The 57,671-nt window shown below is 57.9% G+C and carries 49 protein-coding genes (2 of these 49 cut by a window edge); 17 read left to right on the plus strand and 32 right to left on the minus strand.

From position 1 onward, the window contains the following. From HY868_19110 to HY868_19120, 3 genes are all read right to left on the minus strand, one after another. Window positions 1-899: the 5' portion of an efflux RND transporter periplasmic adaptor subunit gene (locus HY868_19110; protein ID MBI5304250.1), read on the minus strand. 190 nt of this gene lie to the left of the window's left edge; the window shows 899 of its 1,089 coding nt (coding positions 1-899); it begins with the start codon at window positions 897-899; its stop codon lies beyond the left edge, outside the window. A gap of 97 nt (window positions 900-996) precedes the next feature. After that, window positions 997-4,086, minus strand: a complete 3,090-nt coding sequence (locus HY868_19115) for an efflux RND transporter permease subunit (GenBank protein MBI5304251.1) — start codon at window positions 4,084-4,086, stop codon at window positions 997-999. Between the two features lie 41 nt (window positions 4,087-4,127). Next, window positions 4,128-5,162: an HlyD family secretion protein gene (locus tag HY868_19120; GenBank protein ID MBI5304252.1), complete on the minus strand. Its 1,035-nt coding sequence runs from the start codon at window positions 5,160-5,162 to the stop codon at window positions 4,128-4,130. A 581-nt stretch (window positions 5,163-5,743) separates the two neighbouring features. Between HY868_19120 and HY868_19125 the strand changes: the two genes are divergently transcribed. From HY868_19125 to aroB, 12 genes are all read left to right on the plus strand, one after another. Continuing rightward, window positions 5,744-6,907 (plus strand): ABC transporter substrate-binding protein, encoded by a 1,164-nt coding sequence (locus HY868_19125; GenBank protein ID MBI5304253.1) that lies wholly within the window; start codon window positions 5,744-5,746, stop codon window positions 6,905-6,907. Window positions 6,908-6,976: 69 nt separating this feature from the next. Next, window positions 6,977-7,756: an ABC transporter ATP-binding protein gene (locus HY868_19130; GenBank protein MBI5304254.1), complete on the plus strand. Its 780-nt coding sequence runs from the start codon at window positions 6,977-6,979 to the stop codon at window positions 7,754-7,756. Further along, window positions 7,753-8,634 (plus strand): ABC transporter permease, encoded by an 882-nt coding sequence (locus tag HY868_19135; protein ID MBI5304255.1) that lies wholly within the window; start codon window positions 7,753-7,755, stop codon window positions 8,632-8,634. The genes HY868_19130 and HY868_19135 overlap by 4 nt, the downstream gene beginning before the upstream one ends. Before the next feature lie 209 nt (window positions 8,635-8,843). After that, window positions 8,844-9,242 carry a chorismate mutase gene (gene aroH, locus HY868_19140; GenBank protein MBI5304256.1) on the plus strand — a complete coding sequence of 133 codons (399 nt, stop codon included), beginning with the start codon at window positions 8,844-8,846 and terminating at the stop codon, window positions 9,240-9,242. Continuing rightward, entirely contained in the window at window positions 9,239-10,060 is an 822-nt protein-coding gene (gene pheA / locus HY868_19145; GenBank protein MBI5304257.1) for a prephenate dehydratase, read from the plus strand. Before aroH ends, pheA begins: the two co-directional genes overlap by 4 nt. Before the next feature lie 387 nt (window positions 10,061-10,447). Next, complete coding sequence (gene aroF / locus HY868_19150; GenBank protein MBI5304258.1) at window positions 10,448-11,461, plus strand: 3-deoxy-7-phosphoheptulonate synthase; 1,014 nt, start codon at window positions 10,448-10,450, stop codon at window positions 11,459-11,461. A 66-nt stretch (window positions 11,462-11,527) separates the two neighbouring features. Further along, window positions 11,528-12,541, plus strand: coding sequence for a 3-deoxy-7-phosphoheptulonate synthase (aroF, locus tag HY868_19155; GenBank protein ID MBI5304259.1), 1,014 nt, complete (start codon window positions 11,528-11,530; stop codon window positions 12,539-12,541). A gap of 44 nt (window positions 12,542-12,585) precedes the next feature. Beyond that, a complete protein-coding gene (locus tag HY868_19160; GenBank protein MBI5304260.1) occupies window positions 12,586-13,476 on the plus strand; it encodes a prephenate dehydrogenase in 891 nt (296 codons plus the stop codon). Between the two features lie 73 nt (window positions 13,477-13,549). Continuing rightward, window positions 13,550-14,851, plus strand: a complete 1,302-nt coding sequence (gene aroA / locus HY868_19165) for a 3-phosphoshikimate 1-carboxyvinyltransferase (protein ID MBI5304261.1) — start codon at window positions 13,550-13,552, stop codon at window positions 14,849-14,851. Beyond that, window positions 14,848-15,729, plus strand: a complete 882-nt coding sequence (locus HY868_19170) for a shikimate dehydrogenase (protein ID MBI5304262.1) — start codon at window positions 14,848-14,850, stop codon at window positions 15,727-15,729. The genes aroA and HY868_19170 overlap by 4 nt, the downstream gene beginning before the upstream one ends. After that, window positions 15,707-16,834 carry a chorismate synthase gene (gene aroC / locus HY868_19175; GenBank protein ID MBI5304263.1) on the plus strand — a complete coding sequence of 376 codons (1,128 nt, stop codon included), beginning with the start codon at window positions 15,707-15,709 and terminating at the stop codon, window positions 16,832-16,834. Before HY868_19170 ends, aroC begins: the two co-directional genes overlap by 23 nt. Then, complete coding sequence (aroB, locus tag HY868_19180; protein MBI5304264.1) at window positions 16,831-18,432, plus strand: 3-dehydroquinate synthase; 1,602 nt, start codon at window positions 16,831-16,833, stop codon at window positions 18,430-18,432. Before aroC ends, aroB begins: the two co-directional genes overlap by 4 nt. A 38-nt stretch (window positions 18,433-18,470) precedes the next feature. On the opposite strand, the gene aroQ is transcribed toward aroB, so the two are convergent. The 14 genes from aroQ to HY868_19250 form a co-directional block, all read right to left on the minus strand. Further along, the gene (gene aroQ / locus HY868_19185; protein MBI5304265.1) at window positions 18,471-18,941 is read right to left on the minus strand and encodes a type II 3-dehydroquinate dehydratase; all 471 of its coding nucleotides are present in this window, start codon (window positions 18,939-18,941) and stop codon (window positions 18,471-18,473) included. A 21-nt stretch (window positions 18,942-18,962) separates the two neighbouring features. Next, window positions 18,963-20,372 (minus strand): aldehyde dehydrogenase family protein, encoded by a 1,410-nt coding sequence (locus HY868_19190; protein ID MBI5304266.1) that lies wholly within the window; start codon window positions 20,370-20,372, stop codon window positions 18,963-18,965. A gap of 14 nt (window positions 20,373-20,386) precedes the next feature. Further along, on the minus strand, window positions 20,387-21,181 hold the full coding sequence (locus HY868_19195; GenBank protein MBI5304267.1) for a citryl-CoA lyase: 795 nt from the start codon (window positions 21,179-21,181) through the stop codon (window positions 20,387-20,389). 39 nt (window positions 21,182-21,220) lie between these two features. Then, on the minus strand, window positions 21,221-22,213 hold the full coding sequence (locus tag HY868_19200; protein MBI5304268.1) for an alcohol dehydrogenase catalytic domain-containing protein: 993 nt from the start codon (window positions 22,211-22,213) through the stop codon (window positions 21,221-21,223). 81 nt (window positions 22,214-22,294) lie between these two features. Further along, on the minus strand, window positions 22,295-22,675 hold the full coding sequence (locus HY868_19205) for a cupin domain-containing protein (GenBank protein MBI5304269.1): 381 nt from the start codon (window positions 22,673-22,675) through the stop codon (window positions 22,295-22,297). Window positions 22,676-22,726: 51 nt separating this feature from the next. Then, window positions 22,727-23,434, minus strand: a complete 708-nt coding sequence (locus HY868_19210) for an ABC transporter ATP-binding protein (protein MBI5304270.1) — start codon at window positions 23,432-23,434, stop codon at window positions 22,727-22,729. Then, window positions 23,431-24,195: an ABC transporter ATP-binding protein gene (locus HY868_19215; GenBank protein MBI5304271.1), complete on the minus strand. Its 765-nt coding sequence runs from the start codon at window positions 24,193-24,195 to the stop codon at window positions 23,431-23,433. The genes HY868_19210 and HY868_19215 overlap by 4 nt, the downstream gene beginning before the upstream one ends. Beyond that, window positions 24,185-25,198 carry a branched-chain amino acid ABC transporter permease gene (locus HY868_19220; protein ID MBI5304272.1) on the minus strand — a complete coding sequence of 338 codons (1,014 nt, stop codon included), beginning with the start codon at window positions 25,196-25,198 and terminating at the stop codon, window positions 24,185-24,187. The genes HY868_19215 and HY868_19220 overlap by 11 nt, the downstream gene beginning before the upstream one ends. A 9-nt stretch (window positions 25,199-25,207) precedes the next feature. Then, complete coding sequence (locus tag HY868_19225; protein ID MBI5304273.1) at window positions 25,208-26,101, minus strand: branched-chain amino acid ABC transporter permease; 894 nt, start codon at window positions 26,099-26,101, stop codon at window positions 25,208-25,210. Window positions 26,102-26,262: 161 nt separating this feature from the next. Next, entirely contained in the window at window positions 26,263-27,453 is a 1,191-nt protein-coding gene (locus tag HY868_19230) for an ABC transporter substrate-binding protein (protein ID MBI5304274.1), read from the minus strand. Between the two features lie 101 nt (window positions 27,454-27,554). Next, window positions 27,555-29,294 carry a thiamine pyrophosphate-binding protein gene (locus HY868_19235; GenBank protein MBI5304275.1) on the minus strand — a complete coding sequence of 580 codons (1,740 nt, stop codon included), beginning with the start codon at window positions 29,292-29,294 and terminating at the stop codon, window positions 27,555-27,557. Then, complete coding sequence (locus tag HY868_19240) at window positions 29,294-30,082, minus strand: IclR family transcriptional regulator (GenBank protein ID MBI5304276.1); 789 nt, start codon at window positions 30,080-30,082, stop codon at window positions 29,294-29,296. Before HY868_19240 ends, HY868_19235 begins: the two co-directional genes overlap by 1 nt. Window positions 30,083-30,265: 183 nt before the next feature. Continuing rightward, window positions 30,266-31,447: an MFS transporter gene (locus HY868_19245; GenBank protein ID MBI5304277.1), complete on the minus strand. Its 1,182-nt coding sequence runs from the start codon at window positions 31,445-31,447 to the stop codon at window positions 30,266-30,268. Between the two features lie 3 nt (window positions 31,448-31,450). Beyond that, a complete protein-coding gene (locus tag HY868_19250) occupies window positions 31,451-32,083 on the minus strand; it encodes an HD domain-containing protein (protein MBI5304278.1) in 633 nt (210 codons plus the stop codon). Window positions 32,084-32,174: 91 nt separating this feature from the next. Between HY868_19250 and HY868_19255 the strand changes: the two genes are divergently transcribed. Then, complete coding sequence (locus HY868_19255; protein ID MBI5304279.1) at window positions 32,175-32,465, plus strand: acylphosphatase; 291 nt, start codon at window positions 32,175-32,177, stop codon at window positions 32,463-32,465. Between the two features lie 7 nt (window positions 32,466-32,472). Further along, window positions 32,473-33,684: a FecR domain-containing protein gene (locus HY868_19260; protein ID MBI5304280.1), complete on the plus strand. Its 1,212-nt coding sequence runs from the start codon at window positions 32,473-32,475 to the stop codon at window positions 33,682-33,684. Window positions 33,685-33,800: 116 nt separating this feature from the next. Here the strand turns inward: HY868_19260 and radC are convergent, their stop codons facing one another. The 4 genes from radC to HY868_19280 form a co-directional block, all read right to left on the minus strand. After that, the gene (gene radC, locus HY868_19265) at window positions 33,801-34,466 is read right to left on the minus strand and encodes a DNA repair protein RadC (GenBank protein MBI5304281.1); all 666 of its coding nucleotides are present in this window, start codon (window positions 34,464-34,466) and stop codon (window positions 33,801-33,803) included. 161 nt (window positions 34,467-34,627) lie between these two features. Continuing rightward, window positions 34,628-35,989 (minus strand): CpaF family protein, encoded by a 1,362-nt coding sequence (locus HY868_19270; protein ID MBI5304282.1) that lies wholly within the window; start codon window positions 35,987-35,989, stop codon window positions 34,628-34,630. A 2-nt stretch (window positions 35,990-35,991) separates the two neighbouring features. Beyond that, on the minus strand, window positions 35,992-36,291 hold the full coding sequence (locus HY868_19275; GenBank protein ID MBI5304283.1) for a hypothetical protein: 300 nt from the start codon (window positions 36,289-36,291) through the stop codon (window positions 35,992-35,994). Window positions 36,292-36,388: 97 nt separating this feature from the next. Next, window positions 36,389-36,808: a cupredoxin domain-containing protein gene (locus HY868_19280; protein MBI5304284.1), complete on the minus strand. Its 420-nt coding sequence runs from the start codon at window positions 36,806-36,808 to the stop codon at window positions 36,389-36,391. Window positions 36,809-36,965: 157 nt separating this feature from the next. On the opposite strand from HY868_19280, the gene HY868_19285 reads away from it, so the two are divergent. Then, the gene (locus HY868_19285; GenBank protein ID MBI5304285.1) at window positions 36,966-40,013 is read left to right on the plus strand and encodes a GAF domain-containing protein; all 3,048 of its coding nucleotides are present in this window, start codon (window positions 36,966-36,968) and stop codon (window positions 40,011-40,013) included. A gap of 71 nt (window positions 40,014-40,084) precedes the next feature. Here the strand turns inward: HY868_19285 and HY868_19290 are convergent, their stop codons facing one another. The 3 genes from HY868_19290 to HY868_19300 all read right to left on the minus strand — a co-directional run bounded on the left by HY868_19290 (window position 40,085) and on the right by HY868_19300 (window position 43,736). Then, window positions 40,085-40,561, minus strand: coding sequence for a CoA-binding protein (locus HY868_19290; GenBank protein MBI5304286.1), 477 nt, complete (start codon window positions 40,559-40,561; stop codon window positions 40,085-40,087). 47 nt (window positions 40,562-40,608) lie between these two features. Further along, window positions 40,609-41,997, minus strand: coding sequence for a cyclic nucleotide-binding domain-containing protein (locus tag HY868_19295; protein ID MBI5304287.1), 1,389 nt, complete (start codon window positions 41,995-41,997; stop codon window positions 40,609-40,611). A gap of 80 nt (window positions 41,998-42,077) precedes the next feature. Beyond that, window positions 42,078-43,736: an FAD-dependent oxidoreductase gene (locus tag HY868_19300; protein ID MBI5304288.1), complete on the minus strand. Its 1,659-nt coding sequence runs from the start codon at window positions 43,734-43,736 to the stop codon at window positions 42,078-42,080. A 198-nt stretch (window positions 43,737-43,934) separates the two neighbouring features. On the opposite strand from HY868_19300, the gene HY868_19305 reads away from it, so the two are divergent. Both HY868_19305 and HY868_19310 read left to right on the plus strand, forming a co-directional pair. Beyond that, window positions 43,935-44,858, plus strand: coding sequence for a hypothetical protein (locus tag HY868_19305; GenBank protein ID MBI5304289.1), 924 nt, complete (start codon window positions 43,935-43,937; stop codon window positions 44,856-44,858). Window positions 44,859-44,860: 2 nt separating this feature from the next. Beyond that, entirely contained in the window at window positions 44,861-46,420 is a 1,560-nt protein-coding gene (locus HY868_19310; protein MBI5304290.1) for a hypothetical protein, read from the plus strand. Between the two features lie 123 nt (window positions 46,421-46,543). Here HY868_19310 and nirK read toward each other — a convergent pair whose 3' ends face one another. The 8 genes from nirK to HY868_19350 all read right to left on the minus strand — a co-directional run. Beyond that, window positions 46,544-47,647, minus strand: coding sequence for a nitrite reductase, copper-containing (nirK, locus tag HY868_19315; protein MBI5304291.1), 1,104 nt, complete (start codon window positions 47,645-47,647; stop codon window positions 46,544-46,546). A 95-nt stretch (window positions 47,648-47,742) separates the two neighbouring features. Next, window positions 47,743-49,272 carry a hypothetical protein gene (locus tag HY868_19320; GenBank protein ID MBI5304292.1) on the minus strand — a complete coding sequence of 510 codons (1,530 nt, stop codon included), beginning with the start codon at window positions 49,270-49,272 and terminating at the stop codon, window positions 47,743-47,745. After that, window positions 49,269-50,891 carry a hypothetical protein gene (locus tag HY868_19325; protein ID MBI5304293.1) on the minus strand — a complete coding sequence of 541 codons (1,623 nt, stop codon included), beginning with the start codon at window positions 50,889-50,891 and terminating at the stop codon, window positions 49,269-49,271. Before HY868_19325 ends, HY868_19320 begins: the two co-directional genes overlap by 4 nt. Before the next feature lie 65 nt (window positions 50,892-50,956). Next, complete coding sequence (locus HY868_19330) at window positions 50,957-51,391, minus strand: SRPBCC family protein (GenBank protein MBI5304294.1); 435 nt, start codon at window positions 51,389-51,391, stop codon at window positions 50,957-50,959. Then, entirely contained in the window at window positions 51,378-53,144 is a 1,767-nt protein-coding gene (locus tag HY868_19335; GenBank protein ID MBI5304295.1) for a tetratricopeptide repeat protein, read from the minus strand. Before HY868_19335 ends, HY868_19330 begins: the two co-directional genes overlap by 14 nt. A gap of 2 nt (window positions 53,145-53,146) precedes the next feature. Next, entirely contained in the window at window positions 53,147-54,910 is a 1,764-nt protein-coding gene (locus tag HY868_19340; GenBank protein MBI5304296.1) for a hypothetical protein, read from the minus strand. A 4-nt stretch (window positions 54,911-54,914) separates the two neighbouring features. Then, window positions 54,915-56,519, minus strand: a complete 1,605-nt coding sequence (locus HY868_19345) for a hypothetical protein (protein MBI5304297.1) — start codon at window positions 56,517-56,519, stop codon at window positions 54,915-54,917. Beyond that, window positions 56,516-57,671, minus strand: partial view of a hypothetical protein gene (locus tag HY868_19350; GenBank protein MBI5304298.1) — the 3' portion only. 632 nt of this gene lie beyond the right edge of the window; 1,156 of the gene's 1,788 nt are visible here — the last part of the coding sequence; its start codon lies off the right edge, out of view; its stop codon occupies window positions 56,516-56,518. Before HY868_19350 ends, HY868_19345 begins: the two co-directional genes overlap by 4 nt.

Below are 57,671 nucleotides of genomic sequence, written 5' to 3' on the forward strand. Positions count from 1 at the left end.
CCAACCTTGAGCGCCGTGAGCGTGGTCTCGTCCGCATTCACGAGAACTTGCATCCTGGTCAAGTCCGCAATGGTGATGATGGCAGAGTTCGCGCCAGTGGATTCGCCGACCTTGAGCGTCATCGAAACGACCATCCCATCGAACGGCGCGTACACGCGCGCGTTGTTGAGATTGCGCCGGCTCACCTCGAGCGCGGCTTGCGCCGCCGCGATCTGCGCCAGATTCGTGTCGCGCTCACTGGAGGTTGGACGATTGATCGTGATGTTGTACTGCGCGACCGCGCCTTGATAACTGGCGATGGCTTGTTGCAAGTTCAATCCTTGCGTCGTCGTCGCGATCAGCGGATTGCTCGCGCCGCCGATGCGGTCGTACGCGGATTGCGCGGCGATCAGCGCGGCATAGGTGCGTTCGACATTCGCTTTGGCAATCGCGGCATCATCCTCATTCGGACCGTTCTTGATGCGATTCCAGTTTGCGTTCGCGAGATCGAGCGCGGCTTGCGCCTGCGCGACCTGAATCTCCAGCGTCGTCGTGTCGAGCGACGCGATCAAATCGCCGGCTTTAACCCGCGTGCCGTCGGGCGCTTTGATTTCCGCAAGGCGACCGGCGACCGGAAAACCGATCGTGGCTTGGCTGACCGAAACCAGGTTGCCGACGAACCGCGTTTTGGCGGTGGCGCGCGGAGTCGCCGTCGCGGTGGCTTGCGCGCCGAGTGGCGCGCCGGCGGGACGCGTACCCTGGGGCGCACCTTCGGGACGCGACGCGACGGGGGCGCTGGTCGTCGCGCCGCTTGCTGGCGCGGCAGGCGTACTCGTTCCGCCGCACGCGGCGATGAATGCGGTGGTCAATAACAGCAGAGTAACGAGCATCGAATACGTATGTTTGCTTGGCGAGGACATCAATGACTCCTGGTTTGGAGGTTGGAAGTTAGAGATTGGAAGTTAGATGTTGGACGGTAGAAGTTGGATATGGCTGAGAGATTCCAACTTCCAATTCTCACTCCGCCGCCGGTGTAGCGGCAGGCTGCGCGACCTTGGCTGGGCGACGCAACAGTTTTTCTTGCGCGGCGATCAGTACGTCATAGAAAACTGGGACGATCAACAGTGTCAGCAGAGTCGAGGTAATCAAGCCGCCGATCACTGCAATCGCCATTGGCGCGCGGAAACTACCACCTGCGCCGCGCGCGAGCGCGACCGGCGTCATACCCAGGATCAACGCCGAGGTCGTCATCAGGATCGGGCGCAAGCGTGTGGGACCCGCGATCAACAGCGCCTCGGTACGCGTCATCCCTTGCGCGCGCAGACGATTCGCAAAGTCTACGAGCAAAATCGAGTTCTTGACTGCCAAGCCCATCAGCAAGATCAGACCGATCACTGCGGTCATATCGGCGGGCGTGCCGGTGATGATCAGCGCGCCGAACGCGCCGATAATCGCGAGCGGCAACGCCAACATCAACACGATAGGTTGCGTGAACGAGCCGAACTGGGACGCGAGCACCATGTACATGAACAACACGGACAACGCGAGCGAACCCATCAGCGTGTTCAACGCATCCTGGGTCTGCTGCACCTGACCGCCGAATCGCACCGTGACGTTCGAGGGTAAGCGTAGTTGGTTCAGGCGTTCGCGCATATCGGCGGCGACCTGGGCTGGCAAACGCCCCACCGCGTTCGCGCCGATGCCGATTTGCGTTTGGCGATTCAAGCGCGAAATCACCGAGGGACCGGAACTGCTGATAATCGTCGCGACATTTCGCAGCGGCACCGTTTGACCGCTCGGCGTTTGGATGCCCAGCGACATGATGTCGTCAAGACGCGAGCGATCTTCGGGACGCAAGCGCACGATAATGTCCGCTTCCTTGCCCGGTTCGCGATAACGCGACGCCGTGTCGCCGGAGACGAGCGAGCGAATCGTCGTGCCCAGCCCCGAAGTCGTTAGATTGTACTGTGACGCGCGGTTACGATCTACCATGATTCTCAATTCCGGTTTGCCTGGCTCATTGCTGCGATCAATATCCGCCAAACCCGGAATGCCTGCCATGCCTTTGATCACATCTTGCGCGACGAGATCCAACTCATCCGGCGAGCCGCCGGAAAGCAGATTGATTTGAATCGGGCGACTGCCCACATTCGTGCCGCCGCCGCCAAAGCCACCTTGAAAATTGAAACTCACGCCCTTCATCCCGGCGAGTTTTTGACGCACCTCGGCTTCGACGGTTTTCAGCGCGCCCAGGTCTTTCATCTGCACGTTGAAATTGGCGCGCTCCGGCGAACTGCCGCCGCCGATGTTGGCAAACACATTGTCAATGCCTTCGACGGTCAAGAGTGCGGCTTCGATTTGTTTGGCTTGTTCATTCGTCACGGCGAGCGTCGTACCCGGGGACAACGCCAAACCGACTTGAAAGTTGGCGTTGTCAATGCGCGGAATGAACGACACGCGCGCCATGACGCTCGGCACGATGACGTACAGTCCACCCAGGATCGCCAACGTGACAATGAAAATCACGACGCGATGATCGAGCGTCCATGCCAGGAGGCGGCGATAACTGCGATCGAGCCAACCCAGTTTGGTGGAATGCTCTTCGAGTTCCTCGCTGGACTTGGGTTTGCGTTGCCGGAACAAGTACGCCGAGAGCATCGGCGCGAGCGTAAACGCTTCAAAGAGTGAGATGAGCACCGCGGCGGTCACGGCGAGACCGAACTCGCGATAAAAGCGACCGATTTGCCCAGTCGTGAATGCAATCGGAAAGAACACGGACACGATGGTCAACGTCATCGCGACGACGGAAAGCGATACCTCGTTCGTGCCGCGCGACGCGGCTTCCTTGGGCGTCTCGCCGCGTTCCATGTGCCGGAAAATATTTTCGCGTACGACGATCGCGTCGTCGAGCACCAAGCCGACCGCGAGCGAGAGCGCGAGGAGCGTCATCATGTTCAGCGATAGATTCAGCGCGCTCATCGCGGCGAACGTGCCGATCATGATGACCGGCAAGCCGGCGATGGTGACGAACGTGTTCAAAAAGTTACGGAAAAACAAGAGGACGATGAGCGAAGCAAACCCAGCTCCGTAAATCAAATCCATCGTCGAGTCCTCAATGGATTTCTTGATGAAGCTGGATTGATCGTTTGATATCGCAATGTCGAGATCGCGAAATTCGCGTTGCATCCGCTGGACTTCGGCGCGCACCCGTTCGGCGACCTGCACGGTGTTCGTGCCGGACTGTTTCCGCACCTGGACGGCGACGCTGTCTTTGCCATTGAGCCGACTGTACGATGTGACTTCGGCGGTCGTGTCTTGCACCGTCGCAATGTCCTTGATGCGGAGCGGCGTGCCGCGCGAGGTGACGATGGTCAAATTGCGAATGTCGTCGAGCGAAGTGAATTCGCCGGGGACGCGTAGGAGCAAGTCCGTGCCGTCTTGCGTGATCTTGCCGCCCGGCACGCTAAGATTTTCGCCGCGAATCGCGCTGCTTACTTGCGAAAGCGAGAGCCGATGCGAGCGCAGATCGTCGAGGTTCAAATTCACTTGAATCTCGCGGCGACCGCCGCCGCTGACCGACACATCCGCGACGCCGTCAATCCGTTCGACGCGTGGTTGCAGTTGATCTTCGACGAGGGTACGCAACTCGTACGATTTCATCTTGCCCGATTTGTCCGAGATGTTGAACGTCAACACGGACTGGGATGAAAAATCAAAACGTTGCACCGTCGGTTGGTTCGCGCCGCTCGGCAAACTGTTCTGTGTCCGCGCGACGCGTTCGCGCACGATGTCGAACGCGGCTTTGGGATCCGTTTCGAGCGTAAAGTCCACGCTGATCTGCGAATTGTTTTCGCGCGAGGTCGAGCGAATGTTGGTGACGCCGGGCAGGGTGCTCAACGCATCTTCGATGGGTTGTGTGACCTGGCGTTGAATCTCGGAAGGTCCCGCGCCTGAGTACGTCGTCGAAACGGAAACGCTCGGATTCGATGTTTCGGGGAACAGGTCCACCGACAACTTGTTATATCCAAAGTAGCCGATGACGACGAGCACTGCCATCATCATCGTCACGAAAACCGGTTGCTTGATTGAGATGTTCGCTATGTTCATCGAGCCGCCTCTTTCTGCGAGTGGCAAATTGAAAATTTGCCTTACGAGCCAGTTGCAATTTCAACCGTCGCGCTCAACCCAGGATAGAGCCGCGCGTCTGTTGGATCAATGTCAATCCACACTGGAACAGTCACCACGGTAGTTGTCGTCGTCGCGATCAAACCGATTTTTTGGACGACACCGGTCAACACTCTATCGCCGATGGCGTCCGCGGTGATCCTGGCTTTTTGTCCGACCTTGATGTTCGCGAGCGTCGTTTCGTCGGCGTTCACCAACACCTGCATCTTGGTCAGGTCGGCGAGTACCATCACGGCGGTATTCGCACCGACCGACTCGCCAATTTTCGGTGTGATTGAAAGCAGTGTCCCGTCGAATGGCGCGGAGAGTTTGGTGTTGGTCAGGTTTTGTTTCGCCAGGTCGAGCGCGAGTTGCGCTTGCTTGAATTGAATCTGCCCGATTTCGCGTTCGGACGCGGTGGGATGATTGACGGCGAGGTTGTACTGCGCGAGCGCGGTTTGCAGGTTGAGCGTCGCGGTTTGCAGGTTGACTGCCGCTGCGCCTGTTTTGCTCGAGCGATCATACGCCGCTTGGGCTTGGTCTACCGCGGCTTTGGCGCGATCGAGATTGGCTTGTGCCACCGCCATGTCGTCGGCGCTGGGACCTTGCTGAATGCGCGCCCAGGTCGCGTTTGCCACATCGAACGTGGCTTGCGCTTGCGCGAATTGCGCTTCGAGCACGGCGGTATCGAGTGAGCCGAGGAGCGTGCCGGCTTTGACCGCAGCGCCTTCCGCGACCGGCAATTCTTTGACGCGTCCGGCGGCGGTGAAAGCGAGCGATACCTGGTTCGCGGCGACTAGGTTGCCGACGAGTTTCACATTCGTAACCGCGCGCAACGCGGCGAAGGGCGTCGCGGTTGCGGCGGGTTGGGTTGGGGCAACGGCGGGGCGTTGCTGCGTCGCTTCCGCTGTTGGCGTGGATGCTTGCGCCGAAACCGGCGGCGCGCTGCACGCGGTGGCGACGACCGCGTTCAGAACGAGGATAATGAAAAGCGCATACAGAACCACAGTGTTACGCATGAATTCGTGCTCTCCTTCGAGACGGTAAGCCAGTCATGTCAAACTGAGCGGAGCGAAAATTATGTGCGATCAGCGCGCGAACGCGGCAGAAGAAGAAAAGCTGATCGAGGAGATCTTTCGCGTATGCCGCCGCTGAGATCTCGGACAGCTATTTTCCCTTTGATATATTTTCAGAATGGAAGGATTATACGCGAGTCGAGAGCGGTGTCAAACGGCAGGATGATTATTTGACGGGTGTGCGTCAAGTTTTTGGGTGGTGAAATAACCTTGCGAAGGTTGAACGGCAATCATATTTGATTTGTCGTCAAAACCTTCGCAAGGTTGAGTGTTCCAAAATTTTGAAAGACAGCCTTATTTGACAAAGACCAGGACCTGTGGTAAATCCTTCATCAAGATGACGAACCGATTTTCGACTCAGCGAGGCTTGTACAAGTTTGAGGGCATCTGGTACTTTTATGCTGACAGTGCCACGCGGGGTCGAATCGTCACGCGCTAGTCTAGCCGTACTCGAAATCAGGGAGCGTGGGATTCAACCCCACGCTCCTTTCATTTCATCTAAAAAATATTCAGGAGGAGAGAAAATGTCTCAACGTTTCACAATTCTCGCGTTGTTCGTCGTTGCGATCCTGCTCGCCGCGTGCGCGACACCCACGCCGACGGCTGTTCCGCCGACGGCTGTGCCCGCGACGAAAGCGCCGGAGCCGACGAAAGCCGCGGCAACTGTCGCGCCAACCGTTGCGCCCACCGCCGTGCCCGCGACCAAAGCGCCCGAACCGACGAAACCGCCGGAGCCAACCAAAGCCGCCGCGCCGGACAAGGTCACGGTCGCGTACGTCGCGATCACGAACTTTGCGCCGCTCTACATCGCGATCGAGCGCGGGTACATGAAAGAGCAAAACATCGAAGTGTCCGCGCAAAAAGTGACGACCGCCGCGGACGCACTGCCGTTCCTCGCGACCGGGCAGTACGACGCGGGTGGGATCGGTATGGCGGCGGCGACGTTCAACGGGTTCAACAAAGCGTTGGACTTTCGCATCGTCGCCTCGGCGGCGATTCAGCCGTTGAAAAATGGTCCGACTGTGATCCTGGTTCGCAAGGATTTGAAAGATTCCGGCAAAGTGAAATCCGTCGCCGATTTGAAAGGCATGAAAGTCGGAGTTGCCGGCGCGGCGGGTTCGACCGGCGCGTACTTTGTTGCCAAAGCATTGCGCGATGTCAACTTGACGTTCAAAGACATCACCGCTGTCAATCTCGCCAATCCCGACCTGGTGCTCGCGATGAAACAATCATCGGTGGATGCCGCGCTCGTCGGTCCGCCGTACTCGGATCAGATCCTCAAGGATGGCACGGGTGTTTTGCTCGCGCAGGATACCGCACCAGGCGCGATGACGACGGTGTGGATGTACTCGGGCAAGTTCATCAAGGAACGCCCGGACGTTGCCAGACGCTTTATGCTCGCGCTCGTCAAGGGTTCGCGCGCGATGCAGGGCGCCAAGTACCTCGATCCGGAAAACATCAAGGCGTACATCAAGTACACGCCTTCGACCGAAGACGCGATCAAGACTGGCATCCCGCCGTTCATTGATCCTGACTTGAAAGTGTACCTCGACAGCGTCAAAAGTTTGGAAGAAGTTTTCCGTGCTGAAGGGTGGACGGATTACACAAACGTGATTGCGGCGGACAAGATGGCAGATACCTCCTTTGTGGACAATGCCGTCAAAGTTCTGGGTGCGTTCAAGCCGTAGTGTAAAGGATGAAGGCAGAAGGATGAAGGATGAATTCGCATTTTTCATTCTTCTGCCTTTTTGATAATTATGCCGATCAAGATCAAAGCGACGAACGTTTGTAAATCGTATCCCGCGCGGGGCGGCACGGTGACCGCGCTAACGAATTTCAATCTAAAAGTGCAAGAAGGTGAATTCGTTTGTATCGTCGGTCCTTCCGGTTGCGGCAAGTCTACGTTTCTGCGGATGCTGGCTGGTTTGTCGCCGGTCACGTCGGGGCAAGTGACACTTGTGCCCGGCAAATCCGGAACGCCGTTGCAAAGCATCGTCTTTCAAGAGTACGCGATCTTTCCCTGGAAGACGGTGCTCGACAACGTCGCGTTCGGATTGCAGATGCGCGGGATGCCGCGCGCGCAACGCCACGCCGTTGCGACCGACTGGCTGAAAAAAGTTGGCTTGGCGAAATTTGCGAATGCGTATCCCCATCAACTTTCCGGCGGAATGAAACAGCGCGTCAGCATCGCGCGCGCATTCGCGAACGATCCCGAAATTTTGTTGATGGACGAGCCGCTCGGCGCGCTCGACGCGCAGACGCGCACGGTTCTGCAAGAAGAATTGATCCGGTTGTGGGAAGCGTCGCGCAAGACGGTCGTGTACATCACGCACAGCATCGAAGAAGCGGTGTTGCTTGGCGACCGCGTGATTTTGATGACCGCGCATCCTGGGATGTTCAAATGCGAATTCGCGGTGCCGTTCCCGCGCCCTCGCGCGTTTGAATTGACCGGCACGCCCGAGTTTAGCCGGTTGACCTACGCGATCTGGAAAGAACTGCAAGGCGAGGTGCAGCGCGCGATGGAGCAACAAGCATGAAACTCGATACCGACACACGCGACCGCTTGCTCGCCATCGGCTTTCCGTTATTCCTGCTCGCGTTGTGGGAATTCGTCGTGCGCGCGCAATGGCTCGACGGACGGTTCTTTCCCGCGCCGTCGGCGGTCGCGGTGGCGCTGTGGAATCTGACGGCGAAGGGTGATTTGCTCGGCAAGGTCTGGTTGCTGCCCGGCGCGCTCGCCCTGGGCGATTGGGACGCGGCGCAAAAAATTATCATCGAAGGACATTTGTGGGTGAGTCTGTTCCGCATCTTTGCCGGTTTCTTTCTCGGCGCGATCCCAGGTATCGTGCTCGGCGTCATCATGGGCATGAGCCGCTCGGTGCGGGTCGCACTCGACCCGGTGATTTCGGCGGTGTATGTTCTGCCCAAGATCGCGATCCTGCCGCTCGTGATGTTGATTTTCGGTATCGGCGAAACGAGCAAGGTGGTCATCGTCGGCATCTCGTCGTTCTTTCTCGTGCTGATCAATACGACGGTCGGCGTGCGCGACATCGAGCCGATCTTTTTTGAAGCGGCGAAGAATTACGGCGCGAATCGTTGGCAAATGTTCTGGCATGTGATTATTCCCGGCGCATTGCCGGTTATTTTCGCCGGACTGCGGCTCAGTCTCGGCACGGCGCTCATCGTCATCATCGCGGCGGAGTTCGTCGCGGCGCAGTATGGGTTGGGTTATTTGATTTGGTTTTCGTGGCAAACCTTGCTCACCGAAAATATGTTTGCCGGTTTGGTCGTGGTAATGATTCTGGGCGCGTTGTTTACGAGCGGACTGCAAACCATCGAACATTGGTGGATGCCTTGGGAACGCGAAGAACGTCACGTCACGATGAACGCGCCGGACGCGCCAAAACCGATTTGACAAAACCACGCGAGTTGTGGTAAATTCTCGCCACGATGATGAAGCACAATTCGACCTCGGCGTTCGCGTTTTACTTTTACGGCTACTTTTATTTTTACGCCGGCGATGCACCGCGGGTCGAATCGTCACACCTTAGTTAGCCGTAATCAGGCAACAACACAGGAGCGTGGGATTCAACCCCACGCTCCTTTTCTTTTTCGGGAGCAGCCATGTCACTTCGCGGAATTCGCGGCGCAACTACCTCCAACGCCAACACGCGCGAGGCGATTCTCGACGCGACGCGCGAACTGTTGGACACGATCGCGCGCCGCAACGACTTGCATCCGGACGATGTCGTCAGCGCCGTGTTCACCGTCACCCCCGACCTCGACGCGGCATTCCCCGCCGCCGCCGCGCGCCAACTCGGTTGGACGCACACCGCGCTCCTCGATATGCTCGCGCCACGCGTGCCCACCGATCTGTCGCGCTGCATCCGCGTGATGATTCACTGGAACACCGAACGCTCCCCGCACGAGGTCCGCCACGTTTATTTGCGCGACGCGCGCAAACTCCGCCCCGACTGGGCAACGATTACGGAAGAATTTCCCGAAACAGGAGAAGCCAAATGACCCGCATCGCGTTTCAAGGTGAGCATGGTGCGTATTCGCAAGAAGCCATTTTCCAAACGTTTGGCAACGAGGTCGAGACGATTCCGTGCCGCACGTTTTTCGATCTCTTTCGCACGGTGGACGAAGACCGCGCTGAGCTCGCGATGGTGCCGATTGAAAATTCGACGGCGGGCGCGATCAATCAATCGTACGATTTGTTGCTCGATTACGATTTGAAAATCACGCGCGAAGTGATCCTGCGCGTGCGCCACGCGTTGTTGGTTGTGCCCGGCGCGACGCTTCAGGATGTGAAACGCGTGTACTCGCATCCGTCCGCCATCGCGCAGTGCGAGCGATTTATCGCGAGCAACGGCTGGGACGCGATTGTCGTGTACGACACGGCGGGCGCGGCGAAACAAATCGCCGAGACACGCGAGCCGAATGCCGCCGCGATTGCGAGCGAGACCGCCGCGCGCGTCTACGGCTTGGACATTCTCGCGCGCGATGTCCAGGATATCGTGAACAACTTTACGCGCTTTTTTGTCGTCGGTCGCCACGAACCGCCGCGCGCCGAGAAATCCAAAACGTCGCTCGTGTTCGCGACGCGGCACATTCCCGGCGCGCTCTACGCGTGCCTCGGCGAATTTTCGACGCGCGGGATCAACCTCGCGAAAATCGAATCGCGTCCCGACCGGCGACGACCCTGGCATTACGTGTTCTATCTCGACTTTGAAGGACACTGGGACGACCCAGCGTGCCGCGAGGCGTTAGTCGGTCTGTTGAATAAATCATCGTTCATCAAAGTGCTGGGTTCGTACCCCGCGGCATCAAATCAGTAGCGCGAATTTTGTAACGCAAGTTTCCAACTTGCGACATAGGCAAGTTGGGAACTTGGTTTACATTTTGAATCGTAGCGCAAGTTTCCAACTTGCGACATAGGCAAGTTAGAAGCTTGGTTTACATTTTGAATCGTCGCGCAAGTTTCCAACTTGCGACGTAGGCAAGTTAGAAACTGGGTTTACATTTTGAATCGTCGCGCAAGTTTCCAACTTGCGACACAGGCAAGTTAGAAGCTTGGTTTACATTTTGAATCATCGCGCAAGTTTCCAACTTGCGACGTAGGCAAGTTAGAAGCTGGGTTTACATTTTGAATCATCGCGCAAGTTTCCAACGTGCGACGTAGGCAAGTTAGAAACTTGCCCCACATCATAGGAGGGAATGCAATTATGGTTATCGTCATGCAACATCACGCGACGAGCGAGGAAATCCAGAACGTCATGCAGTACGTCGAATCGCTCGGCTTTAGTCCGCATCCGATCTACGGCGAAGAACGCACGATCATCGGCGTCGTCGGCGACGAACGTCCCATCGAGCCAGACACGTTCGATCTGATGCCGGGCGTCGAACGCACGATGCGAATTCTGCATCCGTTCAAACTCGCCTCGCGCGATTTTCACGTGGAGGATTCCATCGTCAAGATCAACGGCGTCAGCGTCGGCGGTTCGCAAGTGATCGTGATGGCGGGACCGTGCTCGGTCGAATCGCGCGAACAAATCATGGAAACGGCGGCGGCGATCAAGCAAGCCGGCGCGACGATGTTGCGCGGCGGCGCGTACAAACCGCGCACGTCCCCCTACGCGTTCCAGGGTCTGGGATTGAAAGGACTTGAACTCTTGCGCGAAGCGCGCGAGGCGTACCAGTTGCCCATCATCACCGAGGTGATCTCGCCGCAAGATGTCACGCTCGTCGCGCAGTACGCCGACGTGTTTCAGATCGGCGCGCGCAACATGCAAAATTACGCGTTGCTCCACGCGGTCGGCGAAACGCAAAAACCGGTTCTGCTCAAACGCGGCATGATGTCCACTGTCGAAGAATTGTTGATGGCGGCAGAATATATCTTGTCGCACGGCAATCAGCGCGTCATGTTGTGCGAGCGCGGCATTCGCACGTTCGAGACGGTCACGCGCAACACCTTCGACGTGAACGCGATTCCCGCGCTCAAAGCGTTGACGCATTTGCCGGTGGTCGCCGATCCGTCGCATGGCACCGGCAAGTGGGAGTACGTCACACCCATCGCGCGCGCCGCGGTCGCCGCCGGCGCGGACGGGTTGATCGTCGAAGTGCATCCCGATCCGGCGCGCGCGCGCAGCGATGGCGCGCAATCGCTCAAGCCGGACAATTTCGCCCGGCTCGTCGCCCAAGTCCGTCGCGTCGCGGAAGCGATTGATCGCACCGTGTAGCGCAAGTTTCCAACTTGCGTCAGGGCAAATTGGAAATTTGCCTTACATTTCAAAAGGAGTAATCGTATGGTCATCATTATGAAACACAACGCGCCAGCCGAAAACATTGACGCGTTGATCAAACACGTCGAATCACTGGGTTTCAAAACGCATCTCTCGCGCGGCGAAGAACGCACGATCATCGGACTCATCGGCGACGAACGACCCATCGAGCCGGAACATTTCGAAGCGTTCGACGGCGTCGAGCGCGTCGTGCGCGTCCTGCATCCATTCAAACTTGCGTCGCGCGATTTTCACCCGGCGGATTCGGTTGTCCGCATCAACGGCGTCAGCGTCGGCGGCAATCAAGTCATCGTGATCGCGGGACCGTGTTCCGTCGAATCGCGCGAGCAGTTGTTCGAAACCGCGGCAGCGGTGAAAGATGCCGGCGCGCACATCTTGCGCGGCGGTGCGTTCAAGCCGCGCACGTCGCCGTACGCGTTCCAGGGTCTCGGTTTGCGCGGACTCGAATTGTTGCGCGAAGCGCGCGATCTGTTCCACTTGCCGGTCGCGACCGAGGTAATGTCGCCGCAGGAGGTGACGCTCGTCGCGCAGTACGCGGATATTTTGCAGATCGGCGCGCGCAACATGCAAAACTATTCACTCTTGCGCGCGGTCGGCGAAACGCAAAAACCGATTCTGCTCAAGCGCGGCATGATGTCCACCGTCGAAGAATTGTTGATGGCGGCGGAGTACATTCTCGCGCAGGGCAACAATCGCGTGATGGTGTGCGAGCGTGGCATTCGCACGTTCGAAACTGGGACGCGTAACACGTTCGACATCAACGCGATTCCGTTGCTCAAATCGTTGACGCACTTGCCGGTGATCGCCGACCCGTCGCACGGTACGGGTAAGTGGGAACTGGTCGCGCCGGTCGCGCGCGGCGCGATTGCCGCGGGCGCAGACGGCGTGATCGTCGAAGTGCATCCGCATCCCGAACTCGCGTTGAGCGACGGCGCGCAATCGCTCAAGCCGGCGAACTTTGCCGCAATGGTCGCGGATGTGCGCCGCGTTGCGGAAGCGGTCGGTCGAACGGTGTGAAATGGCGGACGGCGAATGGCGAATGGCGAATGGGCGAATGACACATGGATGAAGATGGTTTTGCTTGGCGCGATTCCGTTATCGCGATAGTTGGTCTGGGTTTGATGGGTGGTTCATTCGCGCTGGCTTTGCGCGAACATCGCGCGTGCGCGCGCATCCTCGCGGTCGAACGCAACGCGGCGACGCGCGCAGATGCGCTTGCGCGCGGCAGCGTAGATGAAGCGAGTGACGATCTCGCGCTCGTCGCACGCGCCGACGTGATCGTGCTTGCGACGCCGGTGCGTGTCATCGTCGAATTGGTGCCACGCGTTGGCGCGCTCACGCGACCCGGCGCGGTCGTGTTCGACCTGGGTTCGACGAAGCGCGCGATTGTGAACGCGATGGAAAATTTGCCCACGCACATTCACGCGATTGGCGCGCACCCAATGTGCGGCAAAGAAACGTCCGGGTTCGACGCGGCGGACGCGAATCTTTTTCGCGATGCTCCATTTGTATTGACGCCGCTCGCACGAACAACCCAGGAAACCGTCACTCGCCTCGCGTCACTCGCCACACGCCTGGGTTCGCGTCCGCTCGTGCTCGATGCGGCGCGGCACGACAAGATTGTCGCGGCGATCAGTCATCTGCCGTTCGCAGTCGCGTCTAACTTGATGATGACGGCGAGTGAATTCGCGCAGAACGACGATGCGCTGTTCGCACTCGCAGCGTCCGGTTTTCGCGACACGTCCCGTCTTGCCGCGAGCAACACGACGATGATGCTCGACATTTTGCTGACGAATCGCGATCACGTCGCCGCGTGCCTCCGCGACTATTCGCGCAACCTCAATGCGCTCGCCGACGCGATCGAGCGCGGCAATGATGACACGTTGCGCGCGCGTTTGCAAAGCGCAGCGGAACTGCGACGCGGGTTGTTTCAAATCGCAAATAGCGGATAGCGTATGGCAAATTGCAAATTGTATGGTGCGATCCGCTATCTGCCATTTGCTAATCGCCACTTGGAAATCAAAAATGCCAGAATATCAAATCACTCCATCTTCCAAACCACTTCGCGGCACACTTACCGTGCCCGCCGACAAATCCATCTCACATCGCGCGGCGATTTTCGCGTCGCTCGCCGAGGGCGCGACGCGCATCGAAAATTTTTTGCCGAGCGAAACGACGCACGCAACGCTCGATTGCTTGCGCGCGATGGGCGCGGAGATCGAGCAACGCGATGCGACGACACTCGTGGTTCGCGGACGCGGGATGCGCGGTTTGCGCGAGCCGAGTGACATTTTGTTTTGCAAAGGATCGGGCACGACGATGCGTTTGCTCGCCGGGTTGTGCGCGGGACAGAACTTTCTTTCGATTCTCGACGGTACGCCCGCGCTCAAACGTCGCCCGATGGCGCGCGTCGCCGAGCCGCTCCGCGCGATGGGCGCGACGATTCTCGCGCGCGACGATGGCAAACTGCCCCCGCTTGCAATACGCGGCGGCAATCTGCGCGGGATCGAGTACACGATGAACGTCGCGAGCGCGCAAGTCAAATCCGCGATTCTGCTCGCCGCGCTCTTCGCCGATTCGCCCACGACAGTGCGCGAACCCAGTTTGTCACGCGATCACACGGAGAGGATGTTGCAAGGTTGTGGAATCGAATTGCGAATTGCGAATTGCGAAACGCGAATTAATCCAACTTCAAATCTCCAACTTCCAACTTCCAATTTCCAAATTCCAAATGATTTTTCCTCCGCCGCGTTCTTCATCGTCGCCGCGCTCATCGTGCCGCAATCGGAATTGTGTTTGCAAAACGTCGGCGTCAACGCGACGCGCACCGGGTTGCTCGACGCGCTGACGCGGATGGGCGCGCGTGTCGCGATTGAAAACGCGCGCGATGAGTCGGGCGAACCGGTCGGCGATGTCATCGCGCGCGCGAGCCGCTCCGCGTTGCGCGCGACCGAGATCGCTGGCGATGAGGCGCCGCGCATGATTGACGAATTTCCGATTTTCGCGATTGCGGCAACCCAGGCGCGCGGCGAAACGATCGTGCGCGACGCGCAAGAACTGCGCGTCAAGGAGTCGGACCGCATCGCGACGCTCGCGCAAGAAATCCGCAAGATGGGCGCGCAGATCGAGGAACGCGACGATGGATTCATCATCGCAGGACCGACGCCGTTGCGCGGCGCGCGCGTCTCGGCGCACAACGATCATCGGCTCGCGATGGCGCTCGCGGTCGCCGCGCTCATCGCGCGCGGCGAAACGATCATCGAGGGCTGGGAATGCGTCGCCGATTCGTTTCCGAATTTTGCCGAAACCCTGGAGGGCATTCAATGAAACGTGTTTTTCTGATAGGATATCCGGTCAAGCATTCCTTGTCGCCCGCGATGCAGAACGCCGCGTTTCGCGCGCTGAACTTGGATTGGGAGTATGGTTTACTCGAAACACCGCGCGATCAATTAGGAGAGGTCGTCGCGCGTATCCGCCTCGACGATTGCACGGGCGCGAATGTGACCGTGCCGCATAAAGAAGCGGTGATGCCATACTTGGACGACATCGCCGATCACGCGCGTCACGTGGGCGCGGTGAACACCATCATCAAACGGGATGGCAAGCTGATTGGCGATAATACCGACGTGTATGGCATTGTTCAAACGTTGACCCAGGCATTAGTAAAGATGCGCGGCGCGCGCGTGGCAATCCTGGGCGCGGGCGGCGCGGCGCACGCGGCGGCGTTCGCGCTCGCCGAGTCCGGCGCGGCGCACATCGTGATCGTGAACCGCACGCACACGCGCGCGGCAATGCTCGCCGAACGTGTGCGCGGAGAATTTCCTCGCGTGACCGTCACGGCGAACGAGACCGAATCCCTCGCCCGCGCGCAGATCATCATCAATGCGACGCCGGTCGGCATGACACCGCGCGAAGGTGAATCGCCGATGACGTACGCGTTTCCGCGTCACGCCGTCGCGTTCGATCTGGTTTATCGTCCTTTGCAAACGCGGTTCCTGCGCGAAGCCGAACTCGCCGGGGCGCGTGCGATTGGCGGTCTTGGAATGCTGGTGCATCAAGGCGTCGAGGCATTCAAGTTGTGGACCGGCTACCGCGTCCCGGATCAGATCATGCTCGACGCGGCGATGGCGGAATTGGAACGCGCGCGCGAATTGAAACGCGGCGCGAGTGAGGTTAGGCATGTTGCGATTCTTGACAGCCGGTGAATCACACGGACCGGCGCTCACGGGAATCGTCGAAGGATTGCCGGCGGGTTTGCGTGTGGACGCGGACGCGATCAATCGCGATCTGGCGCGACGACAAATTGGCGTGGGGCGTTCGGCGCGGATGCGGATCGAAACGGATCGCGTCGAAATCCTGGGCGGCGTGGTGGACGGCAAAACGATTGGCGCGCCGGTCGCGTTGCGAATCGAAAATCTCGATTACGCGAATTGGAAGGACAAGGTTGTCCCGCCGCAAACGATTCCCCGACCGGGGCACGCCGATCTTGCCGGTGCGATCAAGTACGGGTTCGACGATTTGCGGATGGTCGCGGAACGCGCGAGCGCGCGCGAAACCGCGATGCGCGTTGCATGCGGCTCCGTCGCGCGCCAACTCCTCGCGGAATTTGGAATCATCCTCGGCAGTCACGTGCTCGAAATCGGCGGCATCATCGCCCAAGTTCCTTCCATTCCATACGCAGAAATTTTTTCCCGCGCCCAGGCATCCGACGTAATAGTCGCCGACGAGACGAGCGCGACAAAAATCCGCGAACGCATCGAAGAGGTGATGCGCGCAAAAGATACCATCGGCGGCGTAATCGAAATCGTCGCGCTCAATGTGCCGGTCGGACTCGGCTCGCACGTGCAGTGGGACCGCAAACTCGATGGGCGGCTCGCGCAAGCAGTGATGAGCATTCAATCGGTCAAGGGCGTTGAGATCGGCGATGCGTGGGAGAATGCGCGCAAGGTGGGGACGCAGGTGCAGGATGAGATTGTTGCAACAGACCAATTACCAATTACCAATCACAAATTTACACGGCAAACAAATCGCGCCGGAGGACTTGAAGGTGGGATCACGAACGGGATGCCGATTGTGATTCGCGCCGCGCTGAAACCGATCGCGACGACGGTGACGCCGTTGCGTTCGATTGATCTCGCGACCGGCGAACCGGCGCTCGCGCAATATCAACGTTCGGATTTTTCACACGTGCCGCGCGCGTGCGTGATCGGCGAGGCGATGGTCGCGTTCGTGCTTGCCGACGCGTTGATGGAAAAACTGGGTGGCGATTCGATCAATGAAATGAGACAACGAATGGAGAATCTCAAATGAGTCAACCACGTGTTGCGCCGATTGTTTTGACCGGCTTTATGGGCGCAGGCAAGACCTCGGTCGGCAAAGTGATTGCCGAAAGACTGGGTCGCGAATTTGTGGACATGGATGTCGCGATTCAAGCGGCGGAAGGCATGACGATTCCCGAAATGTTCAACGTGCACGGCGAAGCGTACTTTCGCGCGCGCGAAACCGAGTGGTGCGCGCGGCTGGCGCAAAGTGAGAATCACGTCGTCGCCACCGGCGGCGGCGCGATGGTGAATCCAAACAATCGGGCGTATTTCAAAGACGCGTTAGTCGTGTGTCTCGATGCGCCCCCCGATGATATTTACAATCGGCTCAAGCATCAACACGATCGTCCCTTGTTGCAATCGGCAAACCCGCAACAACGCATCGTCGAGTTGATGAACGCGCGGCGCGACGCGTATGCCCAGGTCGAATGGCATTTGAACACGCACGACAAGACGGTGGAGCAGGTCGCCGATGAAATCGTCGGTTTGTTGCAACCGCGCAAAATCAACGTGTCCGCGCCAGACAGCGTGTGTCCGATTTTTGTCGGCGCGGGTTTGCTGGGGCAGGTGGGACGCTTGATGAATTTGACGCGGGATAGTTTTTCGCCGCATTGCGCGATCATCACGAATCCGCGCGTGAGCCGATTGCACGCCGCGCCGGTGGTCGAATCGTTGCGCGCGCGTAATTTCGAACCGCACATCATCGAAATTCCCGATAGCGAAAAGTACAAGACGCTCGATTCCGTGCGGATGATTTACGATCAACTGATTGACGCGCAACTCGACCGCCAGTCCATCGTCTTCGCGCTGGGCGGCGGTGTCATCGGCGATGTCGCCGGCTTTGCGGCGGCGACGTACTTGCGCGGCGTGTCGTTCGTGCAAATGCCGACGACCTTGTTGGCGATGGTGGACGCGAGCATCGGCGGTAAAGCCGCGGTGGATCATCCGCGCGGCAAAAATCTGGTGGGCGCATTCAAGCAACCGTTCGCGGTGATCGCGGACACCGACGCGCTCGCCACGCTGCGTGAGGAAGAATTACATTCGGGCATGGCAGAGGTCGTCAAGCACGGCATCATCGAAGATGTGGGCTTGTTCGAGATGCTGGAACGCGATCCGAATTCGTCGCCGGTGCCGATGGAAGGTCGGCGCAGTTGGATCGCCCGCGCGATGCAGGTCAAGATCAATATTGTCGCGCGCGATCCGCTCGAACAAGGCGAGCGCGGCAAGCTGAACCTGGGGCACACGTTCGGGCACGCGTTCGAGTTGTTGTCGAATTTCGAATTGCAACACGGCGAGGCGGTTGCGATTGGGCTGGTGTGCGCGACGCGCTTGGCGGCGCGGCGCGGGATGTGCGAGGCGACGCTCGTCGCGCGCGTCGAAAACCTTTTACGCGCGATTGATCTACCGACGCGCGTGCCATCTGCCATGTCCACTGATGTGATTCTCGACGCGATGGGGACGGACAAGAAACGCGTCGGCGCGCAATTGCGGTTCGTATTGCCGCGCGCGCTGGGCGATGTGGTCATCGTGGATAATGTGCCGCGTGAGGATGTGATCGCGGCGATTGAAGAAACGCGCGAAGAATGATGCAGTAGGGGCGTTGCATGCAAAGCCCCTACCAAAATTCAATCGTCGTAGCCGATCTGATTCTCTTCTTTCTTTTGCTCGTGCAGAATTGCGAGCAGCGCTTTGAGTCCGTACAAATAACTACGCCAACCCAGTCCGCAAATCATCCCGACGCAAACCGGCGTGAGCACAAGTTTGTGCCGAAATTCTTCGCGCGCGTGAATGTTCGACAAATGGACTTCGATGGTTGGCAATTTCACGGCGGAGAGCGCGTCGCGAATCGCGATGGAATAGTGCGAGTATGCGCCGGGATTGATAACGATGCCGTCCGCCCAATTGCGCGCATCCTGAATCGCGTCCACGATCCCGCCTTCACTGTTCGATTGGAACACCGTCAGTTCCGCCCCGTTCTCTTCGGCGACCTTTTTCATCCGCGCGTTGATTTCATCAAAACCGACCGTGCCGTATATCCCCGGCTCGCGCCAGCCGAGCAGATTCAAGTTCGGTCCGTGCATGAGTAAGATTTTCAACATGATTCATTCTCCCGTGACTCACAAGGTTTCGGTGTTGTAAAATTCGCCAAACAAGTCTTGCTCGGACGGACGGTCTTCGGGAATCGGACGACTGACCCAGGTCGTGTTCATGTAATGCTTCAAGTGGATATTCTCCGATGTAATGTTGCCGCCCCAGGTCCCGCATCCCAGACTCGACGTCATCGGCATCCCATTGTTGAACGCGCCGGCGTTCGCCTTCGACTGCGGCTGGCGTACCATCATTCTACTCACCGGTGCGACGAGCGCAAGTTGATGAATGTGCTCATCGTCGAACGAGTAGATGCCGCACGAGTGTCCCTTCCCGCCCACCTCGAAAATCTGTTTGACCATTTCCAGCGCGTTTTGAAAACCGGTATACTTGAAAATCGAAAGCACGACGCACAGTTTTTCGCTAGAGAAAAGATAATCCTTGCCGATGCCGTCTTCTTGGACGATGATGAATTTGCGGTCGGCTGGAATTTCAAATCCCGCGCGCGCCGCGATTCTCTGCGCCGAAATCGCGACCGTGTCCGGTGTGCGATGTCGTTCCGCGTCCCACAGCACCGCTTGCAGTTGCGCTTTTTCTTCGAGCGATGTGAGATAGCCGCCTTCTTTGATCAATTGCGCCAGGAATGAATCGTAGATGGATGCTTCGACGATGAGGTTGCCGTCGGCGGAACAGCCCGAACCATAGTCGGAGGTTTTGCTGATGCGCGTGTTGCGCGCGGCTTCTGCGATGTTCGCGGTCTCGTCAATCACCATCGTCGAGTTGCCCGCGCCCACACCTAGCGAAGGCACGCCGGAACTGTACGCCGCCTTGACCATATCCTTGCCGCCGGTCGCTTGAACGAGATCGCAAACGGACATGAGGTACTGCGACAGCGGGATGCTGGGTTTTTCGACGCACTGGAAAATATCTTCGGGCGCGCCTTCGCGCTTGAGCGTCTCGCGCATCACCCGGACCATTTCGAGCGTCGTGTTCTTGCTGCGCGGGTGGGGCGCAAAGATCACGACATCGCGACACTTGAGCGCGAACAAGCCGACGCCCGGCGGCGTCAGTTCCGGGTTCGTCGTGGGAATGAGCGAAGCGATCACTCCCACCGGCTTGCCGTATTTCACGATTCCTTTTTCCGGAATCTCTTCGATGACGCCGATGCTTTTTCGCCGGAGAATATCACGGAGGATGCCCATAATCTTGAAGCGTTTCGCCGCGCGTCCTTCGCGATCTCCCAGCCCGCTTTCGTCCACGCCCATCTGCGCGATGCGCGTGAATGTTTTTTCGTTCGCGGTTGCCCAGCCAATGGCTCGACACAAGCGATCCACGCGGGCTTGGTCATAACATTCAATTGCCTTCAACGCGACGCGCGCGCGTTTCAATAATTCATCGGCGTATATTTTTTCTTCTGGTGTGATGGGTCTCGGTGGCATAGTAACATTTCCTCCTAGTGTGATTTGGAAATCGGCAAATCTCTCTCGGACGGTCCGGCATAACCATGATCCACCGGATCAATGCGACGCATCGGCGGCATTTGCGTGATTTCTTCGTGCGCGTGCGCGAGAATGCCAGCCATGCGCGCGATCATAAATACCGCGTTTGCCAACGTCGGCGGAAATCCGATCTCGCACAAAATCGCCGCGATCGCGCCATCAATGTTGATCGGCAAATCTTTGCCCGCGCTTTTTTTCAACGCGCGTTCAATCGCGTGCGCGGCTTGCAGATAATTTTCGCGCACGTTCGCTTCACGCGCGAGATCGAACAAACGCGCGAGGCGCGGGTCTTGGTGTTTGTGCTGGCGATGTCCAAACCCGGCGAGACGCCGTTTCGTTTTTCGCCACTCGGCGACGACGTGATCCGCCGCGCGATCCAAATCCTGGGTCTCTTTCGCATACTCGACGACTTGCAGAAGCGCTTCCATCGCGTCTTGAACCGCCGCGCCGTGATATTTTCCCAGCGTCAACAATCCCGCCGCCGCTGCCGCGCCAAGCGGCGCACCGCCGGATGCCGCCGTGCGCGCGGCGAGCGCCGAGGGCGCGCCGGGTCCGTGATCAATGCTCGCGACCATGATCGCGTCAACAAGTTTGGCGACGCCCGGCGTTGGCAACTCGCCAGTGAACAGCAAATACAGCACAGACGGAAATGGAATCGCGCCGATCATTTGCACGAGATCATAGCCGCGAATTTGGATTCCGTTTTCCGTCGTGTAAGATAATTGGGTGTCCCAGTGAAGCTCGCCCACGAAAAACCTCGCGCTTTAGCCACGCCCTTAAGGGCGTAGCTAAAAGTGCAAATGGACTTTACCGGCTTGTCCGGTCGAAGCGATTTCAAGCGCGCGCGTGATTTCGTCGAACGCAAGTGTGTCGGTGACGATTTGCGCGGGATGCAACGCGCCACGCGCGACCAACGCAATCGCGCGCGTAAAGTCTTTTGGATGATCGTAGATGATCGAACCGTTGACGCGAATGGCTTCGCGCACCAAACGGAACGGTACAAATGTTGCCGGCGCGGTGGATAATCCGACCAAAACGACTTGACCGCCGCGCGGTACCGCGCTCAACGCCAGTTCCACGGTTGCGGTGACGCCAGCACATTCAAATACGGTCGTCACGTTTTCGGTTTGCCACAATTTTGCGACATCATCACCATTCGGGACGACCGCGCCCAATTGTTGCGCCATTACAAGCTTGTCGGTGAACTTGTCGTGCGCGATCACGCGCAACCCTTGCGCGACCGCGGCTTGAATCAAGAGCAAGCCCGTCGCGCCGCACCCCAGGACGGCAATCGTATCGCCGAGTTGTGCGCCCGATTGCCACAATGCGTGGAGCGACACGGCGAGCGGTTCAATCGTCGCCGCGTCCGAATCGGAGATTGCATCCGGTACGGCGAACACAAATTCAGCCGGCGCGGCGAATGCGTCGGCAAAACAGCCGGGCACGTTGACACCGGGGATTGTTTTGTTCGGACAAATGTTGCCGCGTCCGCTGCGGCAAAAGGCGCACGCGCCGCACGGATAGTTCGGCTCGACGATGACGCGTTGTCCGACCGCGAATTTCGTCACGCCTGCGCCGAGCGCGGTCACGCGTCCGACGAATTCGTGACCCAGCAACAGGGGATACGCTGGCGGCGCGCGATGCCCGGCATACAATGAAACATCCGAACCACACACACCGGCGCGGCTCGGTTGAATCAAAACGTCACCGGCTCCAACACGCGGCGCGGCAATTTCACTGATTTCAATTTTATTGGGTGATAGAAGCAATGCAGCTTTCATAATTTTCCGGGATGAAGGCGGAAGGGTGAAGGATGAATTTTAGAGCGAATTATTTCATCCCTCATCCGTCATCCTTCTGACTTAGGATTTGGGTAACTCGCCCTGCGGTGTGTACATCCAGATCAACCACAGCGGTTCATTGCCATTGTTCACGTGCTGATGAAACATGCCTTTTGGAATAAAGACCCAATCGCCTTCAGCGAAGGTAATTCGTTGTCCTTCTTCGGTCACCACATCGCCGGTGCCGCGGACCATAATGTCTACCTCTTCTGCGGCGGGGTGATTGTGCCGCGAGGATGATTCGCCCGGTTCAAAAATCGTCAGACCGGCGACAATATGCTCTGAGCCGACCTGTTCCTTGTTCACGAGCTGGAAGACTTTGCGACGAAATCCCGGCGAATCGAGTCCGATCCAGATTTCTTTGCCATCCTTGAACGGTCGCAGGATTTTGATCTCTGCCATTTACCAACCTCCAATTTTGATTTTCTAATCGCTATCGTTCAACTTCTAAACTCAGCCCGCGCCCAAGTACGCGTGTTGAATAATTGAATTCTCGCGCAATGCTTCGGCAGAATCAGCGAAACGAATCTTACCGGTTTCCATCACGATGCCGCGATGCGCGATCTTGAGCGCGCCGCGCGCGTTTTGCTCGCTCAATAGAATGGTCATGCCTTGCCGGTTCAGTTCCGCGATAATTTCAAAGACGCGCTTGACCAAGAGTGGCGCGAGTCCCAGCGAGGGTTCATCCATCACCAGCACCTGCGGTTTCGACATCAGCGCGCGCGCGATGGCGAGCATCTGTTGCTCGCCGCCGCTCAACGAACCAGCGAGTTGTTTCTCGCGCCCTTTAAGCGCGGGAAAAGTTTCGTACATCCGCGCCTTGTCTTTGGCGACCTCGGTATGATCTGAGCGATGGTACGCACCCATATCCATGTTTTCGTCCACCGTCAGCACGGGGAAAACGCGCCGACCTTCCGGCACATATCCTACCCCCAATGCCACCACCTTGTCCGCGCTTAGTTTATGAATCGGCGTACCATCCAATGTGATTCTCCCATCGCGCGGATGGAGCAAACCGCAGATCGTCTTGATCGTTGTGGATTTGCCCGCGCCATTTGCGCCGATCAACGCGGTGATCTCGCTCTGGCGAACTTCGAAGGAAATACCCTTGACGGCGTGAATGTGCCCGTAGTAGGTATTTAGATTTTCGACAACTATCACAGGTCTTCCTCCTTACCCAGGTACGCTTCGATCACGACTGGGTCGCCGCTAATTGTTTTTGTATCCCCTTCGGCGATCTTTTTGCCATAATCCAGCACGGAGACCACATTGCAAATGCCCATCACCAGTTTCATGTCGTGCTCGACGAGAAAGATGGTGACGCCGGAATCGCGAATCTTGAGCAACGTCTCGCGCAGCGCATCCGTTTCCGTTTCATTCAACCCGGCGGCAGGTTCGTCAAGCAAAACAATTTTCGGATCGGTCGCCAACGCGCGCGCCATTTCGACGCGGCGTTGATTTCCATACGGTAAACTCGTCGCGCGCTCGCGCGCAAAATCAGCGATGTGAAACAGACTGAGAAGGTTCATCGCTTTTTCGGTCAGGAGTTTGTCCTCGCGTTGGACTGCGATCGGATCCAACATCGCCTGCCACAAACTTGACTTGCAATGATGCCCCATTGCCACCAGCACATTGTCGAGCACGGTCATGCTCTTAAACAGCCGCAGGTTTTGAAACGTGCGCGCGAACCCGAGCGCCGTAATTTGATGCGCCGGTATACCGGCAATCGGCTTGCCAGCGTAAGTGATTTTTCCGCCGGTCGGTTTATAATAGCCGGACACGACGTTGAAAATCGTCGTCTTGCCAGAACCGTTGGGACCAATCAAACCGTGAATCTCGCCCTGCTTGACGCTCAGCGAAACGTCATTGACGGCGACGAGACCGCCGAATTGCATTGTGAGGTGTTCGATCTCAAGAAACATTCGGCTCCTCCATTCGCGATGGTTCTGCCGCTGGTTTGCGCGCCCACGGCAATCGTATGCCGCCGGCTTGCTCAATTTTCTGCGTAAGCCCCACCACGCCGCCGGGCATGAACAAGACCACGATCATGATCGCAAGTCCGAACCCAACTAGTTGCCAACTCTTGATGGCACGCAACCACTCTTGGGCAAGCGGCAAGGCAAGCCCTCCAACAACCGAGCCAGCCAGACTACCCATCCCGCCGACCATCGTCATAGTCAGGACGAACAATGCATTCTTGAACTCGAAGATGTCAGGGCTAATGTAGGTGCTCATGTGCGCATACAGCACGCCAGCCACCCCGCAGTAAACACCGCAGATGGCATTCGCCAAAACCTGGTAGTATGCCACATTGACGCCCATTGCCTTGGCGGCTGTATCGTCGTCACGAATCGCGATGAAGGAGCGACCGATGCGATGACTGACGATCTGCCGGGCTACCAGAAAACCGACCACTACGCAGACGAGAACGATATAGTAGAAACGTTCGGCGCCGTCAATTGGAATGCCAAACAGATTCGGCATCGGGATGCCGGAAATCCCAAGTGGACCCTCGGTCAACCAAATCTCATTGACCATGATAATGTTGATCGTCTCCGCGAGACCAATGGTTACGAGAGCTAAATAGTGTGAGCGCACCTTAAGCATTGGCAATGCGATCAATGCACCGGTAATGCCAGCAAGTAGCATCCCCAGCGGCATGTTGATCCAGATAGGCACTCCAAACCGCGTGCTCAGCAACGCGGCAGTGTATGCTCCTACACCCCAGAACGCGCCCAACGCCAGATTGATTTGTCCGCAGTATCCCATCGCCAAGTTGAGTCCCAAACTCATCAAAATCCAGATACCTGCCATATTGACGATATGCACTGTGTAGCGATTCGGCGCGACCAGGGGATAAGCCAGTAGGACAAGACCGCCTACCCCTAGCAAAATCCATTTGATTGTGCTCGCCGTGTTCTTCATTGAACCTCCTTAAACCTTGTCCACCGTGACCTCACCCACGATACCCGCGGGCTTGATCATGAGCACAACGATCATGACGACAAAAGCAATTCCCTTGGTGTAGGCAGATGAGATGAACCCAGCCGAAATCGCCTCAAGGACGCCGAAGACTAGCCCACCCACGATTGCGCCGGGGATACTGCCGGCGCCACCCAAGATGAACGCCGCAAATCCCTTCAGACCGACCGCCGCACTCATAGCTGGATTGACATAGACAATGGGGGCAGCCAGAATGCCCGCCGCCGCAGCGAGTCCAGCCCCGATGGCAAACACCAACGCGTTCGTGGTGTTGACGGGGATTCCCATGGCGCTCGCGGTTTCGCGATCCTGCGCGGCGGCGCGCATCGCTTTGCCCATTTTCGACTTGGCGAGAAATACATTCAGCCCAACCATCAACAGAGCGGACACGGTAATGAGCAAAAGCATCTGGGGCAACAACGCAACCCCGCCAATCACAATGGGTTCATTCGGCAAGGGCGAATTAACTGCGAAACCTTCCGCACCCCAGATGATAACCGCCAAATTGTCGAGAACATATCCCAACCCGATGGTTCCAAGCAGCATCAACATCAAATCGAGATGTGCAAGCGGGCGGAAGATTCGCTCGAGGATGAGACCCAGGATTGCCGTAAGCAGGATGCCCATGACGAATGCAATCGGATAGGGCACTTGCAATCCCATGACCATCCCGCGGTACCAAATGATCCCAAAGTAGGTGCCAATCATGTAGATACTACCGTGCGCAAAGTTGACCAATCCCATTGAGCGATAGATCATCGAGTAGCCAAGCGCGACCAGCGCGTATAGACTGCCGATCCCAATGCCGCCGACTAGAGTCTGAATGAAAATGCTAACGATATTCATTGCGTTACCTCCGGTTAGTGCAATAGTTGTGTTGTGCAATAGTGCGATAGTTGGATAGTGCGCTAGTTGCGATCAGTTCGACTGACCATTCAACTTTTCAACTATCGCACTATCGCACTATTGAACTAACGCACTAACACACTATCGCACTATTGCACTGATCACTTGCCGGTCCACACGGTCAGCTTGCCGCCTTTGATAATGCCCACGAGAGTGCCCGTGATGGTTTCACCTTTTGCGGTCACGTTGAACGTGCCTTGCAAACCTTTATGCCCCGAGATTTTGTGCAACTCCGCCGCGACGTTTTCAGAGGTCAGGGGGTTTGCTTTTTCCATCGCGAGCAGAAGGAGTTTGGTGCCATCGTACGTATTCGCGCCGTGAAATTCCGGAGTCTCATTCCAGCGCGCTTTGTAAGCGTTCACAAACTTGAGCGACATTTCATTCGCTTCGTCGTGCAGCCACGGCGTCGTAAAGAATACGCCTTCAGCTATAGTCTCGCCAGCCGTTTCGATGAACTTGGGTGTGCCAACCGCTGCGCCGCCAGCAATTTGTCCCTTGAAACCAAGTTGGCGCGCCTGCTTGGCGATCAAACCTGAAGCGACTTCCGATGAGCCGAGCAACAAAACTTCGGGTTGCGTCTGGAGAATCTTGGTGAGTTGTCCCGTAAAGTCCTTGTCGTCAATGCCGAATGCCTCGCGCGTAAGCGCTTGCAAATTGTTGCGTTTGAGCGCGGCTTCTTGGTAATCTCCCTCGCCCTTGCCGTATGCCGAAGTGTCCGCGATGATGGCGAATTTTTTCATACCCTTCACCGTTATCAAGAAATCGATGAGGGTATCTTCGAAGGAAGGACCTGCGGGCGTGGCGCGAAAGATGTACGCGCTCCCTTTGTTGGTGATATCCACGTTGGTCCCGTTGGTGAACTGAGGAATCTTGTACTGCGCGAAAATCGGAATGTCTGCGAGAGCCGAAGTACTGTTCGAGGTCGCCCAAACTGCCATGACTTTGTCTTCCGTCGCGACTTTTTGCGCGAGGTTCACCGACTTGGTCGGGTCGGCTTCGTCGTCGTAGGTGATGACCTGAATCTGACGACCCTGGATGCCGCCCGCCTTGTTCTTTTCTTCAACCGCAAGTGTGGTACCCTTTTTCATCCAATCGCCTAGAACGGCATTCGTGCCACTGAACGCGGCGATGATGCCAATCTTGATTGGCTCGCCGGTCGGTTGGCTTGCGACAGCTTTCGTTGCCGCGGGTTGCGCCGGCGCGCTTGTCGGTGCAGGGGCGGCGGTGGGGGAAGCACAGGCAGCAAGCAAAATAGCAAGCGCCATAAACACGAACAAAATTGTACGCTTCATTGCGAATCTCCTCCTCGTGAATGAATCATTTTTTTACCCGACCTGGTTTGATTCAATGTGTGATCGTTTGTGCGCTCACCTCCTTGTAAATTTTGTGTTTTCTACGCGCCTTTGCGGTAAATATCGTTGATATTCCAATATCCTGGTGTTGGCGTTGGGACATTTTCCATCGGTACGTGAATTACGGTCGGGACACCCGAGGCAAGCGCATCGCGCAATGCGGCGCCGAGTTCGCTCGCCGCGCGAATCAACACGCCGCGCGCACCACACGCTTGTGCCACGCCCGCGTAATCGACGCGGTACGGTTTGCCTTCGCTTTCAAACAAGCAACCGAAACTCCAGCCGTAATGATTCTTTTCCAAACCGGCAATCGTGCCGAATGCGGCATTGTCCATCACGACCCAGACGACCGGAATTTCCGCTTCCATCGCGGTTGCGATGACGGACATGTTGCTGCTGAACGCGCCATCGCCGACCAGCGCAACGGCGGCGCGGTTCGGTTGTGCGACCTTGACGCCCAGGACTGCCGCGGGACCAAATCCCATCGTCGCCAAGCCGCTCGGCGTGATAAACGTTCCTGGGATCGTAAATGGAAATTGTTGCGCGACGCCGTTCTTGTTCCAGCCGACATCGGTGACGAGAAAACCATCTTCTGGCAATGCCTTTCGGACTTCACCCAGGATTCGTTCGGGGTAGAGTGGATATTGATCCGATGTGTAGCGATCAGTCCAATTTGCCGCGAACGATTTGCGTCCCGCCGCAATTTTTTCGCGCAGCGACACACCTTGCGATGGTTCGGCAACCTGCGCAAGGTGTGTCGCTGCCTGCGCGATCAACCCCAGCGCGTTTTTCGCATCCGCGACGACACCCAGTTCCGTCGGAAAATTTCTGCCGATTTCCGCCGAGTCAATGTCAATGTGCATCAAGCGCGTTGGCGGAATCGAAAAAGTGAAACGTGCATCCCAGGAACTCGAATTGGCTTCTGCAAGGCGCGTGCCGACGGCGAGAATCAAATCGGCTTCGCGGCACATATCGTTTGCAATTGGTGTGCCCCAAAAGCCGGTCATGCCAAGCAATAGCGGATGATCATCGCGCAGTGCGCCTTTGCCCATCAACGTGTGCGCGACCGGTACATCGAGCGCTTCGGCAAGCGCGGCAAGTTCGGCTGACGCCCGCGCGCCAATCACGCCGCCGCCCGCGTAAATCACCGGACGTTCCGCTTCGGCGAGGGCTTGCGCGATTCGCTCGGCGGTACCTGGGTCGATCGTGGGGCGCACAATCGGCGCGGGAGTTTTGTTGAACGCGCCAACCGGCAAATCGGCGGAAAAAATATCCATCGGCACATCGACCAACACGGGACCAGGGCGACCGGTTTGTGCAAGATGAAACGCACGCTCGACGATGCGCGGCAAATCCTGCGCGCGATCGACGCGATAGACGCGCTTGCAGAACGGGCGATACACCTCATATTGATCACCGTCGATGTGTAGATTCACTTCTTGATGCGGATGCCGACCGAAATAGTACGAGGGCACATCGCCGGCAATCACGACCATGGGGATCGAATCAAGCGCGGCGTTCGCGACACCGGTCGCCGCGTTCGTGAGACCCGGACCCAGGTGCGTCAACAAAACTCCCACTTTACCCGATGCGCGCGTATACCCATCGGTCGCATGCGCCGCGATTTGTTCGTGACGCGTTGTAATGTAGCGTATCTTGCTGTGCCCTAACGCATCCAGCATCGCAATAATCGTATGTCCAGTTAGACCAAAAACAACCTCGACACCAAGACGTTCAAGATACTCGACGAGTTGATACGCGGCGATGCGTGTTTGTGTCATTATTCCTTCCCTCCGGGGATTTGACTCGAACCTGGATAACCAAGCGCGCGCGAAACCTGGTTGGCAAGCAGAACAATTTTGGGGGCGAACCTTTCGACGTGTTGATCGGTAAAGCGCAGCAGCGGACCCGCAACGTTGAGCGCGGCGGTCACCTTGCCGTTGGAGTCAAAAATCGGCGCGGCGAGACCGAGGGCATCTTCAAAACGTTCGCCATGACTTGTAGCAAAACCACATTCGCGAATCGTTTTCAGTTCCTTGAGCAGAGCACGCCGGTTGGTGATGGTGCGTTCTGTCATTCGTTCGAGCGGTTGAGCGACAATTTGTTCGATATCATCGGCAGGCATAAAAGCGAGGAGGGCTTTGCCGGCAGAGCCAGCATGCAGCGGCATGCGCTCCCCGATACGTACGACCACGCGCACACGTTCCGGGCTTTCGATGCGCTCGACGCACACGCGTTCCGTGCGTTCGAGCACATAAAGACTAACGGTTTCGTTGGTGATACGATGTAGTTCTTCGAGTGAGGGACGCGCGAATTCACGCACGTCAAGGAGACTCGTGTAGAGTGCGCCCCACGCCAGCACTTTGGGACCCATTCGATAGAGGCGGGTGGTGGGGTCTTGGCTGAGGATGCCGGCGGAGTAGAGCGTGGCGAGGAGACGACCAACCGTACTAGTGGACATGGTGAGTTGGCGTGCGATTTCACGAACGCCTAATTGGGGTTGGTCAGCGCGAAAACAATCGAGAATCGCAATCGCGCGCATCAGACTTTGGATTTCGCCAGATGCCATTTCTGCCTCGTCTTTGAGTGTCCCGCATTGTGGGATGCTGTCCCGTATTATACTGTAGCGGAATCTGAAAGTCAAGTGCCGGTTTGGTCAAAATTTGCGCGCCAGCCCAAACCAAAAGACCTTCGCGGTTTTTAGAAACCGCGAAGGTCTTGGATGAAACGCCAAGGTCTCCGGTTTACCGACTTACTCCATCTCCTCCACGTGCGGCTCGCGCAGAAATACGATCATCAGCAACATGACGCTGACACTGCCGATCAGGTTTGCGGCGAGCGGCGCGGTCATCCCTCCCCATTCGTACAACATTCCGCCAATCCAGGGCGCGGGGAACGCGATCAGCCCGCGAAACAAATTCGCGCGACCGAATGCTTCAGCGCGTTCGGCGGGCGCGACGCTCCGTGTGAGATACGTATTCGTCACCGGCACCCAGGTCGCGGCGGTGAGCGCGAAGAGGATTTGCGACGCGACAAAAATTTCAAAACTGGGTTGCGCCATCCAAATCAACATCAGCGGCAAGCCGAGCGATTCGGAAAATACCATCGTCGCTTTAGTGCCGCGCTGATCTACGAATCGCCCAATCGGATATTGCATCAGCGCCCACGCGAGCGACATCACGCTTGCTTGAATGCCGAGTTGCTCATTCGTAAAGTGCAGCGTCTTGACGAGCATCACCGACAAGATGCCAAAGCCCATCCCCCACGCGAACGAATCCCCGGCAATCGCGCCGTAGAACGCGATGAGCCGGCGCGGCGGGACGATCAATCTCCAAAATGATCGAGGCGAAACACGCGCGGATTGCCGCGCGTTCGTTTCGACCAGGCATCGCCAGAGCAACACCATCGCGATCGCTTCGAGCGCGAGCATGACCGGAAAAATCGCGATGTAGCCGGCATGGTCCGCGAGTGCGCCGCCGAGCGCGGGCGCGACGATGCCCGGCGCCATCGTGACTGCCATCATCAAACTGAACGCGCTCGCGTGGCGTTCGGTGCGCGCGGACTCGGCGGTCATCGAGCTGGATGCCGGGCGCGAGATCGCGGCGATGCTGAGGAATAACGCGCCGCACACGATCAACGCAAACAGACGCACGATGCCCGCGCTCTCGAATGCCGCGTATGCTGCGAGCGTGCCCAACCCTGCCGCGATGAGAACCGGCTTGCGCCCGAACCGGTCGGCGAGGCGTCCGCCGATGGGTTGCACGAGCGTGGCAAGCAATCCATTCGTGCCTGCTATCGCGCTGATCAAACCGATTTGCGACGCGGACGCGCCGAGACTTGCGGCGAACGGCTGCCAGAGTGTGTTGTAGATACTTGTGTGCGCGCCGCGCAGGAACGACATGCCGGCAAGCACGCGTAGATTATCGCGTTGCATTCGCTACGCCTCACCACGTACCTCGCGCTCGAGCCGCGCGAAAAAATCCGCCATGAACGCGTGGCGTTCTATTGCGATTTTTTGCGCGGTTGCGGTGTGCACGCGTTCGCGCACCTTGCTCAACTTGACCGCGAACTCGGCGACCGGGGTGTGGCTCGAATTGTGTTGATCGCGCGTTGCCATCGCGTCCAGCGATGCTTCGCCCCACATGCGCTGATTCAGCGTACCGGCAATCGCGTACGCGCGCGCGACGCCGATCGCGCCAATCGAATCGAGTTTGTCCGCGTCGAACAGCACACGCGCTTCGAGCGTTTGCGGCGCGGTCGTGCCGCGAAAGCGATGCGCGGCAATCGCGTGCGCGATGGCGTCCGCTTGATCGGTAGGCACTCCGCGCGCGAGCAAAATCGCGCGCGCGCGTTCTGCCGCCATCTGCGCGTGATCGCCTTTGCCGGTCGTGTCTTCTTCCGCGCGCGCGATATCGTGCAAGAGCGCAGCAGCGCGGACGATGTCGAGATCCGCGCCTTCCGCGCGCGCGATGCGCTCGGCGAGCGTGTACACGCGCAAAACGTGCTCGAAATCGTGCGCGCTTTCGGCGCCCGCGTAAAACGCGCGCGCGTCGTCAATCGTGATAATCAATTTGTCTCTCCGGTCAGACATGGTATAATGGAATTGCCGATTTTGGATTTGTATTTTCCCGATCCAAAATCGAAAATCAAAAATCAAAGGAATGGTTAGCAACTTGGAAACCACACGACTGACCGCCATTGTCACCGGATTGGTGCAGGGTGTCAACTTTCGCGCGTTCACGCAGCGCCGCGCGGCGGAACTGGGTGTGACCGGCTATGTTTGCAATCGTTCCGATGGTTCGGTCCAGTTTGTTGCCGAAGGTGCGCGTCCGGACTTGGAACGTCTGCTCGACGCAACGCGCGTCGGTCCGTGGATGGCGGTCGTGGAAAACATTGACGCGCACTGGGACGCGCCGACTGGGGAATTTTACCACTTTGAAATCCGATACTGATTCGAGAATGCGCTCGGCACATCCTGATCGCGTCGCGTGGCTCGTGTTGTGGGGCGCGTTCGCGGTCTTTCTCTTGTTGTGCGCGCTGGTTCCGTACGGCGGCTATTACTACCTCTTGCACGCGACGTCGCCGCGCACGGCAAATCTCGAAGTGATCAGCGGCACGGTGCGCGTGCGCCAACCGGGAAGCGCTGCGCCGCTTGCAGTGACGCGCGCCCAGGAATTGGACGAAGGGAGTACGGTAGAGACCGACGAGAACTCGCGTTGCATCTTGACGTTGCTTGACGGCAGTACGGTCACATTATTTCCCGGCACGCAGTTGACTTTGCGCGAGATGCGCGTGCCCGCGTTCGCGTGGGGCATCGAGCCGATTCATCTCGCGATTGATCAGACGCGCGGACGTGTGCGGGTTGGCGCGGCGCATCCGCTGTTGCCGGGCGAAATCGAATCGCGCGAACGTGATTTTCGCGTGTTTACTCCGCAGATGCAAGCGGTGTTAATCGAGGGGAGTTACGCGGTCGAAGTAACGGCGGAAGGCGCGCAGGTGACGGTAAGCGTCGGCTCGGCGACCGTGTTCGCGCAAGAGCGCACGGTTACGGTGAATCGCGGTCAGCGCACGGTCGCGCGCAACGGTGAGCCGCCGCTCGCGGCAATGCCGGCGGCGCAAGACATTATCGTGAATGGCGATTTCAAAGACCCGCTCGCGCGTGGCTGGTCGGTTGTGCGCGAAGCCGGCGGCGATCCGGCGACCGCGGCTGGCGCGGTGAGTATCGCGCAGGTGGCGGAACGCTTTGCGATTCGCATCAGTCGCACGAATTCGAATCAAACGAGTGCGATCACCGGCGTCGTTCAACAAATCAACCGTGAAGTATCAGACTATCGGACGATGCGTATCGCGGTGGATGTGCGCTTGCGCTATCAAAGTTTGTCCGGCGGCGGTATTCTCAGTTCCGAGTATCCGGTTATTGTGCGCTTGCGCTATCGCGATGTGTACGGCAGTGAAGCCGAATGGGTTCACGGATTTTATTATCAAAACACCGCGAACAATCCGACCTTGAACGGCGAACAAGTGCCGGCGGATGTGTGGGTTCCGTTTGAAAGCAAGAATCTTTTCGAGTCGCTCGAGCCGCGCCCGTTCTTTATCACGACGATGCAGATTTACGCATCGGGCTGGGATTACGATTCGTACGTGTCGGGGGTTCGTTTAATAGTTGAATAGATGGATGGCTGGATTGTTGGATTGTTGGATTGTTGGGACACTCTTCAGAAGAAACGCCAGGTTTCCCTCATTTCTCTCATTTCCCTTATTTCCTTGTTTCCCTTGTTTTCCTCTCCTTACCCAAATCCCAACCCGCGTTCCTTGAGACTCACAAACTTGGTTCCCGCGCCAATCACGAGATGATCGAGCACGTCAATGTCCAAGAGTTTCCCGGCTTGCACAATCTCGCGCGTCACCGCGACATCTTCCGGCGACGGCGTCGGATCGCCGGACGGATGATTGTGCGCGACGATGAGCGCGGCGCAATTCTGCCGTACCGCCTCGCGAAATAGTTCCGCCACGCGAATCACCGTCGTGTGCAGCGAGCCGCGATACATCGTCGGCATCGCGAGCACGCGATTCTTGGTATCGAGCAAAACAGTTCGCATCACCTCTTGCTCTAACGTCCCCATGTCCGCGAGCAAGTTCACCGCGTCCGCCGGTGATTTGATGACCGGCTTTTCCTCTGGCGATGCCACGCTAATCCGCCGACCCAGTTCGAACACGGCTTGCAGTTCGATGGCTTTGACCGGTCCGATGCCTTTGACGCGTGTCATTTCGCTCAACGGCAAACGCGACAAGCCGACCAAGCCGCCGCACTCGCGCAGCAATCGCTCTGCGAGGTGCACGACGTTTTCGCCGCGCGTGCCGGTGCGAAGTAAAATCGCGATGAGTTCTTCACTCTTGAGCGCGTTCGCGCCCAGATGCTTGAGCCGTTCGCGCGGTCGTTCGCTGACCGCCATTTCTTTCAGAGTGTAAACCACGCGCGCAGAGCATGAATCGGTGGGGAGCATGGTGGTCTCCGTGCCTCACCCCTCACCCCCGCCTTCGGCACCCCCTCTCCCCTCTCCTGATTTGAAAAATCAGGAGAGGGGAGAGGGGGTTAGGGGGTGAGGCGTGAGGATTATTTTTTGCGCGGCGTCAGTGGCTCAACGCCAAACGTTTCGGGAGGGAGCGAAAAACCAACGGCTTCGAGGCGCGTCACAAACCTGGGACGAATGCCGGTTGGTTTCATTTCGCCGATGATCGCGCCTTGTCCGTCAACGCCTTTCTCGACGAAACGAAACACGTCTTGCATCACGACCGTGTCGCCTTCCATACCCAGGACTTCGGTGATCTGGGTGATTTTGCGCGAGCCATCGCGCAGGCGCGCTTGTTGCACGATGAGGTCAATCGCGTGGACGATTTGCTCGCGAATCACGCGAATCGGAAATTCGATGCCCGCCATCAGCGTCATCGTTTCGAGACGGCTGATCGCATCGCGCGGCGTGTTCGCGTGGAGCGTCGTCAGCGAGCCGTCGTGCCCGGTATTCATCGCTTGCAACATGTCGAGCGCCGCGCCGTCGCGCACTTCGCCGACGACGATGCGTTCGGGACGCATGCGGAGCGAATTGACGACGAGATCGCGAATCGTGACCTTGCCCGAACCATCTGGTTCGCCGGGATGCGCCTCGAGCCGGACGATGTGCGGCTTGGCGAGTTGCAATTCCGCCGAGTCCTCCACGGTCACGATGCGTTCGTGATCGGGAATAAAATTCGAGAGGACGTTGAGCAGGGTGGTCTTGCCGCTGCCCGTGCCGCCGGAGACGATGATATTCAAGCGTGCGACGACGCACGCCTGCAACAGATCCGCCATCGCTTGCGACATCGAGCCGAACGCGATCAAATCCGTCGCCATCAATTTCTTTTTCGAGAATTTGCGGATCGTGATCGTCGGTCCATCAATCGCGCTCGGCGGAATGATGACGTTCACGCGCGAGCCGTCGGGCAGGCGCGCGTCGGCGAGGGGCCATTGGCGATTCACGCGGCGACCGAGCGGACGCAAGATGCGCTCGATCACGCGATACACGTGCGCGTCGTCGTCGAAATGGATGTCCGTTTCCGCGACGCGTCCTTTTTGTTCCGCGAACACGTGATGGGGTCCGTTCACCATCACTTCGGTGATCGAAGGGTCTTGGAGGAGTGGCTCGATGGGACCAAAGCCCAGAATTTCGTCGAGGACTTGGTGCTCGATTGAGTCGAGTTGCTTCGGGGTAAACGGCGCGTTCGCTGCCTTGCAGATCGCGACGAAGCGTTCGCGCACCGCGCTGACGACGGCGTCGCTGCGCGTGAGACGTTCGGCGTTGCCGATTTCGGCGAGCAGTTTTTCGATGACCCATTGTCGAAATTTGGTTTCAACTTCAGGTAGTGTGGGCGCGGGCTTGTCAGCGGTCGGCGCTTCGCCTTTGGATTTGTCCGACGCGACGCGATCGAGAAGACCGGGCATGGTTACTTGTCCTTCGACTCAGATTCAGGTTCGTCGGGGCAAATCCAATCTACCTGATCCTTGTTCACGATTAACAGCCCAGTTTCGCGGATGAGCCGTGCGCCGTCGGCGCTCCAAATTTTCGCGTCGGTGAGCGCGACGAATCGCTCCGCGTTGTTCCACTCGTCCTTCAATCGGTTGTCGCGTGAGAGGTACATGGTGCCTTGCGCGCGCGTTCCGCGGATAGACAATGTGACCAACAATCCGCGTTTGCTGATGCGTTCGGTAAAGTACTTGCCTTTGTCGTCAACCTCAAGGGGCATGATTTCCTCCGTGCCACGCGTCGAAACGAATTGGTGCAATTATATCGCGCGGGCGCGGTTGAGGCAAGAGGGAAATTGGGACTGATTGCGCACAGCCCTACTTGTCCTTGACGATCAGTTTGCCGACCATGCCGGCTTCTTTGTGTCCCGGCACGTCGCAAAAAAATGTGAATGTGCCGGCGCGCGTCGGAGTGAATTCGAGAATGCTCGTTTTGCCTTTTGCCGCCGAGATGTGCAACGCCGCCGAGTGTAACGCCTCGGTCGCGCCTGGCGGAGCATTATCCGCCACAATGCGGACGTTGATTGTCGGCAGGTCCGCAACGCTCCAGTCGTGCTCGAGCAAACCCGTGTTGCGTAACGTCACGCGCACCGGTTGCCCAACGACGACCTCGATCGTGTTAGGTTGGTACTTGAACTCTGTGCCATCAAGCATGATCTCGCGCACGCTAGCCGTGTTGCCGCACGCGGCAAGCACAAACACCAAAGTGAGCAAACACAACATTCGAAATAGCAGCATGGGTTCTCTCCTGAATGGAATTGGGAACATTGGTCAGTTGTCTAGTCTCTTGAAAACGGGTAGAATGGGAGCAATGCAAATTTGGTTTCGATTCATTTTTCGATTGCGACGAAACTCATATTTCTCAAGGTTCTAGTCCTTCGGCGTCAGGGTCAGTATGCACGCGGTAGATGATATTCGGGCTTTGCTTCGTCCCGTCACGTATGCGACGGGGTTAGTTCTTGCCCTCGGTTTGATCGGCGTTCAGGTCATCCCCATGGATGACACGCGCCGCTATATGTTGAGCGCGCTCATCATTCTCTTTGGTGTGCTCGCGCTGCTGACCTTGCGCTACATCACGCCGCGCGTGTGGACGAATGCCTGGGTGATCTATCTCACCATCATCATCAACACCGCGATTATCGCGTTTGCCAATTGGCAACTCCCCGAACTCGATCTGTCTCCACTCTACACGCTGGTCGTCATTGTGACGGCGATCATTTCCGAACGCCGCGCCGGTTTGTTTGCGGCGGGCTTGGTCAGTCTCACGCAAATGACGATTGACCTGTCCACACGTCCTGAGTTAATGGTCGGACCAGCGTTACGCCTGGTGGTCTATGTGTTGGCGGCGCTGTTGATTTCCGAATTGACGCGCGCGCTGACCCATCATTTCCGCGTCGCCGCGCTCCAAGCCGATGAACAACGCCGCGAAATCGAGCGGCGTCAGGCGGAACTGGAAGGACTGTACGAAATCTCACAGGCATTCGCCGATCTCGATGACGCGTCCGCGACGTTTCGCCAAGTGACCGAACGCACCGCGCGTTTGCTCGGCGCGCAGGTTTGTTTCCTCGAACGATTCGACGAGGCGCGGTCGTGTTTGTTCGGCTTACCGCCCGGGTTCGGACTTGCCGATACGCAAATTGCCGCGCTGGTTCACCCAGTAGACCACGAGATGATCGCATTGTGGGATGTCGAACGACACGATTACTTGCTCGTGAATGATATTGCGCGTTTGCCGGCGCGTTTGGCGGAAACAGTGCGCGGACTGAATTTGCATAACCTCGCCGCGGCGCGCCTCGTCGTGCACGGTCGCGCGATTGGGTTGATTCTCGCGGCGAACAAGCTCAACGGCGACTTTAACGCGCACGACGGACACTTGTTGACGATTCTCGCGCGCCAAGCCGCCATCGCGGTCGAGAATGCGCGTCTGTTTGGCGATACGCAGGTGAGTCTGCGAAACGTGACGCGCTTGTACGCGATGAGCGCGCAACTCACGCAACAACGTGACCCGCGCGATGTCCCGACGCACATCGTCCACGCGGTCGTCGAGGCGCTCGGCGCGCCGATGGCGACGCTCGCGTTGATGAACGAAGCGACCGGCAAATTGGAGTACGCCGCGACGGTGGGCGCGCCGCCCCAGGCAAGCCAGACTCCGTCCAGCGAAAACGGCTGGGGTATGCATGTGTTTCAAAGCGGCGAGGCGCATTATATCGAAGACACGCGCGCCGAACGCGATCTCTCGCCGGGCACGGACGCCTGGGGCGACCGCGCGGTCGCGTGTTTACCGATTCAGCACAACGTCAAACGGATCGGCTTGCTGTACGTCAGTTATCTTGAGCCGCATAGCTTTACGCCGGTCGAAAAAACTATGCTCGCGATTTTCGCGAATCAAGCCGCGATTGCCCTGGAAAACGCCTGGCTCTATCGCGAAGCGCAAAAAAATCTTGACGATGTGACCCAGCTCTACGCGATCAGCGCCGAGTTGTCCGGGCATCTCAATCCCGATGATTTGCCGCAACGTGTCATCCAAGCCATTGCCCACGCGTTGAACGCGCCGATTGCGACGATCGCGCTGCTCAACCCCGCGACGCATTTGCTCGAATACGCGGCAACGGTCGGCGTGTCGGAGCACGCGCGGCGCTTGCCGTTTCGCCCCGATGGCTTGGGGATGACCGTCGTGCGTAGTCGGCAACCGACATTTATCCAGGATATGCAAGCGGTGGAAAATCCCAGCCCCGCGGCGAGCATGATGCGCTATCGCGCGGTCGCGTGCTTGCCGATTCAACGCGGCGGCAACGCGATTGGCGCGCTATACGTCAATTACGCCGAGCCGCACGTCTTCACGCCCATCGAAAAAAGCACGCTCGCGATTTTCGCCAACCAAGCCGCGATTGCGTTGGAGAACGCGCAACTGTACGCCGCCGAGAAACGCCGCGTCGCGCAACTCGCCGTCGTCAACGACCTGGGTCATCGCGTCACCTCGATTTTGGATCTCCGCGAATTGGCGTGGACGTTGGCGCGTTTGATCCGCGCCCAGTTCGGTTATCGGTACGTGCATGTCTTTCGCGTGGATGAGCCAGCGCGTGAGGCGGTCCTGCTGGCGGGCGAAGGACCGTATCCCAGCGCGTTGTCCAACGCGCACTTTGCGCTCAAGTTCGAGCAAGGGATGGTGGGCTGGGTTGCCGAGCACGGCGAACCGTTGCTCACAAACGATGTGGCGCGCGAACCGCATTTTATGTTCCACGAGACGGTCGCGGACACGCGGGCGGAATTGGCGGTGCCGCTCAAAATCGGTCCGCGCACGATTGGTGTACTCGACGTGGAAACGGATCGCGTGGACGCGTTTGACGAGAGCGATATCGCGACGCTCGAAACGCTCGCCGCCCAGGTTGCGATCGCGATGGAAAACGCGCGGCTCTACAGCGCGCTGCAGGACCAAGCCCGCCGCGATAGTTTGACCCAGGTTTACAATCACGGCTATTTTATGGAACGGCTCACCGACGAATTGCAACGCACCGTGCGGGAGGGCGCGTCGCTCGCGCTTATCATGCTCGACATTGATCACTTTAAGGCGTTCAATGATCGCTATGGTCACTTGGTCGGCGACAAGGTGCTTGACGTGACGGTGAAAGCGATTCGGACGCACCTCAAGCAAAGCGATTGGGTGGGACGGTGGGGCGGTGAAGAGTTCGTGATCGCGTTACCGGGTTTGGGACTGGAACACGCGCGTGACGTTGCCGAGCGAATTCGGAGCACGTTGCAAGATATCCACTTGAGCGCCAAAGATGGCGACCCTATCGCGCCGCTGACGGTGAGCCAGGGCATCGCCGTATTCCCCCAGCACACGCGCGATCCCTGGGATTTGATTGATCTAGCAGATGCCGCGCTCTATCGCGCCAAGTCATCGGGACGCGATCAAGTGTGTGTGTGCAGCGATCAATGTTAAAGTGCGGGAGCGAGGACTCGCTTCACCAAAATCCAGGTTTCCTCGAAGGGGAGAAACCTGGATTTTGTTTTTTATTTCGCGATCAACCGCCGGTGTGATTTCATCATACATTCGTTCATCACCACGTCGAGTCCTGCCGCGCGCGCGCGTTCCGCCGCCGCTTCGTTGACGATGCCTTCTTGCATCCACACGACGCGCGCACCGATTTGAATCGCCTGCTCGACAATCGGCGGCACATCTTCCGCGCGGCGAAAAATCTGCACGACATCCACTTGTTCCGGCACGGCGAGCAAATCGGGGTACGCCTTCCGTCCCTGGATTTCGGTCACGGTTGGATTCACGGGTATCACGTTGTACCCTTGGGTCGCGAGATATTCCGGCACAAAATAACCGGGACGTTCCCAGTTTGTCGAAAAACCAACCGTCGCAATCGTGCGTGCGGTTTCCAATATACGTTTGAGTTCGGCGTTGTTCACAAATCCCTCCGTGGCGCAAATTTCCAATTTGCGGCGCCGCAAGTTGGAAATTTGCGCCACGATTAACTCCATAACGCAAATTTCTAATTTGCCAAGTAGCAAGTTGGTAATTTGCCCTACTATGTCTTTAGTTGAATCGGCAACTCGACGTGAAAGGTCGTCGCGCCGGGTTGCGACGTGACGCGAATTTGTCCGCGATGTTTTTGGATGATGTTGTAGGTGATGTTCAGTCCCAGCCCAGTGCCGACGCCGGGCGGCTTGGTTGTAAAGAATGGATCGAAAATGCGCGATTGAATGTCGGGCGGAATGCCGGGACCATTATCCGTCAGTTCGACGACGACGCATTTTTCTTTCTCGTACGTCTTGATTTTGATTTCGCCTTTGCCGTGCATTGCGTCAATCGCATTGTCAATGATGTTCGTCCACACCTGGTTCAATTCGCTGCCATACGCCTCGATGCGCGGCAAGTCGGGTGCGTAATCGAGCGTCACGGTTACGCCTTGCTTGAGTTTGCTCCGCAAAATCGTCAACGTATTTTCGATGCCCTCGCGCACGTCAATCTGTTGAATCGGCGCTTGGTCGAGGTACGAGTACGACTTGACCGCCTTGACGATTTCTGAAATGCGCGCGGCGCTCTGGTTCACTTCGTCAATCAACGAATAGACCACGCAACCCACGCACAGCCAGCGCGCGATGACGGCGAATTGTGGCGCGGTAAATGATTGGCTCAACGCCGCGACATCCGGCGTGACCCAGCCGAATGAAACAAGCACGGGTGCGATCTCCCACGCGTTTTCGATGGCGCGCTCTTCGAGCCAGGTTTGCAATTCACTTTCGCGATCACTCCGTGTGATCGGGTCGAGGTTCACGCGCGCCGTCGAGCGCTGCAGCATTTCATCGCGCAGAGACGTGATGAGCGCGGTTTGCGCCGCGTCGAGTCCAATCGTACCGAGCGTGATGGTGAGTTGTTGCCAATCGGTCAGCGTGTCGCGCAGTTGCGCGCTCGCGCGCCGCGCCGCCGCGCCGGGGTTGTTCAACTCGTGTGCGAGACCGGCGGCGAGCGTGCCGAGCGACGCCATCTTTTCGCTTTGACGCAACATCACTTCGGTGTTGCGGAGGCGCGCGATCACGGTCCGCAAAATCGAAAGGGTGGCGACCGGGCGGGTCGTGACCAGCTCGTCGAAAATCGCTTTGCTGATTTTAGCAAGGCGACTATCGGTTGCCGCGCGAACGGTTGCGCTGCGCGGACCTTGTTCGAGCAGGGACATTTCGCCGAACACTTCGCCCACGCCGCGCATGGCGATGGCGACCTCGCTGTTGCCGGAACGCTTGGTGACTTGAAACTCGCCTTCGAGCACGAGGTAGAGCGCGTCGCCGGGCGTGCCTTCTTCCATCAACACGTCACCTTTACGAAGCGACACGATCTCCGCCATCCCGGTGAGCCACGCGATATCTTGTTCGTTCAAGCCCGCAAAGAGCAATTGCTTGCGAATCAGTTGTTCGTTCATTTTGAAAAATGACCGCTGACCGCCGGCAGCCGACCGCGGAAAATGCGGCGGTCAGTTGTTAGCGGTCGGCGGTCTAGCATTCAGACTGTTTCCAGGTATCGTTGAATCGCGGCAATCGCGACGCCGCCTTCGCCCGTTGCGTGCGCGACGCGATTGTTCGTGCCAAAGCGCACATCGCCCGCCGCGAAAATGCCGGGGCAACTTGTTTCGAGGATGTAGGGATCGCGGTCGAGCGTCCATCCTTTCGGTCGCTTGCCGTCGCGCATCAAGTCCGAGCCAGTGAGGATGAATCCTTTTTCGTTCGTTTCGACCAAGCCCTTGACGACTTCGCTGTTGGGCATCGCGCCGATAAAGACAAACACTGCCGCGCCGGGCAGGGTGCGCGTTTCGCCCGTCTGATTATTTTTGACGACGATCTCTGCGAGTTTTCCGGGGACGCCGTGAATCTCGACGACCTCGGTGTTGAAGAGTCGTTCGATCTTTGGATTCGCTTCTTCCGCGTCGCGCAAATACTTGGACGACCATTGCGATTCGCGGCGAATCAACATCGTGACCTGGCTCGCGAATCGGCTCAGGAACATCGCGCCTTGCCCCGCCGAGTTCGCGCCGCCGATGACGAACACCGGTTGATCGCGATAGTACGTCGCCTCGGTGAACGCCGCGCCGTAGTACACGCCCGCGCCGGTCAGCTCTTTAACGCCGGGCACGTCGAGTCGGCGAAACGTCGCGCCGCTCGCCATCAACAACGTCTTGCCGACAATTTCGGAACCATCTTTGAGCGTGACGATGCGGTACTTGTCCTCGGCGCGCACGCGCACCGCTTCGGTCGCTTCGAGAATTTCCGCCCCGAAGCGTTTGGCTTGCGTGATCGCGCGCCGCGCCAAATCCATGCCCGACAAGCCGCTGGGAAAGCCCAGATAGTTTTCGATTTTGGGACTGTTGCCGGCTTGCCCGCCCGGCACGCCGCGTTCGAGCACGACGACGCTCTGTCCTTCCGAGCCGCCGTACACCGCCGCCGATAGTCCGGCGGGACCCGCGCCGACGACGATAATGTCGTACAATTTTTGTTCCGCGCGCGTTTGCATGCCGACCTTGCCGGCGAGTTCACGCAACGACGGTTCGACCAACACCGCGCCGTCCGGCATCAGCACGATGGGCAGGCGCGTGCCGTCTGCGCCATGCGCGTCCGCGAGTGCGCGCGCCTGCGCGTCCTTGTCCACGTCGAGCCATTGATACGCGATCAAATGCCGCGCGAGAAAATCTTTGACGGTGTGCGATGGCGGCGACCACAACGCGCCGACGACGCGGATTCCTTCGTACGGTTGCTTGACATTCGCTTTCCACTCGTCGAGCAGATCGTCGAGCACCGGATAAAGATTGTCCTGGGGCGGATCCCAGGGTTTCATCAAATAGTAATCGAGTCCGATGCGATTGATGGATTGAATCGCCGCTTCGGTGTCCGCGTACGCAGTGAGCAAAACTTTTTTTGCGTCCGGAAAAATCGCACGCGCTTGTTCTATAAAGTCGGTCCCGCTCATCTGCGGCATGCGCTGATCCACGACGAACAACGCGACCGTTTCACCGCGCGCCAGTAATTGCTTGAGCGCGTCGAGCGCCTCTGCGCCCGCCCCAGATTTGAGAATGCGATAATCGCGTCCATATTTTTGGCGCAGATCGCGTTCGACCGCGTTCAGTACAACCGGCTCATCATCCAATGTGAGAATTGTTGGTTTTGCCATTTGTCCCTCCGATGCGGCGGATGATACATCAAACGGGAGGGTTTGCCAAGACCCCTTGAGATTCCCAGTCCAACTTAAAAGCAAGATGGACGCGTGCCCTTTCTATCTGGCGTGTTGTGAAGAACGGCGAAAACATGATATAATTTGACCGGATCTTCTCTGAGAACCAATCAATCCACTTGCTTCGTAGGTGACACGATGCCGCAAATCAAACGGATTTCAAAACAGACCGGCGGAGATTTGTTCGAATTCCGCGATGCTCCATTGTTAAGAAGTTTGGCAAGACGTAAGACGAGTTGGTCTCTATTACTTGAAACACCTCTGGGTTTGCACAATCCAAACTATCGCGTTGATCTAAAAGAAGGTGGTGGCAATCAGAAAGATCGTCTTAACATGGAAGCGAAGACAGATGCTTTCAACGTTCAGATTGCAAGAATGGTTGGCTTGACCGGCACCGAATTCCCTGGCGAGGTTTTTAGTGTGACGGTGGATATCAAAGCCGACCCAAGCATGAGCAACTTGATCGCGCGAATGACCGCGGTAGAGACAGAAGAGGGAACGGTAGATTTCGATTGTCCCTTTACTCCAAACTGTTTGACCTTTACCGAGGAATACAAATCACGGCTCTGGTTATATCATCTCAAACATCTACGTCAACGCGATCCGTTCATCTTTATACAGGCGGCGAACAAAATAGATTCGTTCTGTCGCCAAGTCCACGAGCATAGAGCGGGTCTTCGCCACAAAGACGCGCAGGGAGAAAAGATTCAAGAAACGCTGGAGAACAATCTACTCCTCTTGAGCCGATACTGGGAATGGCTTGGGATAGACTTGGGAATTCATGTGACCCGATTTCCTGATCAGCCGTATGCCGCCATTTCGTTTGCTGGGCATGGTCGTATTTCGCGCGGCGTCGAATTGAAATACGATTCGAACGGCTATACCCGCGCTGGCTACAAAGCCAAAGAAAAAGGTAGAGAAATGATCGTCTTGTGTTTCGAGCATAACGACCGCAAGCTTCTCCAAAGTGAGGATTACCTGGATGTGGTTGATGCCAGTGAACTCGGCAGATTCATGGTCAGCGAGTTGGCAAAGATTGAAAAAACAGAGAAGGGCGAATAGTGTTGGTAAAAAATCCTATCACGGATCCGGTGCATCCACGCAAGCAATCAGTCAGACGGCATTTTGGTTCGCATCCATACTTTACGCGGCGCCCGTGGAATGTAGTCCAAGCATACATCAAACACTTTGCGCCTAATCGCGACGATGTGGTGCTGGATCCGTTTGGGGGTAGCGGTGTGACGGCGATTGAAGCCGTTGTGCTTGGACGGAAAGCGATCCATGTTGACCTCAACCCACTTGCCAATTTTATTTGTCAGCAAGTTGCGGTTGCGCCCGTTGATCTCAATGCGCTGCGGCGCGAATTTATCGCGGTCGAAGAAGCGTGTCGCCCGAATTTGGAGCGCCTCTACACGTTGTCGCCGGAAGAATTGGCGCGCGAACCATTAGATGCCTGGTACCCACGCGGTTGGTCGTTACCAAAAAACGCGGACGCGCGCACGGTGGAGGAGTTGTTCACGCGTCGGCAATTGATTGCATTGTCACAACTTTATCGGCGGATTTGTGAAATTGCCGATCCAGTTCTCAAAGACCTAATGCGTTTTGCGTTTTCCGCGACGCTGAATAAATGCAATCTGACTTATAGCACGACCAAAGGGCGTAGTGAGGGACGCGGTAACAGCGGCATTATGCACACCTATCGTTACTGGCTCCCGAAAGAACCGGTTGAACTCAACGTCTGGAACGAATTCAGCCAAAAGTTCAAGAACCTCATCGCCGTCAAGAAAGAGACGAACCAAGCTATTGGACAGAATTACCAGCGGCTCCAAGTCATCCACGCTTCTGCAACGCAGTTGACGAGCGTGATTGAAGAAGAATCGGTAGATTACATTTTTACCGACCCGCCGTATGGAAGCCACATTGCCTACCTCGATTTGTCAACGATGTGGAACGCTTGGTTGGGATTCGATGTAGTGCCGGAAGACAAACAGTTGGAGGCAATCGAAGGCGGCGACCTTGGCAAATCGCGCGACGATTACGCGACGCTACTGCAATCCTCGCTGGTCGAGATGCACAAGGCGCTAAAATCGAAAAGTTGGTTGACGATTGTATTCGCGCACAAAGACCTGTCTTATTGGAGTGTCTTGATTGATGCGGCACAAAACGCCGGTTTTGAGTATGCCAATACGGTTGTGCAAGAGAGTTTTCAGTTCTCGCGCCACAAGCGCGCCAATCCGCTTTCAGTGCTTGCGGGCGAGTTAATTCTTAACTTGCAGAAAAAACCAAAACCGCGACGAATCAAGTTTGACAACAATGGCGCAGACAAACGCGAAATGGTAACTGGCTTTGTTCACGAACTCCTCGGTGCGAGACAGGAAGGATTAACGACCGAGGATGTTTACAATCAACTTGTGCCGCGCTTGCTCGAACGCGGTTTGTTCCAGGTTGGTCAGAAGACCGGTTTGCTGGAGTTGGACGATTTTCTCAAGGATAGTTTCTACTTTGAGGAATCATCTTCGCGGTGGTATCTTTCCCAGTCCGCGGCGAAAAAGGGAAAGAAAATACTTGACCTGATGCGAACTCAAGGACAGTTTGCATTGGATTTTCCGCAAGAGAATGAGTGATCCGGCGCTGCGCTGAATTCACCAATCGAATGGCAATCAAAGCAATATTGCCGATAGCAAAACAAGACTTCCGTTTTCACTACACGGAGGTCTTGTTTTGCGTAATTTGATATGCAATCCCGATTAGTGGCTCGACCCATCGGCAGGCGGCGAGAACACATCCTTGTCCCAGTTGCCGGTCACCATCAGCACCCCCGCCGCGCCCTTGGCGGTGCGCCACAATGCGTGATCTACCAGCAAGTACTGTCCCGGCTCGTTGAGTTTGAATTCAAAGATGGACATCGAACCGGGCGGGACGACCCAGGTTTCTTCGTTCGCAAGATACGTTTGATTCGAACCAACGTACACCTTGTCGAAAATTTCGCCGATCACATGAAAGTTCGCGCCGATGTTCGGTCCGCCGTTGCCGAAAAACAGTCGCACGGTCTCGCCGGTCTTGGCTTGGAGCGGCGCGTGCTTGGTTAGCGCGTCTACGTGTCCGTTGAACGTGAAATACTCGGCATGTTCCGCGCGCGCCTTTTCTCCGTTCAAGTCCTGATGCCCCTTGTCGCCGAATGCGCCGGTCGTGTACCACTCGCCTTGCACGACGTAGAATTCGCGATCCACTTTCGGCAGTCCGCCCTTCGGCTCGACGACGATACCGCCGTACATCCCCATCGCGACGTGAACGTACGGAGGCGCGAACGCGCAATGATAAATGTACGCGCCCGTATTCAGCGCCTTGAAGGTAAAGGTCTTGGTCTCGCCGGGCGCGACCTTGGTGACTGCCGCGCCACCGCCCGGTCCATTGACCGCGTGCAAATCAATGTTGTGTCCGACGGTGCTCGTCATCGCGTTCGTGATCGTCAGTTTGACCGTGTCGCCTTCCATCACGCGAATCATCGGGCCGGGCACCGTGCCGTTGAACGTCCAAAATGTAAACGTCGTGCCATCCGCAAGTTCAGCGGTCACCTCGACTGTCGTTAGATTGACTTCGACGGTCGTCGGTTCGCTCCGCGTGATTGGCGGTGGCACGCGCGCCGGGTCAATGATGACGTTTTTCGCTTGGAGCGGTTTCGCCGGCTCGAGCGACGCGACGCCCACGCGGTCGAGCACCGGCTTGAATTGCGCGTTCGCGCGGTCAAGCGTCGCTTGAAATGTATTCGCTTGATAAATGGCAAACGCGCTGACGCCCACCGCAACGAGCGCGAGGATGAGCGCGAGCGCGCCAAGATTAGATTTGAACATGGTCGGGTCCTCCTTTAGCCCAGAAGAAATTCGACTGCATCACCGAATTCTGGATTCAGGATAACCCATTTGCATTTTTGCCGCAAGGACAAATGTCACATCGCCGCGTCGTTCATCCACGCGCGAACTTGATATGCGTCCTGTGACAATCCCGACGCCTCGAATTGCGCGAGAGCTTGGGCGAACTGGGTTTGCGCGTTCGCGTGATCGCCGCACGCGCGCAGGATGCGCCCCCACGCCGCGTGCGTGCGCGCGCTGTCGAGCATCGCTTCGCCGGTTTCGAACGCGCGCAGGCTGGCTTGCAAATGCGATTCGATTTCGGCGCGCGGCGCGCGTTGCTGCGCCAGCGCCAGCGCCCACACGCGTTCCGCCATCCCTCGCGCGAACACGCCGCCGAGCGATTCGGCGAGCGCCACGGCTTGCCGCGCCAACTCGATTGCGTCCGCCACGCGCGAGGCGCCGAGCGCGATCTCGGCTTCGGCGGCGGCGTACCAATCGGTGAACGCGCGGTTTTGTTCGAGTGCGGCATCGAGCGCGCGCGCCGCGTCGAGCGTTTGGGTCGCCTCCATAAATTGCCCAAGCCGCGTCTGCGCGAGCGCGCGCGCAATGTGACCCGCGTACGCGTACGAGTTCGATTTCGACTTGAGCGACCATTCAATCGCGCACGCCGCGGCATCGCACAGGTTCACATTATCATTGCCCATAAAGTAGACGACCGCCAGCGTGATGTACGCTTCGGCAGTCCCGATCGCATCGCGCGTTTCTTTTGCGCGCGCGAGCGCACGCTGCGCGGATTGCAAACCCGCCGCGTACTCGCCGCGTGCCGCGAGCGCCATGCCCAGGTTTCCCATCGTCGCAATCCACTCGGACCAACTCTCCGCTTTTTCAAGTGGTGCGAGCGCCTGCTTGAGCAGAACACTCGCCGCGCCGAACTGACCCTGGATGTTCATCATGCGCCCGATGACGGACGAAGGAAACGCGAGCAATGCTTCATCGCCGAATTCGGCGGCGACCGGCAGAACGCGCATCAAATAGTCCACCGCACGCGGCAATTCATTGTTGTACGCGTGGATGCGCCCGAACCAGTAATGCACTTGCGCGAGACGTAACCGGTCGGTCGGTTCGTCCTCGCCGATCTGTTCGCGTAAAAGCGATTCGGCTTGAATGACGCGCGCGAGATTATCTTGCGCCGAATCACTCGCGTACGCCACGGCGACGGACTGGATGAGTGTGTCCACGCGCGCACGCGCAGTCTCGCGCGTGCGCGGCAACGCGTCGAGCGCGTGTAACGCTTGCGCGAAATGGGCGCGCGCTTCGGCGTACGCGTTGAGGCGGGCGGCGCGTTTGCCGGCGCGCAACGCATACGCGAGCAATTTTTCCGGGTCGTCGGCTTCGGCGTAATGTTGCGCGAGCAACGCGGCAATTTCGTCGAGACGTTCCGCGAACAAATCTTCGTACGCCAGCGCGACCGCGCGATGAATCTCGCGGCGCGAACGGAGCAAGAGCGATTGATACGCGCGTTCCTGCATCAATGCGTGCTTGAACATGTACTCGCCGCGCGTGTCAGTGCGCGCGTGCAAAATGTCGAGCGATTCCAATTCGGCGAGTGTGGCGGGCAAACTCATTGTGACGATTCCTGCGCGATGCCGCGCGCGAACGCGCGGCGCAAATCGGGGTGCGTCAAGCAACGATCCAGTTCACCGATCACCTGCGCGAGTTCGGCGCGCGCTTGATCGCCGTCGCGGTGAAGCGCGAGCGCATCGCGCCGCGCGTGGACGCGAATCGGAAAATAACTCAATCGGTCGGCGAGATCGCGCGCGGCAAGATAGAAACTTTCCGCCGCCATCGTTTCGCCGCGTGCGTGATGAATGTGCGCTTGGAGCATCAACCCGCGCGCGCGATATTTTGCGGATCGCGTGCGCGTCGCAGCATTGAGCAATTGTTCGGTTTCGTCGGTCGCCAGTGTCAACTCGCCGCGCGCGAGATGCAAGCGCGCACATGCGTCGGCGAAACGCATTTGCCAACGCCACGCGTGAAAACCGAATTCAGGTCGCCCGATCCACTGCCCGACCTGATCGCGATATATTTCGGCTTGCGTGAGCTTGCCGAGCGCGATGCAATCGAGCATCAAGTTGATGAGCGTGCTGATTTCGGGCGGACGCACCGACGCGGATTGCGCGATCTGCAATCCCGCGCAGTCGAGTTCGAACGCGGTTTCCCAATCGCCCAGTTCCGCCGCAAGCCACGCACGCGTGTTCGGATACTGCGCGAGTCCGAATGGATTGCGCGCCTCTTTCGCCAAGGCGTGTCCTTGTTCGAGCGCGTCGAGCGCGGCATCATAGTTGCCGCGTCCGGCTTGCGCGCGCGTGAGCAAATAGAGCGAAACAATTTCGCCGACGCGATCCTGCAAGCCGTTTTTGATTTCGTACGCCTTGCGCGCGCACGCCGCCGCGCGCGCGAAACGCCCCATAAAATTATCTTGGATGCCAAGATAAAACCAGCATTCGCCTTCGAGCACGCGTTCTTCGCCGGTTTGACTGGCGAACAGCGCGCGGCGCAAACGCGGGTACGCGTGTTGCAAGTTCCCTTCGGCTTGCGCGACGAGACCCTGGACGAGGTACGCGCGCAGCGCGACCGGTTGGTCTTGCAATTCGCGCGCGCGCGCGTCGGTCTCGAACGCCATCTCGATCGCTTCCGCACCGCGCCCGTTCAGCCACAACGTCCACGCGATCCGCGACATGATGCGGCACTCGTCGTACGCGCGGTGCGCCGCGCGCGCGAGTGGCAGCGCAGTGCGGTAATCGTCCAATGCTTCGGTGTACTGGCTGAAGAATTCGTATACCTGGGCGCGTGCGGTGTACAGCGCGACCAGTTCTTCGGGTGGCGCGTGCGCGCCCAGCGCAATCGCGCGCGTCAGCAGATCGAGCGCCTCTTGGTTCGCATAATGGCGCGACGCGTTTTGCGCGGCGCGAAACAGATAACGTCGCGCGCGGTCGGGCACCTCGGCGCGTTCCCAGTGGAACGCGAGCACTTCGCTCAATTTGCCTTTGCGGTCGGGGTACGCGCGTTCCATTGCCTCGGCGACCGCGCGGTGCAGCGCACGGCGTTGCGTCTTCAGCAACGATTTGTACACCGTCTCTTGCGTGAGTGTGTGTTTGAAGATGAACGCGGCGTCTGGCTCATCGAGATGGCGAATCAGTTCTTCGCTCGTCAGTTGCGCGAGTAGGGCATCCCAGTTGGTCATCGCATCACCGCGCGGACATCCGGCAGATTCAAAAACGATTCACAAAATTCTAGCGGCATGTGTGTTCATTGTTCCAGAATTTTTTTGATGCGATTTAGACTTTTCAAATTCTCAGCCGGCACCTGGCGTTTACGGATCAGCAAAAGAATCTGTCCCAGGAGACCAAGCGGATGAAAGGTTACATGCTGAACGAGATGGGTTCCACCTGCTGGTGCGCTCATCCGAAATTCCCAGTTCGTCCGAAAGACGCGATAGTCGGTGGACTCCCAGCCGACGCGGTGCGGCGCATCCAGTGCAGTGATGCGCGCGAAACTCACGATTTTCGTCGGCAATATCTCGCTCGCCTTGAATTTGGCGCCAACGCCGATCTGCCCAGGGGTTGTTTGTTCAATCGTGGCGACGCTCATTGACCATTCGTTATGCCGCGTGAAATCTGCCAGATAGCGATACACTTGGTCTATCGGTGCGGCGATGCCAATGCTAACCTCATTTTGCCACATGGCGAACCTCCAATTTTCTGACGGATGGTAAATTCAAGAACGAAGCGCGCAATTCTGCTGGCGCGCGTTCCGCAATGTCCACAACCAGTTTGCGCGATTCCGCAAAAAAACTTTGCGCGCGGCTTGTTTCGCCGATAGCCAATTCGATTTCGCCGAGCGCGCCGAAAATTTGCCACAGTAGCCAGCGCGCCTGCAATGCCACCGCGCCATCGCGCGCTCGTAACAAACTCGCACGCGCTTGTTCGGGGCGACCGAGCGCGTGTTCCGCTAATCCTTTGTAAAATAAACTTTCAGGGATTGAAGCCCGCAGACTAGATTCTTCCAATTGTCGCAACAATCGCACCGAGGCGTCGAGCGTGGCGGCGTACTCACCTTGCGCGAAGGTCAAGCGCACATTGGCAAGCAATCCATAGAATGAAAAGAGCGGGCTGATATGGTCCGCATTGCTCGGAAACAAATCGAATGTCGCGGCGGCTTGCGCGAGATCCTTCATCCAGAGAAAAATTTGAACGAGTGTGCTTTGCGCGTACGGACGCACTCCGGCATAATGCGCGTCGGCAAATTCAAGCGCGCCGCGCGCGTGCTCTAGCCCGCGCTCGAACGCGCCCAGACTGGCAAGCGCAATTCCCAGGTCGGCGCGGGTTATCAATTGCGGCAACGAATACCCTGATTGTGCGCTCAAGCGCAGCGTCTCTTCCATTACGTCAATCGCGCGCGTGCTCTCGCCACGCGCCCAATATACGGCGCCGACCATCGAAAGACTGTATGTTTGCCCCCACAAATTCCCGATGTCTTGGCTGATCCGAGACGCCTCGTCCGAAAGAGCGAGCGCTTCATCCCATTCGCCATTAAACGTATCGTAGAGACTCGTCGTTGCCAGACTGTCCGCCAGCATCGGCAAATTTCCCTGCTCACGCCAACGCAGCGTGGCTTCTTGAATCAGTTCCCGCGCGCGATTGAAATTTCCGCTGAAACCGTACGCGTGCGACAGATCATTCAGCGTGAACGCGGTTTGCTCGACAAGATTCAGTTCGCGCGCAATTGCAAGCGATGCTTCGCCCGCCTCGCACGCATGTACCCAGCGATTGGTAAAACGATAGAGATTGACGAGAATCCACAGGATTTTCGATTCTGCCGCGCGGTCGGTGGTTTCGCGCGCGAGGAGCAACGCCTTTTCCGCCAACGGTTCGCCGAGGGATGGATTGAATTCCGAATTGGCGGTGCAGCGAATTTGGCACTGGGCGACGAGCGCGCTGAGTACCAACGTGCGGTCGCCGCGCGTGCGTGCAAGTTCTTCCATCTCCGCGTAATTGGCAAGCGCGGCAGGAAACTGCGAAGCCAATTCCAATTCGCGCCCGCGCCGCGAATACAAATATCGAATCCGCATATTATCCGCACTCGCACGCGCAATCTCAATGGCGCGCGTGAAATGCGCGACGGCTTCGGCGTTGGCGTAAACGCGCGCCGCCCAATCTCCCGCACGCGCCGCGTACTCGAGCGTTTTCGCGTCATGCTCGGCGGCGGCATAATGTTGCGCGAGCAACGCCGCGAATTCGTCCAGGCGCTCCGCGTATCGTAGCTCAAGTGTCTGCGCGACCTGCAAGTGGATATCGCGCCGCGTTTTTTTCAAAATCGCTGCGTATGCCGCGTCCTGGGTCAACGCGTTCATGAAGATGTACGTCGCTTCCTCTTCGCTAAAGCGTCGCACAAGTTGCGCGGTTTCGAGTTGCGTGAGGATGTTTTCAATTTTCATGGTCAATGCATCACGGCGCGCACATCCGGCAAATTCAAAAACGATGTGCGCAATTCCTCAGGCGTGTGCGCGGCGATGTACTCTATCACCACGCGCGCGTGAGTGCGTAAAGTATTCGCTTCGTGGATGTTGCCGCGTGCGGCTTCGATCTCGCTCAACGCGGCGTAAATGCGCCAGAGGAGCCAACGCGAGTTGAGTCTTATTGCTTCGGCGCGCCCTTCGGCAAAACACTCCCACGCGTCGGCGGATTTATTTTGGCGTTGTAGGGCAATCCCTTTCAGGTACAACGCGTTCGACAAGAATTGCCACAATCGGCGCGAACGTTGAAACTCAATCAATTGGTCGCTGGCTTGAATCGCGCGGGCGAGATCGTTCTGCGCGAGCGCCAATTCCGCGCTGACCACCAGCATCCCCGAGCCGAATAACGATGTGCGGTCGGTCGCCGAGAGAAGTGGATTTGTTTCATTGACGAGCGTCTCGGCAGATGCAATATCGCCATCCAGCAAATGCAAATGCGCGAGTCGGGCGCTCGTCCAGACGCGCATGACGTGCGCGAGCCGCCTGCCTTCGATCTGCGCCAGCGTCGCCAATTCTAGCCCGCGTTTGACCTGCCCCAGGTCGCCGTAGAGCGAACCCAGGTCTGCGCGCGTAAAGGAGAGCGGCGCTTGGAAACTGTGCGCGGCGAGGCGCACGGCATTTTCCATCGCGGTGATGGCGTCCGCGATGTGCCCTAACTCACGATGCGCCTGACCGACCCACGATTGACTGAACGTTTCGCCCCACGTGTTGCCAATGCTTCGGCTGATCTCCAGCGCCTCCAGGGATGCGGTGATGGCTTGTTCATACTCGCCGAGACTGATGTGGATCATCGTTGCGTAACTGAGATTGTCGGTGAGCATTGGCAGGTTGTTCAGCGCGCGCCACATTTGCCGCGATTCCAGGTTCACCGCTTTACCGCGTTCGGACTCGCCTTCCCAACTGTACACCAGACCGATATCGTTCAACAAATACGCGAGTTGTTCGCGCAGATTGTGGGTGCGCGCAATTTCGATGGCTTGATCGCCATACCCAATCGCTTCGCGATAATTGGTGTTGAGGCGCGAGTTGAGGAGCATGAGATTCCACAGGACTTTGGCTTGCGCGGGTTGATCGCCGAGCGCGCGCGCCAGCGCGAGCGCCTGATCGCACAGTGCGTTGGCGCGCGGAATGTCAAACTGTTTGTTGGGGATCGAATAGATCGTCGCGCGCGCGATCAACGCGGCAAGCTCGAGCGCGCGATTGCCGCACGCGCGGGCGTGCGTCTCCATCTCTTCGTAATTCGCCAGCGCCGCATCGTATTGCGAGTTCAACTCGAACTGGCGACCGCGTTTGAGATACAGGTCTTGCAAAACGGCGTCGGAATGCGCGTCGGTATTTTTCGCGATGCCTAGCGCACGGGTGTAATGGGCGATGGCTTCGACGTTCGCGTGTACGCGCGCCGCGATATCGCCCGCGCGAATCGCGTACGTCATCGTTTTCGCGTCGTTGCCGGCGTTCGCGTAATGTTGCATCAACAACGCGGCGTGCTCGTCCAAGCGGTCGGCGTAGATTTGTTCGTACGCCTGCGCGACGCGCTGGTGAATCTCGCGGCGTTGTTTCTGCAAAAGCGAGTTGTACGCATTCTCTTGTGTCAAGACGTGCTTGAAAATGTACGCCGGTTCTTCTTCGATCAACTGTCGCAAGAGTTGCGCGGTTTCGAGTTCGCCAAGTTGTTGCGTTATATCCATAGCATCAAATTAATTCAGAGACATACGCATCAAAGCGCGCGCGTAATTCTCCGGACGGCAACGAGTTTGATATCTGGCGCGCGGTAACCCGCGCGCGTGTTGCCAATGTGTCATCCCCCCGCACTTGAAGTAGCGCGATGGCAGTCCGCAGGAATAGAGTTGGATTGTCGGTTGGTTGAACGATTTCATGCGCCGTGTCCAAATCGGAAATTCCGGCGGCGTGATCGCCCTTGGCGAGCCGGGCTTGTCCGCGTGTGACGAGCGCCGCGATTTCGTATTTGACGCGAAAGGTCGCGCGGCTCTGCTCGAGGGATTCGTTTGCCTTTTCAATCGCCTCGTCGTATTGGGAACGCGCGAGCGCGAGCTCGGCGCGGGCTTGGACGAACCGGTTTTGCCATAACCAGCGATGACTCCCATACGTCAAGGGGATAGCGTCGGCTACTTCTTTCATCAGATGCTCGGCGCCGTGCACGAGACCGCGCCGCGCAAAGTTCAATAACAAATCAATTGCCGCGCTGACTTGGGCGGGACCAAACTTGGCGGCGCGACCGATCTCCCGCGCTTCCCGCGCGAGCGTTTCTGCGCCGGCAAAATCAAAGAGATCGAGATGAACGCCGCCTTCCATCGCGACGGCGCGCGCGAGCCACGGACCTCCGCCATGCTCCCGCGCAAATTCACGCGCCCGGCGAAACGTATCCAACGCCGCGCCATAGTGTCCCATCCCCGCCTGCGCCAATCCCAGGATGCCGAAACTTTGCATGATGGTCGTGTTGTCGAAAATTTCGAAAGCGCGCGTGATGGCGGTCTCATTCGCTTCTATTGCCGGTTGGTATTCACCGAGCCAATAGCGCGTCAGACCCACCAGCGATATGGCTTGGATCAACTCCGGTGTGCGTAATTCGCGGGCGCGACTAAAGGCGCGCTCAAACATCGCGATGCCGGCGCGCGGGCGTCCTTGCGCCGTTTCCCAAAATGCAATGCCGCACATCGCGCTGGACGCGAGTTTGTCATTGCCGAGCTGTTCCGCCAGGGCTAATGCTTCTTCGCCGACTTGATGCGCGGCTTGAGCATCGAATAACCAACGGTAAACATTGGCGAGGTAGAGCAACACTTGTGCCCGTTGTTCCAGTTGCGTCGGGGACAAAAGCGCCAGCGCGCTCTCCAATTCCTTTTTTGCTTCAGTCCACGCCGCCAGCTCCGTCAATGCTTTGCCGCGTTCAGTATGCAAAGATGCCTTCAGTCGGTTATCGTTGCGCCGTTCGGCGATGGCAAGCGCACGCGAGATCAGTTCCACTTGTTCGCGCGCGGCGAAAGACCGCCGCGCATATTCTGCCGCCCGCTGAAGATATTCCAATGCCTTGCGGTCTTCTTCCGCGCATTCGAAATGTTGCGCCAGCAACGCGGCGTGCTCGTCTAGTTGGTCGGCATAAAGTTGTTCACAGGCGAACGCCACGCGGCGATGAATCTCGCGACGTTGTTTTTGCAACAGCGATTGGTACGCCGCGTCTTGCGTCAACGCGTGTTTGAAGATATACGCCGGTTCGGCATCAATCAAATGCCGCACCAGTTGCGCGGTTTCGAGTTGCGCGAGGGTGTCTTGTACACTCATCGCGACTCTATCACCGCGCGCACAGCAGGCAAACTCAAAAACGATTCGCGCAAACTTGTCCCGCGCGAAGTCGAGGAATCCTCCGGCGTGTGCGCGGCGATGAAAGCGATCACCTCACGCGCGTAGGTGCGCATGGTCTCGGCGGCGGCGAGATCGCCGTGCGCCTCGGCGACCTGGCTTTGGGCAACCAGGATTGTCCACAACGCGCGCCGCGAACCGAGCGCTTGCGCGTCGTCATATGCTTGACCCAGGACGGCTTGGGCTTGGTTCAGTTCACCTTTTGCCAACCAGGCGCGTCCCTGCAAAGCCAGGATGTCTGAAACGAATGGTCGAAACTGGACGGCACGCGCCCGCACCAGGATGTCTTCAGTCATCGCGAGAACGCGCGCGGGTTCGCCACGCGCGAGCGCGATTTCGCCGTGGACTCCGACGATGAAGATCGGCGCAAACCAACTCAGGTCGTTCAGATCAAGGTTTTTTGCGGCTTCTTGAATGAGGGAATCGGCGCGCGTCAGATTTCCATTCAGGCGATATAGTTCTGCCAGGATGGCTGATAACCAAGCGCGAAATGGCACATTCAGGTCTTTGGCTTGGACGAGACTGGCTTGAACAAGTTCGATGCCGGCTTCCGGATTCCCCATCAGCCCGTACACCCAGCCCAGCATCCCACGCGCGAGCGCGGCGCCGATCACGAAACCGGCTTGCTGACCCAGCTCGGTCGCTTGGCGCAATGCGTGGATGGCATCCGCGACCATGCCGCGTTCGAACGCGAGATACCCAATTGCCCATTGACTGTACGACTGATTCCACAAGTTGCCGATGGACTGGCTGATCGTGAATGCCTCGCGCGCAAGACGATCCGCCGTGTCGTAATCACCACTGTAGAAATACCCTTCCGCAGAGGTGGCGAGATTGTCGGCGAGCATGGGCAGGTTGTCCAACTCGCGCCACAACTCGCGTGCCTGCGCGATGACCGCGCGCCCTTCTTCGATGCGTCCGACCGCGTAATAATTACGCGACAGATCATTCAGCGTAAATGCCGTTTGCTCGTTCAAGTTCAATCGTCGCGCGAGCGCGAGCGATTCCTCGCCGTGACGAACCGCGCGTGGATAGTCAGACCGAAAATAATCTGCCAACATCATCGTCCAAAGG

The sequence above is a fragment of the Chloroflexota bacterium genome, from assembly GCA_016219275.1.
In the GTDB taxonomy this organism is placed as follows: Bacteria; Chloroflexota; Anaerolineae; order UBA4142; family UBA4142; genus JACRBM01.

What these genes read in the sequence shown, in the direction of transcription:
- HY868_19330 (MBI5304294.1), bottom strand. Translation starts at nt 51,391, where the DNA reads ATGTGGCAAAATGAGGTTAGCATTGGCATCGCCGCACCGATAGACCAA.
- HY868_19270 (MBI5304282.1), bottom strand. Translation starts at nt 35,989, where the DNA reads ATGCCCGGTCTTCTCGATCGCGTCGCGTCGGACAAATCCAAAGGCGAA.
- HY868_19160 (MBI5304260.1), top strand. Translation starts at nt 12,586, where the DNA reads ATGGATGAAGATGGTTTTGCTTGGCGCGATTCCGTTATCGCGATAGTT.
- aroF (MBI5304258.1), top strand. Translation starts at nt 10,448, where the DNA reads ATGGTTATCGTCATGCAACATCACGCGACGAGCGAGGAAATCCAGAAC.
- HY868_19225 (MBI5304273.1), bottom strand. Translation starts at nt 26,101, where the DNA reads ATGAATATCGTTAGCATTTTCATTCAGACTCTAGTCGGCGGCATTGGG.
- HY868_19245 (MBI5304277.1), bottom strand. Translation starts at nt 31,447, where the DNA reads ATGCAACGCGATAATCTACGCGTGCTTGCCGGCATGTCGTTCCTGCGC.
- HY868_19125 (MBI5304253.1), top strand. Translation starts at nt 5,744, where the DNA reads ATGTCTCAACGTTTCACAATTCTCGCGTTGTTCGTCGTTGCGATCCTG.
- HY868_19215 (MBI5304271.1), bottom strand. Translation starts at nt 24,195, where the DNA reads ATGTTTCTTGAGATCGAACACCTCACAATGCAATTCGGCGGTCTCGTC.
- HY868_19305 (MBI5304289.1), top strand. Translation starts at nt 43,935, where the DNA reads ATGCCGCAAATCAAACGGATTTCAAAACAGACCGGCGGAGATTTGTTC.
- HY868_19120 (MBI5304252.1), bottom strand. Translation starts at nt 5,162, where the DNA reads ATGCGTAACACTGTGGTTCTGTATGCGCTTTTCATTATCCTCGTTCTG.
- pheA (MBI5304257.1), top strand. Translation starts at nt 9,239, where the DNA reads ATGACCCGCATCGCGTTTCAAGGTGAGCATGGTGCGTATTCGCAAGAA.
- HY868_19300 (MBI5304288.1), bottom strand. Translation starts at nt 43,736, where the DNA reads ATGGCAAAACCAACAATTCTCACATTGGATGATGAGCCGGTTGTACTG.
- aroB (MBI5304264.1), top strand. Translation starts at nt 16,831, where the DNA reads ATGAGTCAACCACGTGTTGCGCCGATTGTTTTGACCGGCTTTATGGGC.
- HY868_19290 (MBI5304286.1), bottom strand. Translation starts at nt 40,561, where the DNA reads ATGGAGTTAATCGTGGCGCAAATTTCCAACTTGCGGCGCCGCAAATTG.
- HY868_19135 (MBI5304255.1), top strand. Translation starts at nt 7,753, where the DNA reads ATGAAACTCGATACCGACACACGCGACCGCTTGCTCGCCATCGGCTTT.
- HY868_19345 (MBI5304297.1), bottom strand. Translation starts at nt 56,519, where the DNA reads ATGAGTGTACAAGACACCCTCGCGCAACTCGAAACCGCGCAACTGGTG.
- radC (MBI5304281.1), bottom strand. Translation starts at nt 34,466, where the DNA reads ATGGCGGTCAGCGAACGACCGCGCGAACGGCTCAAGCATCTGGGCGCG.
- HY868_19235 (MBI5304275.1), bottom strand. Translation starts at nt 29,294, where the DNA reads ATGACACAAACACGCATCGCCGCGTATCAACTCGTCGAGTATCTTGAA.
- aroF (MBI5304259.1), top strand. Translation starts at nt 11,528, where the DNA reads ATGGTCATCATTATGAAACACAACGCGCCAGCCGAAAACATTGACGCG.
- HY868_19295 (MBI5304287.1), bottom strand. Translation starts at nt 41,997, where the DNA reads ATGAACGAACAACTGATTCGCAAGCAATTGCTCTTTGCGGGCTTGAAC.
- HY868_19230 (MBI5304274.1), bottom strand. Translation starts at nt 27,453, where the DNA reads ATGAAGCGTACAATTTTGTTCGTGTTTATGGCGCTTGCTATTTTGCTT.
- HY868_19275 (MBI5304283.1), bottom strand. Translation starts at nt 36,291, where the DNA reads ATGCCCCTTGAGGTTGACGACAAAGGCAAGTACTTTACCGAACGCATC.
- HY868_19220 (MBI5304272.1), bottom strand. Translation starts at nt 25,198, where the DNA reads ATGAAGAACACGGCGAGCACAATCAAATGGATTTTGCTAGGGGTAGGC.
- HY868_19285 (MBI5304285.1), top strand. Translation starts at nt 36,966, where the DNA reads ATGCACGCGGTAGATGATATTCGGGCTTTGCTTCGTCCCGTCACGTAT.
- HY868_19200 (MBI5304268.1), bottom strand. Translation starts at nt 22,213, where the DNA reads ATGAAAGCTGCATTGCTTCTATCACCCAATAAAATTGAAATCAGTGAA.
- HY868_19170 (MBI5304262.1), top strand. Translation starts at nt 14,848, where the DNA reads ATGAAACGTGTTTTTCTGATAGGATATCCGGTCAAGCATTCCTTGTCG.
- HY868_19240 (MBI5304276.1), bottom strand. Translation starts at nt 30,082, where the DNA reads ATGGCATCTGGCGAAATCCAAAGTCTGATGCGCGCGATTGCGATTCTC.
- HY868_19320 (MBI5304292.1), bottom strand. Translation starts at nt 49,272, where the DNA reads ATGAGTTTGCCCGCCACACTCGCCGAATTGGAATCGCTCGACATTTTG.
- aroA (MBI5304261.1), top strand. Translation starts at nt 13,550, where the DNA reads ATGCCAGAATATCAAATCACTCCATCTTCCAAACCACTTCGCGGCACA.
- HY868_19335 (MBI5304295.1), bottom strand. Translation starts at nt 53,144, where the DNA reads ATGAAAATTGAAAACATCCTCACGCAACTCGAAACCGCGCAACTTGTG.
- nirK (MBI5304291.1), bottom strand. Translation starts at nt 47,647, where the DNA reads ATGTTCAAATCTAATCTTGGCGCGCTCGCGCTCATCCTCGCGCTCGTT.
- HY868_19115 (MBI5304251.1), bottom strand. Translation starts at nt 4,086, where the DNA reads ATGAACATAGCGAACATCTCAATCAAGCAACCGGTTTTCGTGACGATG.
- HY868_19325 (MBI5304293.1), bottom strand. Translation starts at nt 50,891, where the DNA reads ATGACCAACTGGGATGCCCTACTCGCGCAACTGACGAGCGAAGAACTG.
- HY868_19205 (MBI5304269.1), bottom strand. Translation starts at nt 22,675, where the DNA reads ATGGCAGAGATCAAAATCCTGCGACCGTTCAAGGATGGCAAAGAAATC.
- HY868_19260 (MBI5304280.1), top strand. Translation starts at nt 32,473, where the DNA reads ATGCGCTCGGCACATCCTGATCGCGTCGCGTGGCTCGTGTTGTGGGGC.
- aroH (MBI5304256.1), top strand. Translation starts at nt 8,844, where the DNA reads ATGTCACTTCGCGGAATTCGCGGCGCAACTACCTCCAACGCCAACACG.
- HY868_19130 (MBI5304254.1), top strand. Translation starts at nt 6,977, where the DNA reads ATGCCGATCAAGATCAAAGCGACGAACGTTTGTAAATCGTATCCCGCG.
- HY868_19190 (MBI5304266.1), bottom strand. Translation starts at nt 20,372, where the DNA reads ATGCCACCGAGACCCATCACACCAGAAGAAAAAATATACGCCGATGAA.
- HY868_19255 (MBI5304279.1), top strand. Translation starts at nt 32,175, where the DNA reads ATGGTTAGCAACTTGGAAACCACACGACTGACCGCCATTGTCACCGGA.
- HY868_19340 (MBI5304296.1), bottom strand. Translation starts at nt 54,910, where the DNA reads ATGGATATAACGCAACAACTTGGCGAACTCGAAACCGCGCAACTCTTG.
- HY868_19280 (MBI5304284.1), bottom strand. Translation starts at nt 36,808, where the DNA reads ATGCTGCTATTTCGAATGTTGTGTTTGCTCACTTTGGTGTTTGTGCTT.